A 57671-nucleotide genomic window follows, 5' to 3' on the forward strand; every position below is an offset into this window, starting at 1 on the left:
TCAGTCTGAGTTTTCTGGCCGAGATTCTTTGCGCCGCTTTCCAGATAGGACGTGACGATGTTCCAGCCCGCGCGGCCCTTGGTCAGGTGATCGAGGGTCGACAGGCGTCGGGCGAACGGATACGGATGCTCGAACGACAACGACGCGGTCAGACCAAAACCCAGATGCTCGGTGACCAGCGCCATCGGCGGAATCAGTTGCAGCGGATCGTTCACCGGCACCTGCGCCGCCTGACGAATCGCCGCGTCACCGTTGCCGTTGTAAACGTCGTAGATGCCCAGCACATCGGCGATGAACAATCCGTCGAACTTGCCGCGCTCAAGAATTTTCGCCAGATCGGTCCAGTATTCCAGGTCCTTGTACTGCCACGAACGGTCCCGCGGATGCGCCCACAAGCCCGGCGACTGGTGGCCGACGCAGTTCATGTCAAACGCGTTGAGACGAATTTCACGGGCCATCAAACGGCACTCCTGAAGCTTGGGGGATGAATGCCGTTGAGGCGGAAGTTGCCGATGAGGTGGAGTTTCCAGCGCAGCGGGTCGTGCAGTGACCCTGGCAATGCAGTGCGTTGTCCGGTGAGTTCGAATTCAGCGTTACTGGCGGTGTTCAGTGCCTCCGTGCTGGCAAGGTGGGATTCGGCTATGGCAACACTGATCTCGGTGTCGTCTTCATGACCATTCAAGAAACTTTCGGCACGCTCAAGCAGCGCGGCGGCCACTTCGATGCGAATGTGCACATCGCCGAAACGGCTGACGACAAACGGATCGTCCGTGGTTTTGCTCTGCTGACGAACGAATCGCATGGTCGCATCGAGCAAACTGCGGGCGTTGTGCAAGTCATGCTGACTTTTGGCCAGGGGTTGTCCGGCAACGATCGGTTGGGTCAAGGCATTCATGGTGGGCTCCTCAGTTCCAGGCGTGGCGCGCGGGCTTTACGCCGTTGAGCAGGTAGTTGCCGATCAGGTGGTATTTCCAGCGCGCCGGGTCGTGCAGCGTGTGAGTGCGGGCGTTGCGCCAGTGGCGATCAAGGTTGTACTTGCCGAGCACCGAGCGGGTGCCGGCCAGTTCGAAGAGTTTGCTGCTGGCGAGCAAGGCGATCTCGGCGGACAGGACTTTGGCCTGGGCGACCACCACCGAGGCGTGGGCCACCGTGTCTTCATTGGCGTTGAGCAACGCTGCGTTGATGGCCTGGCCGGCCTTCTTGAGGATCGCTTCGGTGCCGTGGACCCGCCATTCGAGTTCGCCAATCGCGGCGATGCTGAACGGGTCCTGCCAGCCGTGATCCTTTCCGCTGTCGATCCATGGCCGGGATTCGCGGGCGTAGCGCTTGGTTTCTTCCAGCGCGCCAACGGCGATGCCGGTGTCCACCGCGGCTTGAATGATTTGTGAAATCGGGCCGTCGGCGGTGGGTTCGTCGAACGCTTTGTGGGCCGGGATCACAGCACTCAACGGCACCGTCACCGCATTCAATGTGACGCCGCCACTGGCGGTGGTGCGCTGACCAAAACCGTCCCAGCTGTCGATCACGGTCAAACCGGGAGTGTCGCGTTCGATGAAAGCGATGAAGGCCTGGTTCTGCTCGTTGACCGCGACGGCAGGGACGATGTGCGCGAACAGCGCGCCGGTGCAGTAGAACTTCTCGCCGTCGATTTGCGCGGTGTCTTTGTCGAAACGAATGCGGGTTTCGAAGGCCCCGGCGTTTTTACTTTTGGATTCGGAGAAGGCGTTGCCGAAGCGGTAACCCTGCAGAACTTTGCCGAAGTAGTAGCGCTTCTGCTCTTCGGTGGCGGTTTGCAGCAGGATGTCGAGCACGCCGAGGTGGTTTTGCGGGATCTGACCGAGGGATGAGTCGGCAGCGGAAATGATCGTGATCACTTCCGCCACCGTCACATAAGAAACGCCGGCGCCGCCATATTCCTTGGGAACAGTGATACCCCAGAGACCGCTGGCGGAAAACTCATCGAGCTCGGCGACCGGCAAGCGGCGCTCGCGATCGCGCACGCTGGCCTCGACGGCGAAGCGGGCGGCGAGCTTGTGAGCGACGGCGATTGCCTCGGCGTCCGAGCGGATCACGTGGGCGGTGCGAGGGGTTTGGGCAGAGGCTGTCATGGGCCGACTCCGGGGTTCTGGTGAATGCACCAGAGCTTTTGCAGGAGTCGTGCCTGAAACTAATTACGTTTAATTTCAACGAGTTGATGAGTTATTCGAGAAATCCTCGCAGCTTAAAAACAGCAATGTGTCTATCCGGTGTTGATCGGTGAACAGTTAGATCACTACGTTTCTCACGAACCGCGCAGCCACCGGCCCGTCGTTGCGATAGGCATGCGGCTGGTTACTGGCGAACATATAAAACTCACCAGCGGCAATTTCGTGGGGCGTATCGCCGAGCATCAGGGTCAGGCAGCCTTCGAACACGTAGATCTGCTCGCTCCAGCCTTCGGCATCTGGTTGCGAAGGGTAGATTTCCCCCGGTTGCAGGCACCATTCCCACTGTTCCACTTCGCGGGTGGCGGTGGCTTTGGACAACAAAACGGCTTTGCTGCCGGGAATCGTCCCGGCCCAGGCTACTTCGTTGATGCGGCTCGGGTCGCGAGCATCCGGGGCCTGGATCAAGTCGCTGAACGCTACGTCCAACGCTTCCGCTACGCGGTCAAGCGTGGTCAGGCTGACGTTCTTCTCACCGGCCTCGATGGCCACCAGCATGCGGCGACTGACCCCTGATTTTTCCGCCAGCGCGGTCTGGCTCATGTCGGCGGCATGGCGTAGACGCCGAACGTTCAAACTGACGTGTTGAAGGACCGAAGCCCGCTGCGTTGAATCTTTGTGCACTATATTGCTCACTTGGTGGGGTTGGGCAGTATACTGCGCAACATTCGGCGCATTGTGCGTCGCCCTCAGGTAGCGCGCAAGGTCATGACGTCGTTGAACTCCTCCCCGGCTTCTTCCCGTTTCTCACAGTTCAGCAAGGCCGAGTGCGTGCTGGTGCTAATCACCATGGTCTGGGGCGGCACCTTTTTGCTGGTGCAGCACGCGATGACCGTCAGCGGACCGATGTTCTTCGTCGGCCTGCGCTTTGCGGCGGCGGCGATTATCGTCTCGCTGTTTGCCTGGCGTCATCTGCGGGAACTGACCCTGTTCGAACTCAAGGCCGGCGCCTTCATCGGCGTGGCAATCATGCTCGGCTACGGCTTGCAGACTGTTGGGTTGCAAAGTATTCCCAGCAGTCAGTCGGCATTCATTACCGCGTTGTACGTACCTTTCGTCCCGTTGTTGCAATGGCTGGTGCTGGGGCGACGTCCGGGGTTGATGCCGAGCATTGGCATCATGTTGGCATTTACCGGGCTGATGTTGTTGTCGGGACCTGCGGGCGCGTCGTTCAACTTCAGCCCCGGTGAAATCGCCACGCTGATCAGCGCCATCGCGATTGCCGCCGAAATTATTCTGATCAGCACCTATGCCGGCCAGGTCGATGTGCGTCGGGTGACGGTGGTGCAATTGGCGACCACGTCGGTGCTGGCGTTTTTGATGGTGGTGCCGACTCAGGAAGTGATTCCCGACTTCTCATGGCTGCTGTTGTGCAGCGCACTGGGCTTGGGCGCGGCCAGCGCAGCGATTCAGGTGGCAATGAACTGGGCGCAGAAGAGCGTTTCGCCGACGCGGGCGACGTTGATTTATGCGGGTGAGCCGGTCTGGGCCGGGATCGTCGGACGGATCGCCGGGGAACGGTTGCCGGCGATTGCGTTGGTGGGCGCGGGGTTGATTGTGGCGGCGGTGATTGTGAGTGAGTTGAAGACCAAGGGTAAGACGGGTGCGGCAGAGGAAGAGCTGGAACAGGAAACCCAAGGTTAAGTCTCAAGATTGAAGCGACTGGAAGATTGCCTTCGCGAGCAGGTCCAATCGTCGCACCGTCGCTCCCACATGGGTTCTGTGTTGTGCCGCAATGGTGTGAACTCAGTTGGGCCCCGTGGGAGCGAGCCTGCTCCGGGCGGCGTTCCGACGAAGGGGCCGGACGCCGACCCAGCGATCATTCAGGCAAGGACCGAATGATGTCAGCCAGGTCGCCCCTGGTGATCTCGTTTGATTTTACTGCCGCGACGACATCTTCCTTGGAGAGTGGAAAGCGTTTGAAAATCTTCTTCAGGGCATCGGAATCAATATTTGACATCCAAAGAGGAGAAATGAAATGCCCTTGGTACTCCGGCTTCATTGGCACATCCTCATAAGCGATGGCCCCTTTATGGTTGAAGTAAACGATATAGCGATCATGCCCTTCAGGAAACCTCTTGTCGTAGTAAAGAGTGACGCCGGCAGGTAGCACATAGTAATTTTCATCACCCTCTACCCCCTCGATAAGCAAAGGTGCCTTGGTCCTGAGCATTTTCCTGTCATGCGTACCCGATACATGGTTAAACCCGACAAATGCCAAGACAGCCGCATTAACAAGCGCTAAAACTGCCAACCAGAAAGAAAGCTGTTTATTCGTAAACATCCTTTTTGTCATAACGCGCCTCGGTAGTTCCTTCCAGCAGGCCTTCAAAGCTGCTGGCATGAAAACAGCACCGGGACAATCCTACAAGCAAAGCGGCGTCTCCTGCTTTTCACCGGTTAAATGCCCTGATGAACAATCAGAGTAAATGCCAACCGACCTGAAGTTGCAGGATCGCCCTGAAACATGGGGTCTGCGTTGTGACGCGAGATCGCCTGCGCCGCTGGTCCCTGTGGGAGCCTGCTCGCGAAGGGGCCGGACCTCTAAGCACAGCCCTCTGAAACAATGTGAACCAGGCTTTTTCCATCTACCGTGTAGGATTCTGCGACAGCTTGCCGTTTGGTGATCCGGGGACTGGCACGTATGATGCTTCACAAACTTCCGCAGATTAGAAGCCTATGTCCCTGATAGTTCTACTGCTTCTGCCTTTTATCGGCAGCTGTGTCGCGGCCTTGTTGCCGCACAACGCGCGTAACACCGAATCTTTGTTGGCTGGTCTGGTTGCCCTTGCAGGCACCCTCCAGGTCGCTCTCCTGTACCCGCAGATCGCCCATGGCGGCGTCATTCGCGAAGAATTTTTCTGGTTGCCCAGCCTGGGTCTGAACTTCGTTCTGCGCATGGACGGGTTTGCCTGGCTGTTCTCGATGCTGGTGCTGGGCATCGGCACGCTGGTTTCACTGTACGCCCGTTATTACATGTCACCGGACGATCCGGTGCCGCGGTTTTTCGCGTTTTTCCTGGCGTTCATGGGTGCCATGCTCGGGTTGGTGATTTCCGGCAATCTGATCCAGATCGTGTTTTTCTGGGAGCTGACCAGCCTCTTTTCATTCCTGTTGATCGGCTACTGGCACCACCGCGCCGATGCGCGGCGCGGTGCCTATATGGCGCTGATGGTCACCGGCGCGGGCGGTTTGGGTTTGCTGGCGGGGGTCATGCTGCTTGGCCATGTGGTCGGCAGCTATGACCTGGACAAGGTCCTGGCCGCAGGCGATCTAATTCGTGCACATGCCCTCTACCCTGTTCTGCTGCCCCTGATCCTCATCGGCGCCCTGAGCAAAAGCGCGCAATTCCCCTTCCACTTCTGGCTGCCTCACGCGATGGCGGCGCCGACACCCGTCTCGGCTTATCTGCATTCGGCGACCATGGTCAAGGCCGGGGTATTTCTGCTGGCGCGCCTGTGGCCTTCGTTGTCCGGCAGTGAAGAATGGTTCTACATCGTCAGCGGCGCCGGTGCCTGCACCCTGTTGCTCGGCGCGTATTGCGCGATGTTCCAGAACGACCTCAAAGGTCTGCTCGCCTACTCGACCATCAGCCACCTCGGCCTGATCACCCTGCTGCTGGGCCTGAACAGTCCGTTGGCCGCCGTGGCCGCGGTGTTCCACATTCTCAACCACGCCACCTTCAAGGCCTCGCTGTTCATGGCCGCCGGGATCATCGACCACGAAAGCGGCACCCGCGACATTCGCAAGCTCAGCGGCCTGATCAAGCTGATTCCGTTCACCGCGACCCTGGCCATGGTCGCCAGCGCCTCGATGGCTGGCGTGCCGCTGCTCAACGGCTTCCTGTCGAAAGAGATGTTCTTCGCCGAAACCGTGTTCATCAACGCGACCGCCTGGATCGAGATGACCCTGCCCATCGTCGCCACCATCGCCGGCACCTTCAGCGTCGCTTACTCACTGCGCTTCACCGTCGACGTGTTCTTCGGTCCGACCGGCACCGACCTGCCGCACACCCCGCACGAGCCGCCGCGCTGGATGCGCGCGCCGGTGGAGTTGCTGGTGTTCACGTGCCTGATCGTGGGAATTTTTCCGGCGCAAGTGGTCGGCTCGTTACTGGCCGCCGCAGCCCTGCCCGTCGTCGGCGGCACGCTGCCGGAATACAGCCTGGCGATCTGGCACGGCTGGAACGCACCGATGATCATGAGCCTGATCGCCATGTCCGGCGGCGTCGTGCTCTACCTGCTGCTGCGTAACCAGTTCAAGCGCGGACGTTTCAAATATCCGCCGGTCATTGGCCTGTTCAACGGCAAGCGCCTGTTCGAGCGCAGCCTGGTGATCATGATGCGCCTGGCCCGTCGCCTGGAGCGGCGGATCAGCACCAAGCGCCTGCAAACCCAACTGTTCCTGATGGTCCTCGCCGCCGTGCTGGCCGGGCTGATTCCGATGCTCCACAGCAGCCTGAGCTGGGGTGACCGGCCGAAGATTCCGGGCTCGATCGTGTTCGTGACCCTGTGGCTGCTGGCGATTGCCTGTGCCCTCGGCGCGGCGTGGCAGGCCAAGTATCACCGACTCGCGGCCCTGACCATGGTCAGCGTGTGCGGCCTGATGACCTGCGTTACTTTTGTCTGGTTCTCGGCGCCGGACCTGGCGCTGACGCAACTGGTGGTCGAGGTGGTGACCACGGTGCTGATCCTGCTGGGCCTGCGCTGGTTGCCTCGGCGGATCGAAGAAGTCTCGCCGCTGCCGAGCACACTGCGCAAGGCACGCATTCGTCGTCTGCGCGACTTGCTGCTGTCGATTGCGGTCGGCGGCGGCATGGCGGTGCTGTCGTACGCGATGCTGACGCGCCAGACGCCGAACGCCATTTCCTCGTTCTACCTCAGTCGCGCCCTGCCTGAAGGCGGCGGCAGCAACGTGGTCAACGTGATGCTGGTGGACTTCCGCGGCTTCGACACCCTCGGCGAAATCACCGTGCTGGCGGCCGTGGCGCTCACCGTGTTCGCCCTGCTGCGACGCTTCCGCCCGCCGAAAGAAAGCCTGCAACTGCCGGCCCAACAGCGTTTGCTGGCGCCCGACGTGGTCACCGACCTGGTCAACCCGCGTCACGCCAGCGACACCGCGCTCGGATTCATGATGGTGCCGGCAGTGCTGGTGCGTCTGTTGCTGCCGATTGCGTTCGTGGTGTCGGTCTACCTGTTCATGCGCGGCCATAACCAGCCGGGCGGCGGGTTTGTCGCGGGGCTGGTGATGTCGGTGGCATTCATCCTGCAATACATGGTCGCCGGCACGCAGTGGGTCGAGGCGCAAATGAGCCTGCGACCGCTGCGCTGGATGGGCACCGGCCTGCTGTTTGCCACCGTCACCGGGCTCGGGGCGATGGCGGTCGGGTATCCGTTCCTGACCACTCACACCTCGCATTTCGAACTGCCGGTGTTCGGCGACATTCATATCGCCAGCGCGCTGTTCTTCGACATCGGCGTGTACGCGGTGGTGGTCGGCTCGACGCTGTTGATCCTCACCGCCCTCGCCCACCAATCGGTACGTGGCCACAAAACCGCGGCCCTGCCCAGATCCGTCGCCACGAAAGGAGCCGTCTGATGGAAGAAGTCATCGCAATCGCCATCGGCGTGCTGGCCGCGTCCGGCGTCTGGCTGGTGCTGCGGCCACGGACGTTCCAGGTGGTCATGGGCCTGTGCCTGCTGTCGTATGGCGTCAACCTGTTCATCTTCAGCATAGGCAGTCTGTTCATCGGCAAGGAGCCGATCATCAAGGACGGCGTGCCCCAAGACCTGTTGCATTACACCGACCCGCTGCCGCAAGCGCTGGTGCTGACCGCCATCGTGATCAGCTTCGCCATGACCGCGCTGTTTCTCGTGGTGCTGCTCGCTTCTCGCGGCCTGACCGGCACCGACCATGTGGATGGCCGGGAGCCTAAAGAATGAATGCGATGACGCACCTGATCGCCGCACCGATTCTGCTGCCGCTGCTGACTGCCGCCGTCATGTTGATGCTGGGCGAAAAACACCGCCCGTTGAAGGCCAGGATCAACCTGATCTCCAGTCTGTTAGGCCTCGGGATTTCAGTGCTGCTGTTGCAATGGACGCAAACCACCGGCGTACCCGGCTCCATCGGCGTGTACCTGCCGGGTAACTGGCAAGTGCCGTTCGGTATCGTGCTGGTGGTCGATCGCCTCTCGGCGATGATGCTGGTGCTGACCGGGATCATCGGCGTCAGCGCCCTGCTGTTCGCCATGGCCCGCTGGGACGGCGCCGGTTCGAGTTTCCACGCGCTGTTCCAGATTCAGATGATGGGCCTGTACGGCGCGTTCCTGACGGCGGACCTGTTCAACCTGTTCGTGTTTTTCGAGGTGCTGCTGGCGGCATCTTACGGCCTGATGCTCCACGGTTCGGGTCGGGCACGGGTGTCGTCGGGGCTGCATTACATCTCGATCAACCTGCTGGCCTCGTCGCTGTTCCTGATTGGCGCGGCGCTGATCTACGGCGTCACCGGCACCCTGAACATGGCCGACCTGGCACTGAAAATCCCGCTGGTGCCGGAAGCCGATCGCGGCTTGTTGCATGCCGGTGCGGCGATTCTCGCGGTGGCGTTCCTGGCCAAGGCCGGAATGTGGCCGCTGAATTTCTGGCTGGTACCGGCCTATTCCTCGGCCAGTGCACCGGTGGCGGCGATGTTCGCGATCATGACCAAGGTCGGCGTCTACACCTTGCTGCGCCTGTGGACCTTGCTGTTCTCCGGTCAGGCCGGAGCCTCGGCGTATTTTGGCGGCGACTGGCTGATCTACGGCGGCATGGCGACCATCGTCTGCGCTGCGGTGGCGATCCTCGCCGCGCAACGGCTTGAGCGCATGGCGAGCCTGAGCATTCTGGTGTCGGCGGGAATTTTGTTGTCGGCCATCGGTTTCGCCCAGCCGAACCTGATCGGCGCGGCGCTGTTCTATCTGGTCAGCTCGACGCTGGCGTTAAGCGCGCTGTTCCTGCTGGCCGAGTTGATCGAGCGCTCGCGTTCGGCCAACGAAATGCCGCTGTTCGATGACGGCGACCTGATTGCCCGGCCGCTGGAGTCCTTGCAACCGCCCAAAGGCATCAACCTCGATGACGAACAGAAAGCCGTGGTCGGCCAGGTGATTCCCTGGACCATGGCGTTTCTCGGTTTGAGCTTCATCGCTTGCGCGTTGTTGATCATCGGCATGCCGCCGCTGTCCGGGTTCATCGGCAAACTGGGCTTGCTCAGTGCGTTGCTCAACCCGCTGGGCTTGGGCAACGGGACAGATGAACCGGTGTCGAACGCCGCGTGGGGCTTGCTGGCGTTGCTGGTTCTCTCCGGGCTGGCGTCGCTGATTGCCTTTTCGCGTTTGGGTATCCAGCGCTTCTGGACGCCTGAGGAACGCCCCTCGCCGCTGCTGCGACAGCTCGAATGCGTGCCCATCATCGCGCTGTTGGGCCTGAGCATTCTGCTCACCTTCAAGGCCGAACCCCTGTTGCGCTACACCCAGGCCGCCGCGCAGACGTTGAATAACCCGCAGCAGTACGTGATGGCGGTACTCGGCACCCGTGCGGTTCCGAGTCCGGAAGCCAAAGCCGCGGTCGCGGAGGTGCAGCCATGAAGCGTTTGTTTCCTGCACCGTGGCTGTCGCTGGCGCTGTGGTTGTTGTGGCTGGTGCTGAACCTGTCGATGAGCCCCGGCAATCTGCTGCTGGGCGCCGTACTCGGGTTTTGCGCACCGTTGATGATGCGCAAGTTGCGGCCACTGCCGATCCGGATTCGGCATCCTGGCGTGATCCTGCGTTTGTTTTTCATCGTCGGTCGCGACGTGCTGGTCTCCAACCTCGCCGTGGCCTGGGGTGTGCTCAACGCCGGGCGCCGGGCACCGCGTTCGCAATTCATCAAAGTGCCGCTGGACTTGCGTGATGCCAACGGCCTGGCTGCACTGGCGATGATCTGCACCGTGGTCCCCGGTACGGTCTGGTCGGAACTGGCGCTGGATCGCAGCATTCTGTTGCTGCACGTCTTCGATCTGGATGACGAAGCGCTGTTCATCCAGCACTTCAAGGCGACTTACGAGCGCCCGTTGATGGAGATCTTCGAATGAGCCCGTTGCTGTCGAATGCGGTTCTGCTGAGCCTGTTCATCTTTTCGCTGGCGATGGTTTTGACCCTGATCCGCCTGTTCAAAGGGCCGTCGGCGCAAGACCGGGTTCTGGCGCTGGATTACCTGTACATCATCGCGATGCTGATGATGCTGACGCTGGGCATTCGTTATGCCAGTGACACGTACTTCGAAGCGGCGCTGCTGATCGCGCTGTTTGGCTTTGTCGGCTCGTTTGCCCTGGCGAAATTCCTGCTGCGTGGCGAGGTAATCGAATGAACGCTGAACTGTCTCTGTGGGTGGAAATCCCGGTGGCGATCCTGCTGGTGCTCAGCAGTTTTTTCGCATTGATCGGCGCGATCGGGCTGGTGCGGATGAAGGATTACTTCCAGCGCATGCACCCGCCGGCACTGGCCTCGACATTGGGTGCGTGGTGCGTGGCACTGGGTTCGATCATCTACTTTTCGGCGCTCAAGTCAGGGCCGGTGTTGCATGCCTGGCTGATCCCGATTTTGCTGGCGATTACCGTGCCGGTCACGACCTTGCTACTGGCGCGGGCGGCGTTGTTCCGCAAGCGTATGGCGGGGGATGATATGCCGGCTGAGGTAAGTAGTCGGCGGACGGAAAGCGGGAGTTGAATCCGTAGATTTGTATTGATTGGCAGGGCCTCATCGCGAGCAGGCTAGCTCCCACATTGGATCTTCATTGTTTACATGCCCCCTGTGTGAGCGGGCTTGCTCGCGAAGGCGTCAGTCGAGGCAACTCAGATCCAGGCGACCGCCAACAACCCGCCCCCCAACACCACACACAACGGCGAATAAACCCAGGTGTCGAGCCGGGCAAATTTTGACCCCTTGACCTGTTTGAAAAGCCCCACCAGGTTCGAATCGCCGATCGCCCGGGCGAACATCAGCATCGCGATGGCGCTGATCACCCATTGCAGCGATTGATGGGACACCGCCGGCATCCACCAGCCGACCCGCAGGCACACTAGCGCGGCGATCAGCAACAATCCGAAAGCCACCAGCAACGTCAACCACCCTGAGGGTTTGAACGCGGGCCGAGATCTTGAGCCACCTTCCACCGGCACCTGCGGCACGGCCGCCACGGCAGCCCACTGGCCACCCAGCGCCCAGTAGACATGTATCAGGCTGATCACCGCGAAGATCGTCACCAGCCATTGAGCCAACACAAATGTCATGGTCGAGAATCCTTGAAAGGGACTTGAACAGAATCATCCTAGTCGGCATTTTTAGAAGTGCGCAGTCAATGTGGAGCGAGCCGCCTCCAGGCAGTCCGAGGAAAGCGGCATCAGGCTTACTGCATTATTTCAATTCGGCAGACACCTTATCCGCCACATCCTTCGGCACCCACGCCTGCCACACCTCCGGGTGCGCCTTCATGAACGCCTCCGCCGCCTGCCGTGGCGGGGTATGTTTCTCGCTCATTTCAGCCAGCGCCTTGTTCAACAGGCCGATCGGAAAATCGACTTTGGTAAAGAACTCGGCGATCTGCGGGTACTGTTTCTGGAACGGTGTGGACACGCCAATCGACAGCTTCGAGGGCAATGAGCGAGTCGGTTTCGGGTTCGGGTTATCGGCGTCGGTCAGGGTTTTCCAGGCTTCGGCGTCGAACGGCGGCTCTTCCAGCTGAATCAGTTTGAAACGCCCGAGCAAGGGTGTCGGCGACCAGTAATAGAAAAGAACCGGCTTGCCACGACGAATCGACGAACTGATTTCCGCATCCAGTGCCGCCCCGGAGCCGCTGCGAAAATTCACATAGCTGTCGTCCAGGCCATAGGCCTTGAGCTTCTGCTTGTTGACCACCTCCGACGTCCAGCCGATCGGGCTGTTGAGGAAGCGGCCCTTGCCCGGGGTTTCCGGGTCGCGGAACACACCTTTGTATTTCGGCAGGTCGCTGACGCTGCGCAGGTCCGGCGCCAGCGGCTTGATGCCTTTCGCCGGGTCGCCCTTGATCACGTATTCGGGCACCCACCAGCCTTCGGTGGCGCCCTTCACCGTATCGCCGAGGCTGACGACCTTGCCTTCTGCCTCGGCCTTGACCCAGACCGGGCTGCGACCGGCCCATTCTTCGCCGATGACCTGAATGTCATTGTTGGCCAGGGCGGTCTCCAGCGTGATGGTCGTCCCCGGCAACGTATCAGTCGGCAGCCCGTAACCCTTCTCGACGATGATCCGCAGGATATCGGTGATCAGGCTGCCGCTTTCCCAGTTCAGGTCGGCGAAGTGGATCGGCGCCTGGGCGGCGAATACCGGAACGGGCGAACCCGACAAACCGAAAGCGACCAGGACAGCGGTCAGCAACCGTCGAAATCCGTTCATGCTTTTGCACCTCGTGCTGTTCACAGCAATAGCAGGATGGCCTGATAAAGACCGCGAGCCTCAAAATACTCAGTCAACTGACTGTAGTAGAGGTTCCTGCTTTCGAGGGGGGAGGATTATTTTTCGGACGTTTCCTGCAAACGTGCCAGCTCTCTTCTTACCATGCTGGCGTACTCCGCCGGACGCAATGTGTAGATCTGCGACGCCACCCACCCCAGCCATGCACCCTGCAGAACCGCCTTCTGGTCAAACAGCCGCTGGGCCTCGACTCGAGCGCTGGCCTGGTTCTGTTCGTGGAAATCGGCGCGGGTCAGGGTCATTACTCGCTGGCCTTGAACGTCACCAGTTCACCCTTGCGCCACTTGGCTGCCTTGGCCGTCACGGCTTTCAGGGTTTTGGTCAGGCCTTCCTGCAACTGTTGGTAAGCGGCAAACACCATCACCACGCTGTGACCTTCCTTGAACACGATCCCGTGGCCGTTGGCCGTGGTCACGAACGCGTAATCGCCGAGACCGTACACCGTCAGTTTGATTTCGCGGAACTTGATGTCCAGTTTGCCGCCTTCACGGCTGGGCAACACCGATGCACTGAAATGATCGCCAACCTTGAGTTTCAGGCCCGGCTTGTCGTCCACCACCAGCGCTGATTCGGTGTCGAATTCGGCAATGTAAATGCCTTCAGCGTTCTGTTCGGTGATGTAAACAAAACGTGACTGGAACTGTTTAACCAGCTTTGCGCGCAAATCACCCAACACGAACAAAGCATGCATATCGAGATTACTTACTGCCAAGGAAACATCCCCACATCTGAAAATGATGCTGCACGCTGACAGACAGCGCTCAGCAGAAAAAAGCGGCAATGCCGAAGGTTGTAGCCAAAGGACCCGGGTCGAATCCGGAAACGAGCAGAGTGCTCATCCATCGCGAGGCGTGAGAAGACTACTGGAATGTCACTCGCGTCGTCTTGCCTGGCGTTCGTCAGAAGTTGAAGGAAAACGCCCTTCTGACCGCCAGAAAAACAGGATTACCAACCTTAGGGAAAAAACGCTGCAAAAAAAGCATTTTTCCGACATATCGCCCGCCAAAAATTGCTTTAGATGAACATCAATCGTCAACCCGTGACGGTGATTCTAGAGCAGCGATGCTCATCGAGACTACCCAAAACGACGTACACACGTCGGCAAAACAATGAAAAGGACTTCATATGTGCACCCTGACACACTTCGTTCCTCACACAAACCGTCCATCGACGCTGCCCCCGGCGATATTTCCGCACACTGTGTTTGACCCTGCGGAGCCTGCCACGCCGCGCTTCCAGGTGGTATTGGCCGGCAATGCCTTCTTCCACATCAAGGAAATTTCCACGGGCCGCGTAAGAGGTTTCCGCAGCAACCATAACGAAGCTTGCGCGCTTGCCCGCGCGCTCGAGTTGCGGTGTTGAACGTTCTGCCTCATTCCACTCCTATAGACGTTTCGTCATGCCGACGAGTTAACTCAGCCGTCGGCAGGCAACTACTGCCATACTGCCGAACCAATGAAACCCGTTCCCAAGCCGGACGGCGTTCAACACAACAGAATATTTCCAAGGGAAGGCTGCTACGTGACGGAATTTGATATCGGTGAATTTTTTATCCGGGGCGAAGCCAGAGAAGTCGAAGGCGAATTCCAGGCCGTCATTATCATGCGCGCCAAACCGCCACTGACCACGGTGACGTATCACCAGGTCGAGAAGGACCGCTGGTTCAAAACTTCGGACGTCGCCGCCATCGCCGCTCAGGAAGCCGCCAAGGCCCTGAAGCTCGCCGTCGATGAAGGTGCTTTGAAAGCCTGATCGGCCGGTTCGCAGTCTATGCTCATTCCTGCTTTCGAACATCGCTATCGAACTCCTGAAGTGCGGCCCCCTCAGATGCTATGCAGCCGCACCTCAGATCTCGCACCCGCGCGACAAGCAAGGAGATAAAGATGGATTCACCTACACACGACTTGAAAGGCTTGTTCGACCAGCTCGGCCTGGAATCCAGCGAAAAGGCTATCGACGATTTCATCGCCAGCCATTCCCCGCTGCCCGACGATAAAAAACTCATCGATGCCGAATTCTGGACACCGCAACAAGCTGGCTTCCTGAAAGAACAGTTGCGTGAAGATGCCGATTGGGCGCGGGTGGTCGACGACCTGAACCTGCGTATGCATCAGGTTCACTAGTCAATGCAGGCTGTCGGGAGCTTCGGCATTTAATTGCTCCAACCAGGCAGCCTTGCACTCTTGCGCTTCATCGCGACTGGAGAATGCCGTCCCCCGGCGCTCGCCGTTCAGCAATACGACCCAGCAGACACTCTGCCCCACCGCACGCAAGCTGGCGGGCACAGCGCTGCCAATCATCACCGCGATATCGACTTTGCTTTGCATGCTGACCTCTCGAACTTCATTAGCTACCTAACCATGTAGACAGGGTAATGAGTTCATTGGCGAGGAAACAGCAACTGCGCTGCACAGATTAGTTGCCCGAATCGCAACAATGCCGTGATTCAGTCCGCCTGAGAAATGGATGAAGGCGCAATCCCGCCGATATTCCGGAAACCCCTGTGGGAGCGAGCCTGCTCGCGATGGCTGAGCGTCAGGCGACGTAGGTTTTGATGGTGTACATATCCGTTCCTGGGGTAACGGCCACTAATGGTTCCGCCCTTACGGCGGGTTACTTGGAAAAGCGCCAAGTAACCAAGCGCCCGCGCCCCTGACGTACGGTGCCTCGCTAATGCTCGCCATACCCTCGCTCCGGTCCTGCTCCGTGGGCCCGCCGCCATCGGCCTTCCGACGGGGCAGATCAAGATCAAAAGCCAGATCAAAAACAAAGCGAGGCGGCCTGATAGCCGACCTCATGTCCCAAGGCCATCGGCGGTGAACACCCATGTCATACCCGCCAAAAATCCCTGTGGGAGCTAGCCTGCTAGCGATGGACGTCCAGACACAGCATTCATTCAGACCGCACGCGTTATCGTTAACGTCCATCGCTAGCAGGCTAGCTCCCACAGGGGAAATGCATACATCCGAAGAGCCAGGTCGGCCGGTAGGCCGCCTCGCAGTGCTGTGGCGGTAGTCGCCCCCTCGAGAGGCCGGGTGGAAGGTTCTGCGCAGTGGGCAACCCGGCATGGATGGCGGGTTAGCCGCCCCCGGCCATGGATGGCCGATGGCGGCGGGCCCACGGAGCAGGACCGGAGCGCGGGCACCCTGAGCCTAAGCGAAGGGCCGAACGAAAGGGGCAAAAGCCCTTGGTTACTTGGGGCTTTTCCAAGTGACTCGCCGTAAGGGCGAAACCGCCAGCCGCCGTTACCGCAGCAACGGATACGCCCCCCACTCCAAACACCCAGCAACTCAGCGAGGACTCTCCGGCTTATACCCCAAACGCAACCCACCCCAATGCCGCCCCTTGACCATGATCGGCACCGAAAGATCATGCATCAATTCCCCGGTATCCCGCGTATAGGTCTGCAACAGCACAGCCTGTTGATGACTGCCACAACGAATCCCGGTACGGTCGGAAAATTTGCGTTTGGTGCGATTCTGCAGCGTATCGACCTGCACATCCCCTGTCAGCGGCTGGCTGAAAACCTTGTTATGGGTCGGCACATAACCCTGCTGCGTACAGGCGATGGCGAACACCAGGCCTTCATGAAGCGGCAACAGCGGCTCCTGAATCGCCGGCAAAACCTGATCGGTGTAACGGTCGAAACGCGTCTGAAACTTGGCCGGGCTCGTATTGGGGATGGCCTGGTAATTGCGATCGAACAAGTCATCAAGACTGACAAGGCCCTGGTCGATATCAGCTTCGAAACGCGCCGCAATCTGACGCGCACCTTCACGGGCCAGGTCATAAATCCGCTGGTGATAGTCATCCAGTCCGACTTCGGCAAGACGCTCACTGATGGTTTCCGCCTGCCCTTCCATCTGCACGGCGGCCTGAGCCAGGCGCTGGGTCTGTTGATCGCTGATCGCCAGGTCGCTACGCATCTGCTCGATGGCGTGAAACAGGCTGTCGAGTTGCTCGCGATTGGTCTCGGCGCCCTTGGCAATTTCGCCGACCTGACTTTCGACGCCGGCCGCCAGGCGCGCGATGTTTTCCAGGTGTTGACCGGTGTGCTCGACCTGTTCGACGCCGATGTCGAGGTCGCTGGACAACTGGCGAATCTGCTCGACCACCTGCGCGGTGCGTTGCTGGATATCGGCCACCATCTCGCCGACTTCGCCGGTCGCCGTTGCCGTACGCGCGGCCAGACCGCGAACTTCATCGGCGACCACCGCAAACCCGCGTCCGTGTTCACCGGCCCGCGCCGCTTCGATTGCCGCGTTCAACGCCAGCAGGTTGGTCTGGCTGGCGATGGACTGGATCACCAGCGTGACCCGTTGGATATCGTCGCTACGCAGGCTCAGGGCTTCGATCAGCTCACGGCTGTTGTTGGCGCGCTGACTGAGTTGATGCATGCGACTGATGGATTCGATCAGCTCCGTGCGCCCTGCTGCGCTGCTCTGGTGAGCTTCGCTGGCGGCGCTGAGGGCGGCGCGACTGAGTGTCGAGGTAGCCTGTTCGGTGGCGATCATCACTTCGGCGTTACTGACAATCTGTGCCGCAGCACCGAGTTGTGATTGCAGTTTGTCCGCCAGCTGCTTGACCGAATAGGCCACGCCAGCCGCTGACAGAGCGTTGTGACTGGTGGTGTAGGAAAGATCGCGAGTCAGCTCGGCGATGGCACTGGAACTGTCGGCGGATGATTCTTCGGGGATGGCACGGGAACGTAGCCGAGGTAACCAGATAATCAGGACGGCCAGCGGCAAGCCGAGGTAAAGCGACCAGCTGCCCAACGTCATGCCGCACAGCAAGAGCATCAAGGCGATGCTTTGCAGTGTAGGCGTCAGCCAAAGGTTTTTTGGCAAAAGCACGGGTGCAGGCACTGCCCCGACCAGAGATCCGTCCCGCGTCATATCTTCACCCCACGCACTTCTAATTGTTGTGTCCGCATTAAACGCCACTACAAGGCCATTATCCATGGTCCATTAGTAGTGTGCCTTGCAGCAGATCAATAGATGTGCCCGAGGTTTTTCGCAGACGAAAAAAAGCATCGCGGGCCAGCCTAGCTCCTTCAGGAGTGAGGCTGGCCCGCGATGCGGGGCGCTACGAAATCAGGCCTGACGCTGGTGCTTGTCGATCTGTTCGTGACGCTCTTGAGCTTCGATGCAGTACTTGGTGGTCGGGCTGATCAGCAGGCGTTTCAGGCCAATGGCCTCGCCGCTGTCGTCGCACCAACCGAAGCTGTCTTCCTTGATGCGCTCCAGCGCCTGTTCCAACTGAGGCAGCATGCGCTGGTCGCGATCGATCGCGTTCACCAGCCAGGTGCGCTCTTCTTCGACAGACGCCGCGTCAGCCGGATCGGCCGGGGTGTCCAGGCTCTCGATGGCGATGCGGTTCTGCTCGATGCGCTCGTGGGTTTCGACTTTCATGTTCTGCAACAGCTCAGAGAAAAAAGCATGTTGCTCGGCATTCATGTAGTCATCCGCCGGCATGGCCAGCAACTTGTCCTTTGTCATTGATATCTCTATAAAAAAACGTGCATTAAGGCGAATTAGGGAGCGTTCCGGCGGACCTGGTCTGGCCATCGGAACGGCGCCGTTTATTCCAAGCGCCACCCGGCACTCAATTTACGAGGGGCGGCAGTCTAAGGCCGACTTGAGGCCCCAGCAACTGAAAAGTCAGCGAATTTGTCCGACAAAGCCCTGAAAGTGCTCTATGGCAGCCTTTAAGGGGGTTATCGGAGTGCGTTTATAGCAAGAAATTCAATCGAGCGGCTGTATATAGAAGACAAACGGCTGCGACAGAACGGGTTATCGACCGCATTTGCAGGTTGATGAGCCGCAGGTGCAACACGTTTGCAGCACGTGGAACCTCGGCTAAGGTTATCCATCCCGAAACGACCATCTGAGGAGCGGTGCAATGAAACTGATCGGCATGTTGGATTCGCCTTATGTACGGCGGGTCGCCATTACTGCCAAACGCTTGGGCATCGACCTCGATCACCAATCGGTTTCGGTGTTTCGGCATTTCGAGCAGTTCCAGCAGATCAACCCGGTGGTCAAGGCGCCGACGCTGGTACTGGATGACGGCGAGGTGTTGATCGACTCGACGCTGATCATCGATTACCTCGAGGCGCTGGCGGCGCCCGGTAAAAGCCTGATGCCCCCATTTGTCACGATGCATTGACACGTTGTCACGATGTCCTGACATGAAAACTCTTTAGCGTATCAATCAGTGCAAAAAAAAAGAAAAACCACCCAATCCAACAAACCAAGGTGGTCTTTCCGCATATCCGAGAGGCTCAAGGTCGCTCCAGTCGCGCCATGCGTGAAGTGAAACAACAAGACTTGATTTCGGAACGCAAGAGGTCGCCCACCGTAAGGAGATGGAGCAATCGCGGGCCAAGGTCGCCAAGCTCAGGTGCATGAATGAAGTGCTTTTGGACAAGAACCGTGTACTCAAGGCTAAGTTAATCGACCGTAAGGTAGTGGACCTGACTTCAAGGAAGCCGCAGGGATAGCTGGATTTCGCAAGCTGCGCAATTGCATCCATCTGCCGAGCCATCATCATTGATCGCCGACGATTTTATCCGGTTTAACGGAAGACGGACGCAACGCGACTGGCAGAGAGACGGACACTTCCGGTCAGATAAAAATGCTCGCTCGTAGGCAAAATCTTTGTGAGCTTGGCATGTAGGTTGGAGGACGCTCCCTGGAGATCCTATGAGCTGTTTAGAGTTGTTGAAGCTGTAACTGAAAAAGTGCTTTCGGCAGGGAGGCAGCTATCCACGGAGTGGAATCGTCCTGATGGACCAAGAGGATATGGGGATATTCATATCCATACTGTTTTCCCCAACGCCCTGCACACCCTACCTTTCGTCGCCTCAGACACCCTCGAGACAAATTATGAATTTTTGCATAATTGTGCATAAAGCTAGTTTTATAGAAACTTTAGCCGCAAAAAACGAGTGAACAGACAACAAAATCTAATTTCACCTTGTAATTACACTATTTTGACGTGTCACAAAACTGAGAGCCTAGACACATGGATGAATCAAAAATCAGGTCATAGCCATCAGACCGAGCCGGATCCAGAGTTGGATCGCCTACTAGGTAGCACTTACCACTGTCGACCTCGTAAAGAATGCCATTCTTACTTTTTTGGAACAGTCGTTCAGCTTTCACTAGTGGTTCCATCAGTAGCCGCCCGCTGTTGTTGACCTCACTAGCGCTAACTAGCTGAACGTTGACTACTGCCAGGTGCTCAGACTGTCGGGCAATCAAAGACCGCAAAGCGAATTCACCGCTAATCATGAGATTGAAACGACGCCATCTTGTGCGTTCACGCTCCTCCATCTGGACGTGAAACCAAACCCCGCCGACGTCGTATTCGACATATGTCCAAACGCGAAAATCATCCTCGAAAAAAGGTACTGAAATGGCCTCAGCCCAGTCATAAGTGCGGAACACGGTGCACCTCCTTCGCCATAATATCGCTATCGAGTATAGTCCTTTCCGTGCTTGACCGGCTTCATCGTTCCTTTTGTGAGTTGTACAAATGGAACGGAAGATCGCGTTTGGGTTAGCGCTAAGAAAAAGTCGACTGCGCATGGGGTTGTCGCAGGAGACGCTAGCCCCCAGCCAAGCGTATGTAAGCGAGGTTGAGAATGGGAAGAAAAGTCCTTCAATCGAAAAGGTTGAAGATCTCGCGAAGGCCTTAGGCATCCATCCAATTACTCTTTTGGCAAAAAGTTACTTATTGGAGGGGGAAGATGTATCCGCGCTTTTGAAGCGTGTTGAGCTGGAGCTCAATGACCTCGCTTCTTGCTGACCTAAGGTTGCCCTGTCCACGACTAATTATGTACTAAGGCTGACCCACCGGGCTTTTTCACACATACGCAAGGATGCGAGCAATGCCTGCTCTCAAGAAAAATCTATCGAAAAGCCTCATAGCCGTAATCGCCACAGTTGGCGGCGCCTGCCTTGAAGCCACTACCGACATAATCAAGAAAAACTTCGAGTCAACGTTGATCAGCGTACGAAATAGCTTTGAGGATCGACTCTCGCCCCTTCCAGAGAACGCGTTGATCGGGCTAAGTTTGAACTTCTACATGCCTTCGGCCCTAGGCAGTGAAACCAGCGCTGAAGGCGTCTCAGCCTCCATCCCAGGAAGAAGCTGTCGCAAGTCTGGTGGACACAACATCGTTCGTGTATTTGACGAGTCAGCAAACGGTCATCGCACGAACGCCGTAATGATCATTCATTGCAGTCCCTCGGGGCGTGTTTCGGTAAGCCTTGCTCCACAAAGCGGCCAGATCGTTCCCATTTATGAAGCCCACTTCAAGGACGGTGAGAAAGCTGGCTTTCCGGGAGTACCCGGCAGTTATTACGCCGGCGTTCTGACAATACATCGCCTTGATGCAGTAGAGCCAAAGGGCCCTTGGGTACCGGTCAATAAATGTCAGGTAGACAACAGCTGTAACTCTGAAGATTTTTCGATCAACTAAGGCCCTGTGTACCCGCTACTACCCTAGGCATATACACAAAGCCCCATTCTATAAGGTATAGAATGGGGCTTCAGGTATGTGGGATTTAACCTAGGCCATCGGAGACCAACGTGTCAGAAACCTCTCTCACCTTCAAATGCCTAGGCCACACCACGCGAGAGGACGGCTTGATTGGGCGCTACCACCTGAAGGTGACCGATACCCGGAGTGGCAGTACCGCTACAATCTCTGTAGAGCCAAGGCACCTTGCCTCCGCCCGAAGCATGAAAAGGATCCTTCTAGATCGGTGCATGTTCTACACGGCAACACGCGCATCGCACGACAAGATGCTACTCAACATTCTTGATCCGCAGTCTGGAGAAACTCAAGATTAGCCTGGCCTGCCGGGCTTTTTCGAGCATCGTCAGTTTTCTTTTCGCAAGTACCATCATCGAATCAAAGGACCTTTGTGGTGCTTAACCAGAATCACCTGACCATGGAAGTGAACTGAGCGTTGGAGTGTTCTGCAGATGACTTCAGTGCGTATATAAATGTGCGAGTTGCAGTAGTCAGCGTTCTGGCTTTATGGCCGCCCAATGTTATCCATGAGGCTCTGATTAAGCTTCTCCCGTGGGCGAGGAGATTTCTTCAGAAAAAGGAAGAACACTCGCAGGGCTAGGCGAGTCGGTGGAAATCTTCATATCCGCCAGCCCTGACGAATACGATGACGTCACGCTGGAGCACGTTTTGGTCTGCGCCCCAATGCTTGCAATCATGTGATAAAGCTATTGCGGATCAGCGCATTCGCTGCGACTACTGCTGGCCGCCTGCAAGCGGTTTCTGTGGGAATATCATGCACCCTCACGCTACCATCGCTCACAAACGGACAAGGCTGTTTATGAGCGTTGGCGCTCTGGAGAATTATGCACATTTCCAAAATGACTTTGGTCAACTACCGAAACTTCAGCAATACAACGCTGAAGTTTCAGCGGGGCGTCAACACCATCATCGGCGAGAATGGCTCAGGCAAGTCCAATATCCTACGTGCAATCCGTCTACTACTGGATGACACCATGGTGCGTGCCGCCTATCGACTGGAGGAGTCGGACTTCTGCCGATCGCTCGGTGAATGGCGAGGTCATTGGATCATCATCAGTGTTGAGTTCGAAGATATCAGCGCCGACGAAGCTGTGCAGGCGCTATTCCTTCATGGCACGGCTGCGCTCGAAGACGGACCGCTGGCGAAGGCCACCTATAACCTCATCTTCCGTCCGAAAAAGGAGATCCGGCTCAAGCTGGCTGCACTCGATGTTTTTGATGATGAGGGGCTTAAGAAAATACGCAATACCATCACGATTGACGACTACGAAACTATGTTCACAGGAAGAAGCAGCGCCGATTTCAGCGACCCTTCCGTCTACCAATCGATCGTGGGCGATTTCGATACGTGTATTTTCAGTGCGGAGACTGAATTTCCTAAAATTGGGGCTAAAGTCCCCGGATTTCTCTCGGTTACGAAAGAAGTGTCACTGACCTTCATCCAGGCCCTCCGGGATGTCGTGGCCGAGTTTCATAACAACCGAACGAACCCGTTGTTTGCGCTTCTCAAGAGCAAGAGTGGCGAGATCGATCCAGTGTCGATGCTTCCTATAACCGAGATGGTCAGGGACCTGAATGCCTCCATCGAAGGCCTCGAAGACGTGCAGTCGGTTCGTAACCACATCCGGGAAACGATCAAGGATGCGGCCGGAGAAACCTACTCGCCTGCTTCGCTTTCGATTAAATCTGACCTACCAGACGAAGCGGAAAAATTATTTCAGTCGCTGCGCCTCTTTGTAGGCGAGGCCGATGATGGGTATGAGGGGGGTATCCATGAGCTGAGCTTGGGCGGAGCAAACCTCATTTATCTGACTCTGAAGCTTCTAGAGTTCAAGTATCAGCGCGAGAAGCTTGCCATTGCCAATTTTCTGCTGATCGAGGAGCCCGAAGCGCACATCCACACCCATATCCAGAAGACCTTGTTCGACCGTATTTCCTACAGCGACGCTCAGGTCATCTACACGACACATTCGACCCACATCTCTGAAGTGAGCAATGTGAGCAACGTCAACATTCTTGGAAGGCAAGGCCCATATTGCGAGGCCTATCAGCCCGCTACGGGGCTTGAGCCATCCGAAGTGAGAAGTATCCAGCGATACTTGGACGCTGTGCGTAGCAATCTGCTCTTTGCTAAAAGTGTGGTGCTCGTTGAAGGCGATGCAGAGGAGATAATGATCCCCATCTTGGTAAAGAAGACGCTTGGGCTGAGCGTTGATGAGTTGGGTATTAGCGTCATTAACATACGCAGCACGGGATTCAAAAACGTTGCCGTCCTTTTTAATGACCTCCGAATCCGCAAGCGCTGCGCGATAGTCACTGACCTTGACACTACCTTCTTCGATGTAGCGCCGCAGCCCACGGACACTGAAGCTCTTGCCAATAGGAAGCGCAAGGCAATAGGTTCGCAAAAGGCTGGGGGCGAACGTAAGGTCGACCTCGACGCCTTTATTGCCGGAAATCCTTGGCTCTCCGTCTTCTATGCACCACGCACTTTTGAAGTTGAACTCGTATTAGCGGGCAACCGGGAGGCGTTTGTCCAAACTGTGAGCAGTGTCTATAAAGCGCCGCTGACCATCACCGAAGCAGTGAACGACCTACGATCAATCCAACCCCATCTCGTAGGTTTTCGGGCGTTACTAATGGCTGAGTATGCGGGGAAAGGCTGGTTTGCGATCATGCTCGCCGAAGAACTGGATCATCAGGTAGCGGTCCCTCCCTACATCCTGCAGGCCATCCACTTTGCACATGGGCACATATCGCCCCCGCTGCTCGCCAGAATTCTACAGTATCGCGTTGCCCTCCAAATCGAAGCCGATCCTTCAGCTCAGCCACAACTAGCGCTGTTTGGGGTTGAGCTTGACCGGTATCAACGCGGGGATATCGATCTGGTGGGACTCAAAGCTGCGGTAGCCCTGGCGTTGCCGAACGACGCCATTGGTTCGTTCATGGCGGGCATTGCCTGATGTTCGCTTGGGATCCCCGTGAGTTGAACGCCGAGCAGTCAGCCGCAGTGGAGGAACCTTCGAGCGTATTCCTCATCGCATGCCCTGGTAGCGGAAAGACACGGACGTTGACCTATAAGATTGCTTATGAGCTTTCGCGGGGCATGGACAAGCGGATTGTCGTGGCGATTACTTATACGCACCGCGCAGCAGATGAAATCCAGGAACGCATAGAAGATCTCGGTGTTGATACGTCAAAGCTGTGGATCGGGACCATCCACTCATTTTGCCTCGAGTGGATTATTAAGCCATATGGCATCTACCTTCCAGAGCTTTCCCGCGGCTATCGGGTCCTAGACAAGCACGACCGCGAACTCATGCTCGATCGGCTATGCGCGCCCTACGCAAAGATCACCCACTGGGATTGCGATTACTACTTCAGCGAAACGGGCTATCACCTAGGCTGCAAAGATGTTTGGAAGCATGAGACGCTCCATAAAATTCTAGGCGAGTATTTTCGCGAACTCGCAGAAGCGCGTCAGATCGATTTCGAGCTGATCCTTTGGTATGCGCAGATCCTAATGCGTGATCAAAAGCATATTGCATCGATTCTCGCTTCGGTCTTCTCATATGTCCTGGTAGACGAGTATCAGGACACGAAGCAAATTCAGTATGGCCTTCTTACCGCTATTTTGCGTGCCGGAGCAGGGCGAACGAAAACCTTCATCGTCGGCGATCCGAACCAAGCTATCTACGGCTCGCTCGGTGGCTACGCAATTCCGGTGGCTGATTTTCGTGCCCAGGCTGGCATCCCGATAAGAGAAATGGCGCTTACCCGAAATTACCGTTCGAGCAAGAGGATCATTTCCCACTTCTCGAATTTCAACGTTTATCCGACATCAATTGAGAGCGCGGGAGCGAATGCGTCGTTTCCGAGCAAGGTTTCGTACAACCAGCACGTAACACTCCCCAATTTGCATGACGAACTCGTACGACTGATCCAGGCAAGCCTTGCTGCAGGGCATCCTCCTGAGGAGATCTGCGTGCTCGCCCCATGGTGGATTTTATTGGCATCGACGACGCGTCAATTAGTAAGGATGCTTCCGGATCAGCAATTTGACGGCCCTGGTCTAGTCCCCTTTAGCAACGATATAGACAATTTCTGGTTCAAAGTTTCGAAAATCATTCTGACTGAGTCATCGCCTAAGATGCTTGTCCGTCGCATGCGATGGGCCAAGGATGTGATCAGCGACCTGGGTGATTTTGGCATTGATACATCCCGTCTGACGCAGCGGCTCCTATTGAGGGAATGCAACTCAATTTCAATCTCCGAGACGGATGGGATTGCCTATCTTGACCAAGCCTTCGCCGCGCTGCTTAAACGACTCGGCGTAGCCCTGAATAGCTTCCCCGCATTGGTGGAGCACCGCGATGCGTTCTTTCGCAGCTCACAATCTCGGATCGACAGGCTCCTAAAGGACGGAGCCCCGTACATCAACGACATCTCTTTCTTCAGGAAGGTATTTCGCGAGCGGACTGGTATCACCGTTTCGACGATCCACGGTGTAAAAGGTGCCGAGTACGATGTGGTCATCGCGTTCGGCCTTCTTCAGGGGATGGTGCCTCATTTCACTGAGGCCGCAAGCTTGGATGCCGCGAACAAGCTCCTCTACGTCGTAGGTTCCCGTGCTCGCAAGAATCTACATCTGATTTCTGAGAGCGGGCGCCCACAAGGCCGCTATGGGCACTATGCAGCTACAGAGGTACTGTTCTCATGTGCCTTTGACTACAACGCAGCCGAGTAGCATCCCGCCTGAGTTTCGCCATCGGAAGTACGCCTCGTCCGGGCACATTATTGTAAGCGAACGGCAAACACGCCTACCGAACTCCAGAATTAAGGTAAGCGAACGGTAAACACGTCTACCGATCTCCCAAAATTAAGGGCGATGGTTGTCCGCCTATTTTTGTGGCCCAACTTCGTGGACGTTGACTGACTGCTTCTGGCCGAAATCGGAGGTCAGTATGGTTAGAATCGGTGGCGCCCTTTATCGTTCAGGACACAGAATTCGATGAACAGACTTTCAACGCTCATCGCGGAAGCTCGGTCAGGGCTTTCCATCCAGGAGCGGATCCCACATGAAAAATGGGCAGCGATTGCATTGCAATGAGGGGCCGCGGAAATTGCAGAGATCGAGAGGCGCATCGTATCCCTCAAAGCCGAGTTGGAAACGATCGAAGCGTGGGATGGCGACACGGTGGATGACATGAACATCGCCATCAACCATTTTTCTCAGCTACTGAGAATGGCTGCTGGTGCGCCCTGATCATTCACGGGCCCGGCTCAAGAGTCAGATCTGTCTGTGCGGGATCAGAAGCAGTCGGGCATGGCTGACTGCTCAGCCAATTGCTGCCTGTGCGCAAGGCAACAGTCGACCGAGGCTGTGTAAAAACGTTTTCGAGCAGATTTGGCGGTCTGAGTCGGAACAAAAATCGCGCTCCTACGTAAAATTCTGGTCTGCGGACTAACCAAACATTGGCAAATTTTAAGTAGCAACGCAGATTTCAAAACGGAGCATGCGTTTTTACACAGCCTCGGCCGAAAGTGGCCTTTCGCGACTGGCGAAAAACGACTCAATGCAGCCAGCCGCCCGGCACGTGAGGATTTACAGACTGCGTAAAGGAGCAGTTAGACTGTCCGCGGATCGTTTAAGCATTTCCGAGAGCGTGATGGCACAATTCGAGAGTCGGCCGAGCCGTCCAGGGTAGATGGCTGGCGAATAAATCAGGATAGGGAGGTCTCAACTTTGCGTATCAACTATCTCAGCCCCCGGGGTGTTCTGGAGGTCGAGCATGCCGCGTTGCGCGAGCTCGAAGCGAAGCTACCCCGCGAATGGGGTGCCTACGCAGCATTTCGGTTGGTAACGCGAGGCTCCAAACAGCCGCTGGATATTGATCTGCTGCTATTGACGACCAATAGAATCCTGGTGGTTGAGTTGAAGAACTGGTCCGGTGACATTACGTATTCGTCCGGTCAGTGGTTTCATCGCGGGGCTCCCATGCCATCGCCTGTCGATACAACAGACAACAAAGCTCGCGCTTTGAAGCAGCTCATTCAGGAGAAGATCCCCTCCCTGAAGGTACCCTTCATTGAGTCGCTCGTAGTGCTGTGTCATCCAAAGTGCCGGTTGATTAGCTTTCCGGATGAGCAACGCCGCTTCGTCACAACGCTCCCCGAGTTCGTGCATGCGGCTTCCGACGGGACACGCTACAAGACGCGCTTCCCCGACATTCCCCCGAAATGGAACTATCGGTCCGCAGACCCCTTGCCCCACCGGCAGCAGTACAACGCCATTTTTTCCACTTCCAACCCGTCGGTGCTCAAACGTCGCACCGTACTGCATGGCTTTGAGCAGATTGAGGACCAGGCGGACTACGTACATCCGCGCAATATCTGGTCGGAGTTCCTGGCCGAGCACCAGGAGAGCCGAAGCTCAAAAGCGCTGCTGCGAAAGTGGAATTTCGAAGAGCTTGCCGCCGGCGGTACGTCCACCGTCGAGCGACAGACAATCGGCCTTCGCGAGCTACGCTTGAACGAGGCGCTGCGCATCCAAGCACCCGGGCTTCATGAGGACCTGCTAGAACCGATCGGCTCCGCGACGGCAGACGACATCACTACCAACTTCGTCGAGGCGTACCGACTTCCCAAGGGTATTGAACGTCTCTCCGAGCACTTAGACCGCAACAGCAACAAGAGCGAGCAAGACCGACGCTTACTTGCAAAAAGCATCCTGGCACGTTTCTCGAAACTACACGCACTGGGAATTGCTCATCGTGACATAACCAAACGCACGCTGTGGGTGCTCGAACCGTCCCGTGTGATCCTGTCTACATTCGCTGCCGCGCGCATCCCCCAAGCACAGACCGTAGGTGTTCATCGCCTGGAGCTAGAAACCGGATCTATCGAATTGCCGGAAGATGAAGGCGTCGCTGCGCAGGCTCGCTCAGCCGATCCCTTTGCTCGCGACGTATTCCTTTTGGGGGTACTGGTCTACGAGATGCTGGAGGGCCACGAATTGGAGCGTCTCAATGATGTGCCAGTCTACGACGACACAACCACGCTCGGCGTCCCAGCGCTGGCCCCCTGGTACGCCAAGGCTATGGACCTGGATCCTAAAACGCGCTACCGCAACGCTTCCGAGGCGCTCGACGCGTTGAACGCCTATTTGGCCGTCGATGCAGGGCCGGACGTCTGCGTCGAAGACTTTGAAGGTTACAAGACTGACGCCAGTCCTATGACACTCACGGTCAAGCAAATGATCTCGTCTACGCCCACCAAGATGGTTTACGAGTCGGAGCAGAACGGTGAGCGCGTACTAGTGAAGTGCTGGCCACAGCTCAAATACGACCAGAAGTATTTAGCGCGCAATCTACGTGTGCTCGCCTTCCTCCAGCAAGCTAGGTCTATGCGGCAGTCAGGGTTCGATGCCGCCCCTGAAGTCTTGGATTTTGGCTTGAGCATGTTTGGCCTGATGCTGGTCACGCGATGGGCTGAAGGTCAGACGCTAACCGAGTGGCTGGCAAGCAACCCAGAGGGGCGGCACCGTGCGCTCGTCGCGCACGCCGTGCTCAATGCCGTGCAGCGTCTCCACGTCTTGGGACTGTCCCACGGCGATGTGAAAGCGGATAACATCATCGTATCGCAGACGGCGGAGGCACAGCTGCCGCAAGTCGTATTGGTGGACATCCCAGACCTAAGCGCCGATGGAGACGAAGGAGTAACGGTTGGTACTGTGCCTCCGGCTCTGGAGAGCGCATCCCCGCTTCACCGTGACGCGTTTGCAGTGTGCACGCTTGTACGGACTCTTTTGCCTGAGGATTTCGCGGGCACGCGAAGCGACGTGAATCGGGCCATTGAGCTGGTGGATACACTGCCGCCGCTGGACCTGCTGGCCGAAACGCTGCAGGACGAGCTTTACCCAAAACAGCGCTCAATATCGACGTTCAAGGCAACTCTAAAGCGCCGCGGCCGTAGTGGTTCTTCGTCTTTGGACCTGGTCTCTAACAATGGCGAGTACTCGGTGCGTGCGACCCGGCATGCCGAGACTGGACACGTTCGATTCAACATCGTCGGGGTACGGCAAGAACTCTACATCAAGTATGACCCGAAAGAGGACGCTGTGCTTGACTCCGCAGTTAAGGACGTCGACCACATCGATTTCGTCAGCGCCCACCGCCGCAAGACCTTCTCTCTGAACGGAGAGATTCACGTCATCTTTGCGGAGGAGGCCGACGTCGCCGCGCTCGCCGGTTTGCTGTACGAGCTTTACAGCGCGAATGTCCCGGATGATTTGGAAGGCAATGAAGCGGTCGTGGCACTCGGTGCCGACCCCTACGCCCGCCAGCCCGGTGGCGCGCCCTCGCAAAGAGTATCTGCAACAGAACTCTGGACCGCGCTGTCCGACACCGATGAGATGAACGTCACGAAAATTACGGTGCGGCACGGGACGAAGCAATTCTCGCCGGATAGCGAGGAGTGGGTCATCCCCTTCGACTGCGAGGCAGGCGTACTCGATTTCTCGGAGGGCGAAAGCATCGAACTGATGGAGCGCGGCGTGGATGCTATCGACGGCAGCGACCGATGGTTTACTGTCGGCTGGGTCTCTCCTGACCTAGGACGCGACGTGATGCGGGTGCGTGCCAGAAACATGCGCTTCTCGCCGAAGACGGGAGACGTCCTGCACGTCCGCGGCACCTTCGAAAAGGCGGCGTCTGAGCGGCGGGTCGCAGCGATGAAGCGGGTGCTCGCGGGCGGAGGCCTCATCCCTTCGCTTGTTGACTACTTCGATCCGGACACCGAACGAATGCCGAAGCGCCACGTCGCGATTGACCTAGGTGACCTCAGCAACTACGACCTGAACTCCTCCCAGGAAGAGGCGTTGCGGACCGCTCTTTCCTATGGCCCGGTTTCACTGCTGCAGGGGCCGCCAGGAACAGGGAAGACCAAATTCATTGCGTCGTTTGTTCACCTGCTGCTGTCGCGAGGGCTGGCTCATAACATCTTGCTGGTCAGCCAATCGCATGAGGCCGTGAACAATGCCATGGACAAGGTGGCTGGTTCGCTACGTGCGTCGAGCATGGATGTGCCCATGGTGCGCGTCGGCCTTCAATCAATGGTATCGCCCGGACTCCGTAACGTCCAAGAGGATTCGCTACGTCAGCGCTACCGCGAGAGTTTTGACGCGGAAATCACGGATCGTGTGCGAGCGGCGGGCGTGGCTATGGGGCTTCCAGAAGGCTACGTGCGCTCCGCAGCGAAGCTTCACATAACACTGGGCCCGATGCTCCAAAGCATTGACCGCCTCATACGCACGATAAACGAGGCCGATGGTAAGGATCCCTCGGCTAAGGAGCATCTGCGGCGGCTCAGGCGGGTGTTCGTCGAGGTCGCGGAGCGCCAGTTCGGCATCCATGCATCGGCCGGCAATGACGCAGCCAACCTACGTGATTTAATGGGCCAGAAACTTGAATCGTTGGCTCATCAGCACGGTTCTCCGAGCCCGGCTAAATGCGCTCGACTGGAGCAGATCGCTCGCCTATCGACGGAGTTTTCCCAGGTGCTACGTAGCCCACGCTCCAACTACACAGCTTTCCTCGCGCGCAGCTCCAGCATTGTGGCAGGCACCTGCGTAGGCGTTGGCAAGCAGGTGCTGGGCATCACGGAAGTTCCCTACGACTGGGTCATCGTCGACGAGGCCGCACGGGCATCGCCGATGGAACTCGTTGTCGCGATGCAAGCGGGAAAGCGCGTGTTACTGGTGGGCGATCACCTACAACTGCCGCCGTCGTACCCCCGCGCCGTTGAGGACCAAGCGTCGGCCCTATTGGGAATGCCGCGCAAGGACTTCCGGCGGATGAACAATTTCCAACGCGCGTTCTCATCGAATTACGGCCAGTCGGTGGGAAGAACATTACGCGTGCAGTACCGTATGGCGGAGCACATCAACCGACTCGTATCGCACTGCTTCTACGCAGATGCACTTGAGGTCGGACGTGCGCCTCCAGGAGCAGAGTACGAGAAGCTGCCCGCATTCCTCTCCTCGCAGGTTGTGTGGGTCGACACCCAAGATCAGGGCCGCGAGGCCTTCCACCGTTCGGCTGGTACCCACGAAGGTGCGCTCGTGAACGAGCAAGAAGCCGTGGCCGTCGTGGAAGTGGTTCGAGCAATCCTAACCTCAGCTGGATTTTTGGAACAGGTCCAGGCGCAGGAAGGTGACCATGAGCCCATCATCGGAGTCATAGCCATGTACTCCGATCAGCGCGACATGATCCGAGATAAGCTCGAGCAAGCTGAATGGGCGTCCGGGCTTCGTCATTGCTTCTCAGTTGGTACTGTGGACAGCTACCAAGGCAAGGAGAACCGCATCATCGTGCTCTCGGTTGTACGCAACGACACCAGCGAGAACGTTGGCTTTTTGAGCGATCCAGAGCGCATCAACGTTGCCATGTCTCGATCAAAGGACCGGCTGGTGATCGTCACTTCCTCGGCCATGTGGCGTTCTCGGACGGGAACGCCGATGAAAAGCGTGCTCGACGAAGTCGAACGCCTCGCGGAGAAAAAACTGGCCATGTTCGTGCCATCCAAGGAACTGAAGCGGAGCCTGTCCAATGCGTGAGCGTTTCAATACCGTCGCAGTAGCGATTCCGGCGCAGCTTTTCAACGTGCGCTGTCATGTCTCCATCGACCGCCAGGTTCCCGTCATGACGGACTTCGCGGTGCGCTTACTACACCTGAGCGGTCCTCTGGAGGTCGGCGCGCTGCGGGAATATTTCGGCCTCTCCGCGAGCGAGGTACGGAATCTGCTTGAACTCCTGCGAGAAGAAGGTCTCGTCGGCGAGACCAACGGCCGCATCTCGCTAACCTCCTATGCTGAGTCGCGCTTCGCGGGATCATCAGACGGAATGCCACGCTTCACAAGGATCGCTGAGCGGCAAAGCCGCCCCGTCTTCGAGCTATTGAGTTACACGCCACTGCCCAAGGCGCTATCGAGTAGCTACTGGGACAACGCCTTGGAGTTGAACTGGAACACGGACGACCCCGCAGCAGGCAAGACAATTGATAGGGCAGAGGCGGCGTTTCACAAGCATTTCCTCGATATCGAACGCTTCGAACAGGAAGATGAAAACAGGCGAGCTTACGCTTGTTACAAGGTGGACGAGATCCGCGCTGGACGCCCGTTCAGCGTCCCCCTTCCCGTCCACTTCGAAGTAGACGTCGAGGGCAACGTCGCGTTTGAGATCGACACGCAGCTCGAACTTCTGCCTGAGTCACTACGCTCGCAGGTGCGGACCCTAACATCCGACCGGATCGCCGCCCTCTCAACCCGGACCAACCACCTGCGCACCTTCATCGAACTCTTCGACGATGAGCTGCTCTCGCGGTATTTGCTGACGGAGCCGGCCAGCGGGGAGAGGACCGCATTGATCAAGCCCGACGGGCGGATCGGCCTGCGCAAAGACCAGGTGATCGACTTCGGGCGGTATGTACGCGATGTGCATGGCCAGGCGAACGGCGAAGTGTACGATGCCGGCAATAGCCAGGCGCTTCTCGGCGCCCCCTATATGCCCAAATGCCAGTCACGTCTTTTGAATGGACTGAGTAAGGCGCTCGCGGCATTCAAGCGGACAACGAACATCGAGCGTCCAGCGGCCATCTTCTGGGCGATCCCGGACTCCGATCTATGGGGGCGCACCAGCCTGGTTCGCGACCTTATCAACGGCATCCAGGCCGCGCTCAAGGAGAGCTTGGGTACAACGCTGGAAATCGTCGCCATTGCGCCCTGCCGCCAAGACGAGAACAGGGATCGCCTCGTCAAGCGAGCACGCCATCTGCTCGACGCAGGTTTCAGTCGCGTATTTCTAGGTCCATACCAACTTAAGCAGGAATGTTTCGAAATTTTATTGATCCCTGGCATATTCGGCGCGGCGACGTACCAATGGGTAGTGCCAAGCGCAGACCGGTACAACGTGCCCTTGGGGTTTGTGAGCCAGTCCGATGCAAAGCTGCAGAAGATGGTGGAGTTTACTCGGGCTGTCCTGAGGTCGTCACTCTATGGCTCAGGTCGGAGAAACGGCAGCACTCCTGAAGGGCGCGGGTTCTGGTTCAACGACGCAGACGTGAGCGATTTCTCTTTCCTTGATCGCTATGTCACCGCCCCACGAGCTCCTGCTGACTAATTTACTGGCAAGGCTGCATCCGTTTGAGCATGTTGTCCATTGAAGGCCGAGCGGCCACTACTATTTCAGTTAGACGCCGGCGGCTTCAACTTCGCTCCTAATGTGCCTGATCAGTCTCAGGAAGGTGTGTCCCCCGCCATTCTCGTATGGATTCCTTGCCTAGCTAGCCCGGCCGATCTGCGAAACAGCTGATGCTCCAACACCGGCTATTGACCGGTGGATGTCGAATGGCAGCAATCGGCCGAGGCTGTGTAAAAACGTTTTCGAGCAGATTTGGCGGTCTGAGTTGGAACAAAAATCGCGCTCCTACGTAAAATTCTGGTCTGCGGACTAACCAAACATTGGCAAATTTTAAGTAGCAACGCAGATTTCAAAACGGAGCATGCGTTTTTACACAGCCTCGGCCAATAGCAGTCGTTCAGGACAGCATACATGGGGGAATTTTCGCTCTGGAAATGAAAGGTGAATGAGATATCTTGTCGAGCGGGATCCGCTCAACATTCCAAGGCAGCCAATGCTCAGTTCACTCATATCCAATGGTCAGCCACGAACGCCTGATCAAGTGGAGTGCAATTTCACACACAATGGACCGTCGAAGCGTTGATGACACTACACAGGGTATGCAGGTTGTACTCGGAACACGCCGCCGCGCTTTCGTAAGGAATGTTATCGAAGCACTCGCTCCCATTCACGAGTTGTTAATTTGTGACACGCTGACGGTGATCCGCCGAAGCAGCGTTTCGATACAGTCGCCATTTCGGCTTCTGTCGTGTAACGGATACAGACTCCGTTTTCGTCCAGCAACACCCCTCCTGCACCTCTCAATAGCGCATGCCCAGCTACGACGTCATGAGCTGAGACAGGATAGAGCGAGACTCCACATACAGCATCGCCGACGGCGACTCTTGCTAGTCTGTATGCAATTGACGGCATTGCATGAAAACACGCCGGTGCGCACAGCTCACGATTGAGCTCCGGTTTATTCACCGCCGCGGCGCTGACCATTACTGTGCTGCCTTTCGAGAGCGTTTTATCAGTAAGACTTACGCTTACTGGTTGGCCGTTGCGAATCAAGTGTGAAACACCTTCCGCCCAACCGATGCAATCAGGAAGCCCCTCAGGAGTGACAGGAGCATACACGACCCCGAGTACTGGGATAGTTTTATGCAGCAGACCCACCGACAGAGCAGACCCCTTCAGCCCCTTCAAGAAATCACTTGTGCCGTCGTTTGGGTCTACAACCCAACACCAGGCATGCCCCGTGAGCAAGTGCCCCGTCTCTTCACCCCAAAAATCGCACCCAAGTAGGTTGAGAAGTTCGGACCTCAAAATATCTTCGATTTCTACGTCAACTAAGGCCTTGTCGCCCTGGCCGCGGGGTCCATCCGCACGATTCCACTCATTCGAGAGCAAAACGCCTGTGCGTTCAACGATCTGGGTGACTTGAGCGAGGAGATTTGAAAGATTTTGACTAGCCATAACGCTCCGAAAAAATGACGGCTGCCGATGAGTTCCTCAAACGCAGCCGATACATTATAGGTCGTGGGCACACGGGGCTTCATCCAAGAGATTTCTTATCAAACAGTTAGTTGCATGCCATTTGACCAGGCGATTGCATTCGATCTGACCAGTGTATTGGACATCACCGGTCGCAAACGCTTTTGACGCGCCCACCGCCAGCTTCAACCCCTCACTTGGCGAAAGGCTCAGCGCCTGCGGCTTTTGACCTTGCGCATAGACTCACCCTTGAGCTGAATGACATGAGATTACCTTGAGTACCAAATACGTTGAGCTGCTGAAGAATCTGAAGCCGCATTGGGGAAATGCGGCTGATGGCCATTCCTGTTCGATTACGGTTAGAAGCTCAACTGGTCAAGTACCATGCAAACAGCTGGTCAGGTCCTATGCAAACAGTTGGTCAAGTCAGTGCAATTACCCACGGTACTTGGCACTGCGCAGCCAGGCTGCCTCCAATCTGGAGTTTTGTACGTTGCTTTGCACAGATGTGATCGTCCCCAAACCGTGAGATTGGGTTGTTTGATCAGATTCGGATTGGCCCCGCCAGCTTGCGGTTGGAGCGAACCAAGTCTCAGGGTTGATTTCCGTCAGTTGTGACAGGCAAAAGTTGGCCAATAGCCGTAAGTAAAGAAATATTGTCTTTATGGCTATTTTCAGCATTTAAAGGAAATATTTCTTTTCCTTAACCGGGCGGTTGATGCCCGATTTCAAGACCATCGCCAACTTCCGAAAAGACAATAGCAAAGCCGTCCGAGGCGTCTGCCGCGAGTTCGTGGTGCTCTATCAGCAGTTGGGGTTATTCGGCAAAAAACTGGTCGCCATCGACGGCTGCAAATTCAAGGCAGTCAACAAGCGCGAACGTAATTTCACCAGCGATCTGAGTAAGTAGCATTAGAAGGTCTATTACAGCCAACCCGGTAACGACTTCACCCCAGATGCGCCTTCAACTCGTCAGCGACTGACTTGAGAATTTCTCGGGATAGTTTTTCGTCGTTCACTGCCCGCGCCATCGACACGGCGCCAACCAACGCAGACAACAGGGTGATGGCCTTTACCCGACGCGATTTCTGCTTGTCGCTCGAGATCAGTTTTGTGAGTACTTCCAGGTAAATGTCGACTTGCTGGGTGTAAGCAGAACGAGTCCGGTCGTTACAGCGCGCCACGTCGCCCGCCAACGTCGCGACGCCACAGCTTGTAGCCAAACCATCACGGTGTACGGCACTAAGATAGCCATCCACCACCGCGGCCAACAAAGCACGTTTGTCCAGCTTGCTGTTAGAAATAGCAACAACAGCTTGGCTCCCATCTAGCAAAGCGTGCTCGACTGCTTCAGCCACCAGTTCCTCGCGAGAGACAAAGTGCCGGTAAAAACCACCGTGAGTCAGACCAGCGTCCTTCATTAGGTCCGCGACACCTATGCCAGCCACACCAGCTTCGCGAAAGCGGGCAGCGGCCACCCGCACAATGCGATCATGGCTCTCCGCTTTTTCTGCCTTTGAATTACCCATCCGAAAACATCCTCGATCTCTGCGCCTGACAAAGAGGATTATACCCATCATCGCTACAAAACCAGACAATCATCCTTGAGGACTAATCAGACCTTTCTAGATCGTGAAAACGACAGAACCTCTTGCTTATAGACCCGTGTAAGTCTCGGCAATCCCCTTTTGCTCCGCTCGCGATCAGAGCCTTCACGACACGCGCTGCTTCACGGCTAATGTGCGCAGGGACTTCAGGTCGAGACTAATACAGTCCACTTTGGAAATGCCATTTACATCCGCCTCCTCCAGCTGACGCTTCACGACCCCGAAAAACTGTGTTGAGCCGGTGGAGAGATCGACGAAAAAGCTTCAGCCTGCTCAGAGGCAACTTGTGTCGTAAATACGGGGCACGATGTCCAACGCTCAAATATCTCTGCGTCTTACAGGTGCCCCGCGGCAGCAACTTCGAAGACGTGGGCAAAGCCCCACGAAAGAATCGACTTAGGTAGGTAGGCGTGCACTACCCCTAAGCTACAAGAGTTCGAGCCTCTCAGCTGCCAATGACTACACTGACCCCGCCGTCTACAGCCAGCCATTGGCCCGTGATGTGCTTCCCTGCGTCGCTCGCGTAGAGCAGCGCCAAGCCTTTAAGGTCTTCATCGTCCCCTAGGCGCCCTAATGGGGCTTGCGCGGCCATCTTCTCTTCGCCCAGTGATTTGATGAGACCGGCGGCCATCTTAGTCATGAAAAATCCAGGACAAATAGCATTAACATTGATGTGATATTTCCCCCATTCGGCAGCCAGTGTTTGCGTTAGTCCGAGTACCGCTGTTTTCGAGGTGTTATACGCCAGCGTCTTGATCGCGGGGGCATTACCATTAAGACCTGCAACCGATGCAATGTTGATGATGCGCCCTCCCCGATTAGGAATCATCCAGCGCTTAGCTACCTGTTGCGACAGTATGAAATAGCTACGCACATTGAGATTCATCACTTTATCCCAGCTATCGACCGGGTGGTCTTCGGCCGGTGCACTGAAGCCAACTCCAGCATTGTTCACCAGGATATCAATGGCCCCCAACTGATTGAGCGTTTCATCAGCAAGATGGCGGGCCTCGTCTTCATTCGCGCAATCTGCGGCGATCCAATGGGCGTCGATGCCAGCGGCACGTAGTTCGGCGGCGGCTTGCGTGAGGTCCTCAGCTTTGCGTGAGCTCAGCATGATCGTCGCGCCGGCTTCGCCAAGGGCGTGCGCCATCTGCAGCCCCAAGCCACGCGAACCGCCCGTGACGAGTGCGGTCTTGCCGCTGAGATCAAAGAGTTTTTGGACGGTGCGCGCGGTCAGATTATTTCCTGAATTAATGTTGTTCATAGTTTCACGTCACCCAGGTGGTGGCCCATGCGCATCTCGAAATCAAGGCCAAGCCCAACTGCGAGCTCGCGAATTTTCACGCCCCGAACCCGAGTAGAAGGCCAGGTCGTCGCTTTGAGAAAGACGTCTTGAGTTTCGAGCAAATCTTGCGGCGTAGGCAGGCTATTGCGATTGATGAGACGTTTGGCTTCGCTCAGCGCCTGACCGTCGAAGGACGCAATTCGCCTTGCAAGCTTGTCGACGAAGTCGTCCAATTCAGCATCAGGTAGAGCACGATTGACCCAGCCGTATCGCTCTGCCGTCACCGCGTCGAAATCCTCCCCCCCAAGAATTATCTCGAGCGCCCGGGCACGCCCAGCCAGCGCCGGTAGACGCTCGATCGCTCCGCCACCCGGCAACACGCCGGCGGGCACTTCAGGCTGTCCAAAGACAGCTTTCTCGATACTGGCGAATCGCATGTCACAAGCGAGCGACAACTCGCTGCCACCACCGCGATTACGCCCCCTGATCATCGCGATGCTGACGACCGCAGCTTGGGTCAGCCTCGTCGTCAGGTCGATCCAGGTCGGCAGCCCTGTTGGGCCTGCCTCGACCGGAGTTTCAGCGGCCCGGGAAAGGTCGTAACGTCCGAAGAAAAAGTCTGGGTGTGCGCTGTCGAAGACGACGACTCGCAGGTCCTTGTCGGACTCGATCAGTCCGACGAATTCCTGTAACTCCAGAATCGTCTCCGGATTGACCAAGTTGATCGGTGGGTTGCTGAACGTGGCGCGCCAGTAGCTAGGGCTAAGCTTTGTGATTGTGAGTTGTGTAGCCATTAGCATGAGTCCTTAGAAAGGGGTTTGCGAATGACAGCGCTAGCAAGAAGACAAGGCATTGGTTCGCGCCGCCAATGAGGATGACGATCATCATCCTTATGCAGATTTAATCGCTCCAACCCTGCTTGTCAAGCATCACAGATCACAGCGGCACGCCCGGAGGTCGTTTCCGAAGTAACTGAATTGCTTTTTCATTCCTTGCATCTGCCGGGGAGGTTTAACTGAAGTGAGATGCTACTTGAGGACAATGGACACGTTGCTAGGGTCGATATCGGTCGCAATGAGTTCCTGTTCCATTCTGTAGAACGGATCATGGAGGATGGAAGCCGCGTACGCACTCGTCGGACCATTAGCCAATCGCATGGCATAGGCGTGGGCCTTAACTTCCACATCAACATCAGGCACTACCTGGTTGATGAGCCCCCACTCCAGCATCGTCTTCGCATCGTAAATGCCGCCCGAAAACACCATTTCTTTAGCACGGGCCAAACCGATGCGTGCAATCAGACGCTGAGCGCCGCCCAAAAGTGTTGTTGTGCCGATGACTGCTTCAACCTGACCGAATGAGCGGACTCGCCAGCAAAGACAATGTCATTAATTTGCATGATCTCGCAGCCACCGCCCAGGCACATTCCTCGCACAGCGGCCACTGTCGGGAATGGGAGGTTTTCAAATCGCTGCATTTCCGGGATAGATCTATGCAATATGCGCCGAGCAGAACTGGAGTCCTGGCCGAGGAAGCATTCGGTCACATGGGCACCTGCACTGAAATGATCCCCCTCGGTCAGCGTCAGCAGTGCTCGCGCTTTGTGATCAATGGCTTGATCCACTACATCCATCAACTCGTGAAAAGTTTCGAACGTCAGTAGGTTCTTGGGGTCACCGCTAAAGGTAGCAATTGCCAGTGGACCATCCATTACGAACTTTACAGCAATGGTTTCTCTCCATTCTGATTTTCGCCGGCGAGCCGACTTGCGAATACTGTCCACTGGACTGTCCGTTCATCTGAAATCAAATCGAGGATTGGAACGCTAGTCGTCCCGGCGAGGCGAGTGTCCCCAGAACTGCTCACGTACGGCCCACCTAAGCACCCTTCCATTCGGACAACGCGGCAGGGTTTGGACGAAGTCAACCGAAACGGGAACCTTGATTGCAGAAAGTCTCTCTTGCGCATAACTGATCAAGTCTATTGGTTGAAGCGCAGCGCCTGATCTAAGTATGGCTACGGCTTTAATCGACTCGCCTGAGTGCACATCAGGTACGCCGAAAACCGCTACCTCAGAAATTGCAGGGTGTGAATAAAGAACGGTTTCGATCTCGGCAGGGTTCACGGTCACACCGTTTAATAGAATCGTGTCACGCTCAGGGTTGTGAATAAACAGATGCCCCTGTGCGTCCATAAATCCGACATCACCAGTACGTAGCCAGCCGTCCTGATTGTTAGGCTGGATTTCCTCGCATTCATCCCTGCAACCCTTTTCAGCTGGGGAAGTGCGATAAATTATTTCTCCCAATTGGTCGGTTGCTAAAGGTCTTCCCTTCTCGTCGACAATGCGAACCTCCACCCCAGCAATCGGGCGTCCACAAGAACGCGCAAGATCGAGATTCCCGACGGCAATTGCCCGATGGTCATCTTGGTCTAGATAGCTGATAGGCCTACAGGTTTCGGTTAGCCCATAGAGCTTGCTAAACGCAATATCAGTAAAGGTAAAAAGAGCTGAAAGGAGCAAAACCGTTGGCATCGGTACGGCCACATACAGCACGTTGCGTAACGTGTCGCAGTTCCCGGCACCAGTTCGGATACCGGCGAGCAATTCAGGAATCATCACCGGCATCATGAGAGTTCTGTTTACGCGCTCGCGGTCGATCAGGGCCACGATTTCAGACGTAATGATTTCGGGTCCGATAACCAGTTGAGCGCCTTGCGCCAGTGCCACCAATCCATAGACTGAGCCGCCAACATGAGCATTGGACAGGCAAATCAGGACGACTTCGCGATCACCCTTGCCTGCAATTAGGCTCCCCGCTGGCCAGCTCAAAGCCGTCATCTGATGAAAGATGCCTCTGTGAGATAGCTGGACCCGATGGAACGCCTCATAGGCACACCCTGTATCGTATGTACTTCCTGTGTATAGCAGCAGCGCAATCCCGGCCTCACTAATAGTAAGCTCAGGCTCCCGCCAAGACTGCTCATCCCGCCATTGCGTGTAGGGCGCTCCCGTTTCCAGGATGAAATCGAGGAAATACAGCTCCAGACCCAGCCGGTCGATCTGTGGGATGTAAGCTGAGCCGACAAAAAGCGCACAAGGCTTGCAGTCGTTCAAAATCTGCAGGAGGTCCTCTGTGCTCAACGACGGATTCAAGGGGACAACCACAGCATTTGCCCGAGCAGCCCCAATACAGATCTCGTAAAAGTGATAGCTATTTTGGTCCAGTACCGCAATCCTCTCCTTGTTGCAGATTCCCGCAGCCAGAAGTCCATTGGCAACCTGGTTTGCTCTCCGATTCAATTCAGCAAAGCTGGTACGTCGCTCCTGGAATACCAGTGCCGTTCGATGAGGTGTTAGTTTTGCTTGGGTTCGAGCGAGATCGGCAATGGTCAACACATCCATCATGTTTATCTCCAAGCGCGTGACGAGGTGCAACCGAGGGCAGTCCTTTGCCAGGTGTTATGCGGTTGTACTGACGAGGCTAGCGTCGTAGATCCTTGCGGAGAATTTTCCCGACTGCAGACTTTGGCAATGCGTCGGTAAACGTTATGTGCCGAGGAACTTTGTAGGCCGTAAGCCGCTCACGGCAATGCGCTTTTATTTGCTCCGGCGTAACACTTGTCGTCCGAGGAACGACGAATAGATGTGGCACTTCGCCCGAACGAGAGTCGGGTACGCCTATGCAGGCGCACTCCACTACTTCAGGGTGTGAAGCTACGACATCCTCGATTTCATTCGGATATACGTTGAAACCCGAAACCAGGATCATGTCTTTCTTACGGTCGACGATCCGCATGAAACCATCATCATCCATGGTGACGACGTCACCAGTCTTGAACCAACCATCAGGTGTAAAGGCCTTACTTGTCTCTTCAGGACTGCGCCAATAACCGGCGAATAGTTGGGGACCTTTGATAAGCAATTCTCCCGGGGAATGAAGCGGTACGGGCTCTCCCTCATCATCGACGATACATACATCGGTCGAAGGCATTGGGGTGCCGATGCTTCCATTTTTGCCAGGAGGATTGAACATCACACAAGGGGACGTTTCCGTAAGCCCGTAAGCCTCGGTAATCGGCGGGCCGCCCGCTGCAATCCAACGCGTCACCACTGCCTGTTGCACGGATGCGCCGGCACCTATGATGAAACTGGTCTGGGAAAAGTCGACGCCCCGAAGGTCTGGGTTATCCACCAGACTATTGAACAGCGTATTGACCCCCATAAACATGTTGAACGGTTCACGCCGAAGCTCGTCAAGTACGGAAACCGAGTCTCGTGGATTCTGGATTAGCCGAAGCTTATCGCCGCTCGCTATTGACCGCAGAGCCACTGCCAATGGGTAGACATGGTAAAGGGGTAACGGCAATACAATCGATTGCTGAGCACCGTCTGCGGGGGGAGTCAGCCACAGAAGAATCAGCTTCAAGCTCACACCGATACTTTTGTGAGTCAGCATCGCGCCTTTTGAAACACCCGTAGTGCCGCCGGTGTATTGAAGAAATGCGATGTCGTTCCGATTCACCCATAGATTGCCAAGGTGGGCTTTTCCGTTGCCCTCAATGACAGAGCTAAAATCGGTGATTCGATGTGACGATAGTGATCGACGCGAAGCCTCTCCCTCACGTGTACCGGTCTTTCCCATCAGCGCAGTTATCGAGACAGTCAGCACGTGTTCAACAGCCGTGCTATCCGCTATTTCCTCGAAGGTCGGTACGAACTGCTCCGCGATGATAAGACACTTGGCACCCGAGTCGCGAAGCTGATGCTCCAGCTCCCTAGGTGTGTAAAGCGGATTGACATTGACGACAGTCAACCCGGCCTGGAGTACACCGGTTAGCGCAACGAGATAAGCCAAGCAATTTGGCATCATCAAAGCGACCCGGTCTCCCGTCTCTAGCTCAAGCTGGCGAAGATTACCTGCGAGATTTTTCGACAGCACTTCAAGTTGGCCATAGCTCAACGTTTCGTCAAGGCAAGTGGCCGCGATACGGTCGGAATAGAGCCTGAAACTTCGTTCGATTGTATCGACCAGAGTACCGATGTCCTCCAGGTCAATCTCGTGAGGAAAATCAGTGGGATAGTTTTGATGCCAGAACCGCTGTTGCATTGGTGACTCCCGCATTCATTTTGCTGTTGTTTTGTGGTCAGGAGACGCTTATTCCATTCCATATCAACGTCAATCGCCAATATCAAACGGTCGTTTAGTAAACGAACGTTATGCTACGCTCTCCGGTGTGTCAAACTAGATTTCAGAGCTACAAACTGCTGTGCCTACAGGTCCACACTGGCACGAAAAGAGATGTCCTTCTTTAGGATTACTGCCTCTACACGCTGGCACTAATCGAGGGTTATTCAGGATGACTTGGGATAGAAAGAACCCGTTTCTGATTGAGGTAGTGGTGCGCAAAGAGGATATCGATGCGCTCGGTCATACCAATCACTCGGTTTACGTTAAATGGCTTGAAGATTGTTCGTGGGCACATGCTATGAGCCTCGACTTGTCGCTGTCGGACTACCACCAACTGAATCGAGGGATGGCAGTGGTTCGCAACGAGATCGATTATTTAGCTAGCTCCTATGAAGGTGATCGGCTGCTAGTGGGCACCTGGGTAGTAGCTATAGAAAAGCGCCTCAAGCTGGTCCGCGAATTTCAGATTATTCGTGTCGCTGATCATCAACCTCTGCTACGGGCGTTGACGTCGTTTGTCTGCGTTGAGATTTCCAGCGGTAAGCCAAAGCGTATGCCGCCGGAGTTCTTTGATGCTTACGAAAGAACCCTAGTACAAGACGATTAGGAAACGCTTTTCGACTAACCCCAGATTGAGACACTCGTCTTTTTTTACTTCCCTATCAGCCTTTGTAAAAACGGTAGCGCCAGTAAGAATTTTTTATGATTCCGAGCTCGTGAGCTCACCGGCGCACCTCTAATCTCGCAGAGATTGCGCCGCTACATTTCATTCTGGCTGGGCTTCCGTCATGCCATCAAACCTAGCGATCTTGCCTGAGCTACCGCTTGGGTTCGTCGTTCGACATTTAGCTTGGAATGGATCCGCCGCACATGCGTTTTGACTGTGTGCAATGAAATACTCAAACGGAGTGATATTTGGTGATTCGAGCACCCGTATGCTATTTGCTGAAGCACTTCAAGTTCACGACGGGTCAGCGACTTATCGATGGCCAAAGCCATCTGACCAAGCGCTAAATCGCCATCGAACCAAGGCACCATACCTGGTTGACGCTGACGCAATGCACGCAATGGTTGTATCAGTTTTAAGCGTTTCCCCAGGGCCAGCCCCTCTTCCAGATACCTGGTAGCGGTGTCCTGGTCGCCGATGAATGAGTAGCACTCGGCCAATCCCAAAAGAGCTTCCACCTGATGGACCTGGCGACCCGATTTGCGAGCTTGTTCAAGCAAATTGAGAATGCGCATTTGCGCCTGCTTACCATGCTCCTCATAAAGCTCCGTGAGCCCCAACAGGAACTCAGCCTGCCACGCTGCATCAACGCCGATGCCAGCCGGCAAAACGCCCGGACCATGCATCAAGCTTCGCAGATGTTTTCGCGCGGTTGTCGCACTACCCTGCTGCAGACACACGCTACTGATCGTTGTTTTCAGTGCAAAGCGATAGAGTTCTTCAGGAATTTGGTTTTGTTGCATCCTTCGTTCAGCCTCACGCAAGTGCTCATGCGCGAGATCAAAATCACCTTGGCCGGCATCCAACAAGGCCAACCCCAAGTAAGCATGCAGAACGTAGCGATCATTATGTTTCAGAGCATCGGCCAAACCACTTTTGTAGAGTGCTCGGGCTTCCTCCTCGCGCCCCATACGAAGTGCCAATCCACCACGATGTATGGCCAGACGCCCCAACAAAATTGTTTGTTGCTCGCTTTGAAGGAGCATGTGATGGGCATTGGCCAACCCTGACTCATTATGTTCCAGCGCACCGAACTGCTCGAGAAGCTGTGCCCGGTCTAGCTCAAAGTAGATCTCGAACAGCGGACTATTATGGGCACGAGCGTGCTTTAGCGCCTCGTTGCTCAGAGCCTGAGCACGTTCCAAGTCTCCGATTAGCAATGCTTCCTGAGTCAACAGCGACCAGCCGAAAAGTTTTGCGCCCCAGTCCGAGGGATGCAGGTCGACAAGGGCTTCCTCCAGGTGATGGCGGCAAGCCTGCGGATTTCTGTGTAGCAGCAACTCCAAAGCACCTTGAAGAAGCTGGCATCTAGCGAGCAGGCGATGTTGTCGCTGACTGTCAGGCTGGGGAAGAAACGACTGCAAATCGCGAAGGCTTGCTTGAGCTTCGTACAGGCGCCCAACTATCAACTGAGATGCGACGATCAGAGCGAGCAATTCGGGAGAGGCAAGCTGTAGATCGGTCGGGAGCCGGTCCTTAATACTCAGCAGCAAGGTTACATTCTGCCCATGTAGCAGTTGCCCTGCGCAGCAATGCTCTTGCAGAAGGCTCACAACTGCCTCGGTCTGCCCCGCATGCATGGCATGGTCCACGGCTGCTTGCCAGTCCCCCTCACTGATGAACCAACGACAGGCTGATAGGAGTAGGCTGCGTGTACCGTTAGAGGGTCTAGCGTACTCGGACAGGGCAGGTGAAACTCTCCACCATCCTGGCCCCTGTGGGCTGGGCTCGATAAATGCACCCAGCGCACGCATGTCCCGTAGCGCCGCGGCGCCTTCGCCTGGTTCGAAGAGATAGTCGCAAAGCTCCTCGTTGAACCGTTCCAAATGCACCAGGTTCCGCCATTTCTCGGCCAACTCATTTGACATTAAGGCAAACAGTTCGTACTCCAGATAAGTGCCGAGTAAATCAGTGTGCGCGCTGACTGCTGTTGGAGATGCATTGTTTCCCGTCAGCAAAGCCATACACACGCCCGCGCACCAGCCGACGGTTCGGCGATGCAACTGGAGGGCAGCATCCTCAGATTTCTTATGGCCATTAGCTAATAGTAATTGAGAGACTTCCTCTACAGTGAATGCGAGGGCTGCCCCATCGAGTTGGTAGAGATCACCTTCCAGTAACAACCGTGAAAAATTGCAGGCTGGACGCCGACGACAAGTCAACCACCACTGAACTGCAGGATTACGAACAGACAGTAAGCGGGCCAGGCAGGCATCCAACTCTTTCGCCGGTCGGTGGCAGTAGTCGTCAAGCAGCAGCCAGGTCGACTGCTCCCTCAGCGCCAATCGATCCAGCAACTCGCTCTCGCCGATGGGACCGTATCCGAGGGATTCGCCAATCAGCGCGCAGAATTCGGGGACACTCTGACTCCTTCCGGCAAGAGGAAGCCAATGGATTTGGTAATCCAGCGGAGGATTTTGCAAGCATTCAGTTAACAACGAGCTCTTGCCACTACCGGCTGGTGCGCAAACTAGCCTCACTCGTGCCGATGCCGAAACCAAATCCGCCACCAAGCGAGCCCGCATTACGTGACGCGGTGCGAGGCGGGGGATTCTTCTAATGTTATTGGCTTGTACGGGTAGCAGCATGTGTTGCCCCACTTAAAATAAATTATAACTATCATACATAGGCATTAACAGAACGCGAGACCGTAGATCTGATTATCAGAGTAACGGCTGAAATTCAGTGTCTGGAAAGTTCGTAGAGTTATGGAGGCTGGCTCATTCAGTAGGACGAGACATCGCGCTCGCTACTGAATTGTCCAAAAGTGGGCGCTCCAGAGGAGCGCCCTGACGAAGCAATGAATCTAACGAACGCCTTCCTGACGTAAAGCTGCCGGCGTGTATTCGGCTGAAGAAGCCGCATGACCGAAATCATACGAGTAGGATTCTTCGTTTTTCAGACCGAATACCAGATAGCGACCCGACTGCAGGTCATAAAGGGTTTCCGCTGTATACCAAGGCACCTGATTGTTGTAGTAGTGCTGGGCATAGGCCTCGGCAACGCGCCACAAGGTGTCGCGACCATCGTAGTGATCGATGACCGCTGCTTGCCAGGTGTCCTCATCGATAAAGAAATCGCGCTTACTGTAAACATGCCGTGCACCACTTTTCAGTGTCGCCGTGACGTGCCAGACGCGGTGCAGCTCGTAACGGGTTAGGTCCTGATTGAGATGCCCGGCTTTTACAATGTCGCTGTACTTTAGCTGCGGCGAGTCGAGCTTGTAGCTGTTGTAGGCGATGTACATTTCCTGCTTGCCGACTAGTTTCCAGTCATAACGGTCAGGTGCGCCGTTGTACAGGTCCAGGTTGTCGGAAGTGCGCAAGCCATCGGAAGCGGTCCCCGGACCATCGTAAGCAAGTTGCGGGGCCCGACGTACCCGACGCTGGCCAGCATTGTAAACCCACGCCAAACGCGGCTCTTTAACCTGGTTGATAGTTTCATGCGCCAGCACCACTGTCCCGGCCAGGCGCGCCGGTGCGGTCACACGCTGTTTGTAGTAGTACAGGATGTTGTCTTTGCGGGTCGGATCGGAATCATTCAGGGCATTGAGCCAGGCGAAATCGTCCTGGAAATACACCATGCTATACGAACCGTTTGGCTGCGGTGTGGCCTGAGTCAATAGGCGCTTTGCCCTGCCGCCGCGATAGCGGGTGATGTGATTCCAGATTACCTCAATACCACTTTTTGGGATCGGGAACGGGTTGGCGACTTGGTTGAAGTCTTGCAAACCGTCGCCGTCGTCCACCAGCTTGGTAGCGATGGCGTTGGCCTTCGTTGCGGCATAGACCTCGGCCGGCAAATTTGCAGTGCGGTGGGTCGGATATACCGGGAGTCGGTAGCTGTCCGGATAGCGTTTGAGCATTGCCTGCTGCCCAGGAGAGAGCTTGTCTTTATACTGCTCCATGTTCTGCGCCGTGATGATGAACAGCGGTTTTTCATCGGCATAGGGATCGGACAAGAAACCCTTGGCGTCGACCGTGCCGGCATTTTTCGGCAGGCCACCGGTCCACTCGGGTATGGTGCCGTTGGCATTTCCGGCCTTCTCCGCGCCGACCGGAGTCAGACTGGTACCGAGTTTGGCCGCCTCCTCAGGATTGACCGCGGCCATGGCGCTGGAGGCCAGCAGAGATAAGGTTAATGTGCAGGTGTGCAGAAGACTTTTTGTTGTTTTCATATAGGTGATTGCCCTTAAGAAATCGTCCGCTTAGAAATTCACGCCGAAGCTGAGCGCGAGAAAATCGCGATCAATCGCGGTGTTGTACTTGCCGTCGAAAAAGTCGGTGTAAGCAAGGCTGGCGGTGTATGTATTTTGGTACTCGGCATCCAATCCCAGGCTCAAGGCCTTGGCATCTTCCGTGAACAAACCGTTCGGTCCATAGCCATCGACGTCGTGGGACCACGCAATATTTGGCTTGAGGTTCACACCGGCAAATACATCGCTGTATTCCCAAATCGCGCGAACTCGGTATCCCCAGGCAGTACTGGTGACAAAGCCGTCGTTTTCGCAATATCTGCTGACGTTTTTAGCCGTTGGGCTGCCGAGGGTATTGGCATTCAGCGCGGCGCACGTATTTACAGGGCCGGTGGCCGGGAGTGGGCCGGAGCCAAAAACCGGGTCACGCCCATAACGAGCCTTGGAGCGGCTTTCCAAGCCACCCGTATGAACTACCCCAAGCTCACCCACCAGGGTTAAGCGATCGGCACCCATGACCTGGTCGAAGAATTGAGTCAACGTTGTCTGGAATTGAGTGATCTCTTTGCGACGGTAACCATGCACGTCTTGGCCCGGAGTCGCATCCAGCACCGATGCATTGCCATACGCGGCAAATGCGGGGCTCAGAGATGCTAGCGGGCCTACAGCCGAAAAGAGGACATCAGTAGTGTTCAACTGCACTGGAGCGTTCGGACGATAACTGAGCTCACCGCTCCATGCTGTTCCTGAAGGCAATGTTGTGGAAAAGCTAAGGCCATAGAGACGGATGTCTTCCGGATACTCTATGAAGTAATTGGCACGACCGGCGACAGCTAGGGGTGCTAGAGCCCCCAAACTCGCAGAGTTGACGAACACAGCACGAGAAGGCAGCGTCCCACTAAAGATCGGCGCACGACTGTGATAGTTCATAAAATAGGCGCCGAATTCAGTGTCCAGTGGATCGAACATGTACTTGAAGGACGCGCCCCATTGACCACTGTCTCGAGCATCGCGGTCAGCGCCTCGGGGGGCTAGCGCACCTTCCTGATCAACCTGTACACCTCGTGCAGATAACGCTGCCAAAGCTGGGGCCGGCAGCGAGGAGCGTGGCGTTAGCACACGCAGGTTGTTGTTACACCCGTCAGCCACCACGTCTGCTTGAGAAAAAAATGTGCCACAGTTGTCCACCACCGTCTGGTCCCACTCCAGCTGGTAGAAAGCTTCGGCGGAAAGGTTTTCGGTCAGGCTCTGGGATACATAGAACATGTTGACCGGAATCAGGCCTTCCTTAATCTCAGCCCCCGGGCGACGGAATGCAGAAACATCGATCGGATTAATCGAGTTGATACTGTTGCCGATGAAGGTGCTCTCACCCCAACTCACCACCTGTTTGCCTAGACGTACGCTACCTGGCAGATCGGCGATGCTGTAATTGTGGTAGACGAAGGCATCCAGCAGTTCGGCACCAGAAGATTTGGCGCCCTCTTTACGGCCATGATCATCGATGTCCTTGAACGGACGACTTTCGTCTTTCAATTCGAAGTCGTACCAGTACTTGCCTCGGACGAAAACGCCAGTGTCTCCATATTTCAATTCAAGATCATGGATGCCTTTGAAGATCTTCGAGAAGGTTTCCCCTCGTTTGAAGTTCAGATGACCGTCGTCGGAAGTTTGGGACAGACCATCACCGCCGTTATTGGCGCCGATGAGGTTCTTGTTTGGCTGTTGAGTCGACCAACTGGCCCCTACGGACAACGAGGAATCGAACTGTCCATCGATCTCCCCGATCTTCAACTCGACAGAATGCGCCAGGCCGCTGCTACCTAACATGACAGCAGCAGCCACCAAATGCGGTGTGTAGTTGTTGGCAGTTCTAATTTTTATCATTTGCCTTACCTAAGTGATTGAAAGGTGAGTGCAATCTACTTAGGTGAATTTGGCTTGGATAAGCGCCCCAAGGAGCGATTTTGCAGGCTGACCGAAGGAGCTACGCACGGGATTACAAAGGGATTACTCAGCCCTTCCCTCTCCTACCGAGCCTTATCCTGATGTGCTGTCGAAGCTGGGTAATTGCACAGACTTGCCCACTCCATTTGCACTCGACCTGACCAGTCATTTGCATTGGATTTGACCAGCACGCTTCGTAGTTCTGACCGACAGAGAACGACCCAGGCTGTGTGAAAACGCACTGAATACATCGAAAACTGAAAGTTACGGACGTTGCCTGCGAAACCAGCGGACGGAAGCGCGAATTACCCTCGTCAGCTACGATAGGCGTTCGTAATTGCTGCTTGGGCCGCGCCAGCGGCCCAAGCAGCCACTCACGGACGATCAAGCGGCTGGATTCACGCCCTGACCGCTTCAAGCAGTCCTGAAATGCCGAAGATGCTCATCATTCGTTTGAGGTTGTAGGCCAGCACGTGAAGGCTCAGCTCGGTGCTTACCCTCGGCAATGTTTTGGTCAGGAAGTGGGTACTTCCCATCCAGTATTTGAGCGTTCCAAAAGGATGTTCAACGGTCTGTCGGCGTCGCCTCATCATCGTTGGATCATTGTCCGGCCGTACCTGCATCGCATCGACTACGGTTTCATGTTCCCAGCGCTTTAACCAGATGGGTCTCGACGCTTTCTGGCGTCGGCCATTTTGCTCGTGATATAGAACACCTCATTACGTCTAAATCTGACTTTTGAGGGATCAACGGTGTTTTCTTACTCCTTTGCGGTGAAACTGACTGATCGCAACATTAGTGCACAGAGCTCTGAGGCTCTGTTCGAGAGCGAAAACCGAGCTATCAAAGTTGAACGCAAAGAGGACAACGTCCTCCTGATCTCCTCCGATGGCTACTCCAGTATGGAGGATGCGCTCCAGCAACTGGCTACGATGCTGATGAAAACAAAAATTACGCTGCTCAAGCTCAAAATTCCCCACCTTGACTGGCTGTCCTTCGACACTACTCAGCGCTTAGCAACGAATACCGTTGGTAGCTTCTTTGAGAAAGCAAACATTGTCGCGGTCAGCTACAAGCCCCAAGCCTATGAAACCAAGCGCAGTCAACATTGGCCTGGCGCCATGCCCGCAAACACCGAGTTGGATCTTGGTGTACTCACAGAGATTGCCCTCCCTGATACTGAATTCAACTTCGGAACTCTTCGTACGCTGGAAGCTTTGAATGTGCTTGGGCTTGCCTTGGCGGACCCGCACGCTAAATCCAAGCTGATTCTTACGATGACTGCAGTAGAAATTCTTAGCGACAGAGGACGCGTAGAGAAGGATGTCCAAGATGCTCTTGATAACCTGAAGAAAAAAGTCTCGGAGATTCAGGCCACCGATGAGGTAAAACAGCGGCTTAAAAGGGTGTTGGGTGAAGCTAAGAGGGAATCGATTTCAAAAGCCGGGAAACGCTTGGTTCAGGCGGTCCTCGGAGATGAGAGAGCCGAAGAATTCGACAAGCTTTACAAATTGCGATCCGATCTAGTGCATGGCAGTGATTCACGCCTCGCCATCAACATCCATGGGCATGCCGAAATTGAAGAAAAAGCTGAGGAAGGCTTCCGATTGGCATTGGATCTCACCTTGTTGTTTCGTGACCTCGCAGGTTCGACTCCGGATTCACAGGTGATTGAAGCGTAAACTTGATAGTGCTATTTGGCTTCCGGAGCTTCAGTGGGAAACTGAAGGTAAACCAATCGCCATGGAGTTTTGAGCCGCGGGAGCTTACTTCACAGTAAGACAGCAAATCTGTTTTCCCTTGAGAGAGTTTCTCTCAGGCAGAGCTTGAGGGGCCGTGTCTCCCAGCCACGTCACGACACAGCAGCCGACAGCTCCCAATGTTTTAAGAGGATGAAGTGGCATGGCAGAGCCAGAAAGCACACCTTCAGGAATGCCCCGCGATGAAAAGGGATCGAGCACCGCCGCTACCGGTCCAGCAGGTGCCCATTTTGAAGGACAGATAGCAGCCTTCTACCTACTCGCAATGCTCAGTGGGGCTCCACCTCGAGGGCTTCCCGGAACGCTCATCGAACGAGTCGCGCTGCAGCAGGCCAATACAGGTCGTCCACTCGATGACGTCATTGTCCACGCGGTTGATGAATATGGAAATCCAGCAGTGTTGGAGATTCAGGTCAAACGCTCGATTTCATTTAGCCCCACTGATGCCGTGTTTCGCAAAGTCGTGGGGCAAATCGCCGAAGCTACTCGCCGGTCTGATTTTTGGTTAACACGATACGAAATGGCGATCGCTACTGCTCGCGGCTCGCGCAAGATCGATGGGTCATATCAAGATGTGCTTGCATTGGCCCGCCAGCTCGGAGATGCCAAAACGTTCGAGGCACAGCTAAAACTCGCCGGCGCCGCAAATGACGACATGCGTACCTTTGTCGAGACATTCCAAAGCCATCTGAAAGACGAAGGATCTCCCCACGATTCAGAAACCACCTGGAAGCTGCTGCGACGCCTTCAAATCCTTACGTTTGATTTTTCAGCGCCAGGCTCGGCGTCTGAAGACCTAGCACGCGAGCGTGCGCTACGTATCTTGCATGCAGACGACACCCCCCGAGTAGATGCGCTGTGGCGCTGCCTCATTGAATTGGCAATTGACGTAGCCAAAAGCGGCGGAGACAAAACTCGTAGTGCTCTATTGAAGGTGCTAAGCCCTTTGGGATTTCGCATTGTTGGCGATCGTCGACACGCAAAAGCGCGCCAAGCTCTGGCAGAAGATGCCCGACTAGCCCTCACCGATATCGTCAATAAAGTCGGCAGCGTTGTGCTAAGGCGACTCGAACGCATCGAAGCGGTACGCGAGGCATTCAACCATGGGCGCTACGTTGAGATCCGTGGCGAGGCCGGCGTCGGAAAGTCGGGCGTACTACGCCACATCGCCGAATCTCTCCAGACGGAAGGAAATGTGCTTGTTCTTTCCCCAGGTCGATGCGTACCACGCGGATGGTCTGCCTTGCGTGCTCAACTTGGATTCGAAGGCACACTGCACGAACTGTTGATCGAGCTTGTGAGCGACGGCGGTGCCGTCGTGTTCCTGGACAACCTAGACTCTTTCAGCATCGAAGAGCGCCATACGGTTGTGGATATTCTTAGAGAGGTCGCCCAAGTCCCGGGATTGTCCGTTCTCGCGACCGTAAGACCCGACTTCGGCATTGACGAACCGAGCTGGTTGCCTAGTGACGCTTTGGCCTGCCTTGGCCAGGCTGCCCCCGTATCAATGGATAATTTAAGCAAAGCTGAAATAGAGCAGCTCAAAGCTGACGATCCTACGCTGTCTCCACTGCTCAACGAGAATCATCCGGCGAGTAAAGTAACCAAGAACTTGTTTCGATTAGCACGCCTTGCAAGTCAGCCAGCAACCGAGCCGTTACCTCGCTCAGAGATCGAGATGGCAGTTCAGTGGTGGAGCACAGCCGACGGTCAACGTGACAGCGGATGGCGTGATCGATCACGATTAATCCACGCCCTGGCACAGCAAGCTTTCTGCGCTCATGAAGCGCTAGATGTCGCGGCGCATGCGGCGCAACCCATCGACGCCTTGGTTACCAGCGGGACATTGCGCAACGTCGGCATAGACCGCGTCACTTTCCGCCATGATGTGCTTCGTGAATGGGCGATTGCGAATGCGGTGCATGCGGATATCGAGGTTGTCCGTAATTTACCCCTCGAGCGACCCGCGCCTTCAGTACTCGCTCGTGGTGTCGAGCTCGCCGCCAGAATGGCAATCGAATGCGCCTCAGACTGCATCGCTTGGCAAAAACTGCTCGAACGCTTTAGCGGCGCAAAAGCTCACAAATCGTGGAGACGTGCCGTTTTGCTCGCCCTTGCGCGATCTGAGGTGGCAGGCGTCATTCTTCAGCGAGCCCAACCCATGTTGTTTGGTGACCATGCAGGGCTTGTTCGTGAACTCATTCGAACGGTCATGGCGGTAGATGTCGTGCCCGCATCAAAGGCTTTTGCTTCGACTGGTCTGGATCTTTCTTTGGTTTCTCCCGGCTTGAACGTGCCTCGGGGACCGGCCTGGCTCAACCTTGTTATGTGGCTTTTAAGCATTGGTGATGCAATCCCTGCTGAGGCCGTTCCGGAAGTGGTTGATCTGTACATTGGTTTTTCGGCCGCGACCCTGGGACTGACAACCATCACTGCACTCACGACGAAGCAGCTGTATAGATGGCTGAGACAGTTCGAACCGCAACCAACCTCGCACGAGCCGAAGACGGCCGTGAAATTCTGGGAAGTCCTTGATCACAACCAGATCCAGTCCTTACGAGAGGATCTGCGGATGGGCTTCGTCTTGTTCGCTCATACAACGCCAGAGTTGGCCTCTGAATATCTGCAAGCGGTGGCACAGAGCAAGCACAATCACGATCTCATTCGGAGCATTTTTAAGGTGCGTGGAGGCTTGGCGAAAGCCGCACCGGCGGAATTAGCCAGCCTCACAGCCCAAGCGCTGATTGAAAAGCCGCGGCCACGGCACGATCGATTTGGCGAGATGGAAGAGGCATTTACATATCACGACAGTGAGTTTCTCCCCGCCTCACCGGCACAAGGGCCATTTTTCGATCTGCTGAACAACGCTCCTAAGGAAGGCTTAGCCCTTATCCAACGTTTGGTCAGTCATGCAGTTGCTCATGGCAGCCAAGGGCGGGACGCCGGCAACAACGTGATCACACTTACGCACGCGGGCAGTGAGCGAGTATTCCCTTGGAAGAGAACCTATTTCTGGTCACGATCCAGCAACCACTATGCGGTGACGTCGGGGTTAATGGCCTTGGAAGCGTGGGCTCATCGTCGCGTGGATGCCGGTGAGCCGTTCGAAATCGTCCTGGCTGACGTGCTGGGACCACCGGGTTCATGTGCTGCTTACCTGCTCGTTGCGGTCGACCTCATAATTTCGCATTGGCCAAAATCCGTAGAGGTGGCAGCGGATTTTCTTTGCTGTCCTGAACTCCTCTGTCTCGACCACACTCGCCAAGTGCATGACCACATAAGGCCCATGGAAAACATTGGCATGGGATTACGGCGAAACGAACCACGCAGCATTGTCAGTAACGCTGAACTCAATGAGCGTGGCTCGAGGCATTGCACCCTCGACGCACTGCTAGCCAATTACACAATGACGGTCAATTCTGAGCAACGGGCAGAATTAACGTCGAGGCTAAGCGCGGCAGCAGAGCGACTTGGATCTCCTCCCCCTGGAGCTGACCTCGGCGATCCTGAACTCATGGTTCTCCATGCGCTCAACCTATCTGATCTGACGAACTGGCACGAAGTCGAGGTGGAACTTGCTGACGGTTCAATCGCAACTCGCCGCCGCTACACCTCCCCTGCTACGGAAGAAAATCACTTTCAAGCGCTTAGGGAAAAAGCATCGGAAAGGGATGCAGATTTCTGGATGCAAACCGCTATCAGCCAAGCGCTTAATAATCCATCTTATCTTACACGTGAACAGCTGGAAGCGGCGGTGACGTGGGCCAGTAGCCCAATGCCAGAGGCCGCGAAAAACTTAGAAGATGGTGCTGATGATTTTTCGCAGCGAATGCGCGATGAAGCCGTACTGACAACTGCCATGATGGTCATGCGAGACGGTGATCCCAGTCTACGAGAAAAGCACGGCGGTTGGGCTCATACATTGCTCGCGAGGGCAGCCCAGAGCGATGGCGATGAAGCTGTGTTTCTATCTCGGACCGGCCTTCGTTTTAATCCAAGCGCGATAGGCTATGCCGGATTAATTTTCTCACTGGCGCACCACAACACGTTGGACGACGTCAGAACATTACTTGAAATTGCTGTCGATGATCATCACGCCGTGGCTCATGGTTTTGGTGTTGCAATCTCGGTTCTTGCCGCGGTGGATGAAAGGCTCTCTCGGGCGTTGCTTCGGTGCGCCTTCCACGCATGCATTCAGCCGTCCCACAGCAGGGGTTTATCTGAGGAAGAACAATCGATCCGGGCTGCAAAGCGAAAAGCGTGCTGCAAAGCTGCCGTTGACGCAGAGATGACATGGTTAGCAGGTGATGGAACAGAGCTAACTTGGCCTGCATTTCCTGGCAGGCGTCGCCATGCGAAGCGTCGTCGTCTTCGCGTACCTTCCAATCGCACTGACGATAATACGATGGTTAACCTGCCGGAATCTGCTGCCGTAGATAACGTCCATCATCAAGTGGCAGCACTATGGCTTCGGCAGCTTTCTGAGCTTGGAGACGCCACTTCAACACCTTGGTTACGCGATATCGCCCAAACCTATCTTCCATGGACGATCGAAGCCAATGGTGGGGGGCTCGCCCATCATGAGGAGACCGACCATCCTCCGTTAGAGTGGAATGACGTTTTTTTTGCAATGATCGCGCGCAGCATAGTTGGCCTGGCTTCGTCACAAATCATGGATGAAATCATCAAACCGATTACGCAATTGCCCGATCAAAATTTTTTCGATGTGCTGGTCAATTTTTTACGATGTGTAGACAAAGTTCACTTTGCAGGAGGGGATATTCAAAAATCTGTAGCCATTGAGATCCGATCGACCCTTGCCGATCGGATGATAGCTAGCAGCGGATGGCAGCGACTCAGCAAGAGCAAGAATATTGGTATTGAAATGCATATTGCACCGGCCATTTCTACACTGTTTTTCAACGACTATCGCTTTGGTGGGGGCACAAACTGCTACTTGTATGCGCTAGGCATTGAGAGCTCCACGCCATTTCTACCGGTCTTGGACAGGCTTGTTCAATCAGGACCATCACCCTTCGTAGCGCTCGTATTGTTGAATTTTCTAGAAGTTGCCCCACGCATTGAACAGCTTGATCTACTCATCCGGGCCGGAAAAATTTGGCTTAGCACGTACCCCGACTTTCGGTCGTTTTGGATCGACCATGGAGTCGGTAAGCGGTGGTGCCTGGTCACTACAGAAATCTATACCCAGAATGCACATGCCATCCAAGCTGATGTGACAACTCTTGGGGCGATCGAAAGTATAGTGGCTGAATTGGTAGGACTGGGCGTGCCTGAAGCGACCCGTTTTGAAGAGATGCTTTCCAACCCAAAGAAATGATCAGACGATGAGCCTCTTAAAGATACATAACCTCTGAGCGACCGGAAGGCTGAATCGCCCCGGGTTCTCTAACTATTGGAAAAGTCTATTTGGAAAGGGGCAGGACGCCGACGAATTTCCAACCTGCAATAATTCGCTACCGCCGCCACGCGCTTGACTCCGCAGTTCGCCGAACATGACCGACTGAGCATGCCTGACCCAAATGTTGGTGGCATCCCCGTTCCGATGTCGCTGGATTTGGCAATCATCGAAGCCCTGCTAAAGGCCGGGTTCGGGTTCTGCCATGATCGCTGGGGGCCAAACATCGTGTGCTTTGTCACCTCGTTCGCGACCACCGCCAAAGATGTCGATCATCTGTTGAGTCAGGTCAGGCGAGAGGTCGATACGCTGCACGCGTAACCGTCGTGATGGGCATTGGCCGGGGGCTAAATGCGCGCCGTCCTTGGGTCAGGCATGCTCAGTCGGTCATGTTCGGCGGACTGCAGAGTCGAGCGCGTGGCGGCGGTAGCGAATTATTGCAGGTGCACGACATTTGCTTTGCTTCTCGAGAGACAGCGCTGATCAGCTGGAAATTATGCTCGGCCTGGAGACTGGGGCTGGTGGTAGCGCTCGCCTTGTGCAGTTGATAACCCGGGGCACGCGTTTG

Annotated in this window: 42 protein-coding genes and 4 pseudogenes (1 of these 46 running past the window's edge); 22 read left to right on the top strand and 24 right to left on the bottom strand. The window is 55.8% G+C overall.

Going from position 1 to position 57671, the window contains the following annotated elements; translation table 11 throughout:
* The 4 genes from ACA066_RS16745 to ACA066_RS16760 all read right to left on the bottom strand — a co-directional run.
* Positions 1-458: the 5' portion of an LLM class flavin-dependent oxidoreductase gene (locus ACA066_RS16745; RefSeq protein WP_497695813.1), read on the bottom strand. Its footprint begins 946 nt before the window's first position; the window shows 458 of its 1404 coding nt (coding positions 1-458); its start codon is at positions 456-458; the stop codon falls past the left edge of the window.
* On the bottom strand, positions 458-895 hold the full coding sequence (locus ACA066_RS16750; RefSeq protein WP_497695814.1) for an acyl-CoA dehydrogenase: 438 nt from the start codon (positions 893-895) through the stop codon (positions 458-460). The genes ACA066_RS16745 and ACA066_RS16750 overlap by 1 nt, the downstream gene beginning before the upstream one ends.
* Before the next feature lie 10 nt (positions 896-905).
* Positions 906-2108 (bottom strand): SfnB family sulfur acquisition oxidoreductase, encoded by a 1203-nt coding sequence (locus ACA066_RS16755; RefSeq protein ID WP_497695815.1) that lies wholly within the window; start codon positions 2106-2108, stop codon positions 906-908.
* A 156-nt stretch (positions 2109-2264) separates the two neighbouring features.
* Positions 2265-2828, bottom strand: coding sequence for a helix-turn-helix domain-containing protein (locus ACA066_RS16760; RefSeq protein WP_497695816.1), 564 nt, complete (start codon positions 2826-2828; stop codon positions 2265-2267).
* Between ACA066_RS16760 and ACA066_RS16765 the strand changes: the two genes are divergently transcribed.
* Positions 2823-3848, top strand: a complete 1026-nt coding sequence (locus tag ACA066_RS16765; RefSeq protein ID WP_497695817.1) for a DMT family transporter — start codon at positions 2823-2825, stop codon at positions 3846-3848. The two genes, ACA066_RS16760 and ACA066_RS16765, sit on opposite strands and share 6 nt — an antisense overlap.
* Before the next feature lie 175 nt (positions 3849-4023).
* Here ACA066_RS16765 and ACA066_RS16770 read toward each other — a convergent pair whose 3' ends face one another.
* A complete protein-coding gene (locus tag ACA066_RS16770; RefSeq protein WP_497695818.1) occupies positions 4024-4548 on the bottom strand; it encodes a hypothetical protein in 525 nt (174 codons plus the stop codon).
* Between the two features lie 335 nt (positions 4549-4883).
* On the opposite strand from ACA066_RS16770, the gene ACA066_RS16775 reads away from it, so the two are divergent.
* Genes ACA066_RS16775 through ACA066_RS16800 form a run of 6 tightly spaced genes read left to right on the top strand, consistent with a single transcriptional unit; the run spans position 4884 to position 10947 of the window.
* Positions 4884-7802, top strand: a complete 2919-nt coding sequence (locus ACA066_RS16775; protein WP_497695819.1) for a monovalent cation/H+ antiporter subunit A — start codon at positions 4884-4886, stop codon at positions 7800-7802.
* Positions 7802-8146 carry a Na+/H+ antiporter subunit C gene (locus ACA066_RS16780; protein WP_462009935.1) on the top strand — a complete coding sequence of 115 codons (345 nt, stop codon included), beginning with the start codon at positions 7802-7804 and terminating at the stop codon, positions 8144-8146. The genes ACA066_RS16775 and ACA066_RS16780 overlap by 1 nt, the downstream gene beginning before the upstream one ends.
* The gene (locus ACA066_RS16785) at positions 8143-9828 is read left to right on the top strand and encodes a monovalent cation/H+ antiporter subunit D (protein ID WP_497695820.1); all 1686 of its coding nucleotides are present in this window, start codon (positions 8143-8145) and stop codon (positions 9826-9828) included. The genes ACA066_RS16780 and ACA066_RS16785 overlap by 4 nt, the downstream gene beginning before the upstream one ends.
* On the top strand, positions 9825-10313 hold the full coding sequence (locus ACA066_RS16790; protein ID WP_497695821.1) for a Na+/H+ antiporter subunit E: 489 nt from the start codon (positions 9825-9827) through the stop codon (positions 10311-10313). The genes ACA066_RS16785 and ACA066_RS16790 overlap by 4 nt, the downstream gene beginning before the upstream one ends.
* Positions 10310-10588 carry a K+/H+ antiporter subunit F gene (locus ACA066_RS16795; protein ID WP_008029179.1) on the top strand — a complete coding sequence of 93 codons (279 nt, stop codon included), beginning with the start codon at positions 10310-10312 and terminating at the stop codon, positions 10586-10588. Before ACA066_RS16790 ends, ACA066_RS16795 begins: the two co-directional genes overlap by 4 nt.
* A complete protein-coding gene (locus ACA066_RS16800; RefSeq protein WP_497695822.1) occupies positions 10585-10947 on the top strand; it encodes a Na+/H+ antiporter subunit G in 363 nt (120 codons plus the stop codon). The genes ACA066_RS16795 and ACA066_RS16800 overlap by 4 nt, the downstream gene beginning before the upstream one ends.
* Before the next feature lie 125 nt (positions 10948-11072).
* Here ACA066_RS16800 and ACA066_RS16805 read toward each other — a convergent pair whose 3' ends face one another.
* The 4 genes from ACA066_RS16805 to ACA066_RS16820 all read right to left on the bottom strand — a co-directional run bounded on the left by ACA066_RS16805 (position 11073) and on the right by ACA066_RS16820 (position 13441).
* Positions 11073-11510 (bottom strand): DUF3995 domain-containing protein, encoded by a 438-nt coding sequence (locus ACA066_RS16805; protein ID WP_497695823.1) that lies wholly within the window; start codon positions 11508-11510, stop codon positions 11073-11075.
* A gap of 124 nt (positions 11511-11634) precedes the next feature.
* A complete protein-coding gene (locus ACA066_RS16810; RefSeq protein WP_497695824.1) occupies positions 11635-12651 on the bottom strand; it encodes an ABC transporter substrate-binding protein in 1017 nt (338 codons plus the stop codon).
* Between the two features lie 116 nt (positions 12652-12767).
* Positions 12768-12971, bottom strand: a complete 204-nt coding sequence (locus ACA066_RS16815) for a hypothetical protein (protein WP_214384429.1) — start codon at positions 12969-12971, stop codon at positions 12768-12770.
* Positions 12971-13441 carry a hypothetical protein gene (locus ACA066_RS16820; protein WP_497695825.1) on the bottom strand — a complete coding sequence of 157 codons (471 nt, stop codon included), beginning with the start codon at positions 13439-13441 and terminating at the stop codon, positions 12971-12973. Before ACA066_RS16820 ends, ACA066_RS16815 begins: the two co-directional genes overlap by 1 nt.
* Before the next feature lie 413 nt (positions 13442-13854).
* Here ACA066_RS16820 and ACA066_RS16825 point away from each other — a divergent pair, with 413 nt between their 5' ends.
* From ACA066_RS16825 to ACA066_RS16835, 3 genes are all read left to right on the top strand, one after another.
* Entirely contained in the window at positions 13855-14091 is a 237-nt protein-coding gene (locus ACA066_RS16825) for a hypothetical protein (protein WP_497695826.1), read from the top strand.
* Positions 14092-14250: 159 nt separating this feature from the next.
* The gene (locus ACA066_RS16830; protein ID WP_033057642.1) at positions 14251-14481 is read left to right on the top strand and encodes a hypothetical protein; all 231 of its coding nucleotides are present in this window, start codon (positions 14251-14253) and stop codon (positions 14479-14481) included.
* Positions 14482-14612: 131 nt separating this feature from the next.
* Positions 14613-14852, top strand: coding sequence for a DUF2789 domain-containing protein (locus ACA066_RS16835; protein ID WP_497695827.1), 240 nt, complete (start codon positions 14613-14615; stop codon positions 14850-14852).
* On the opposite strand, the gene ACA066_RS16840 is transcribed toward ACA066_RS16835, so the two are convergent.
* The 3 genes from ACA066_RS16840 to ACA066_RS16850 all read right to left on the bottom strand — a co-directional run bounded on the left by ACA066_RS16840 (position 14853) and on the right by ACA066_RS16850 (position 18227).
* Positions 14853-15056 carry a hypothetical protein gene (locus ACA066_RS16840; protein WP_497695828.1) on the bottom strand — a complete coding sequence of 68 codons (204 nt, stop codon included), beginning with the start codon at positions 15054-15056 and terminating at the stop codon, positions 14853-14855.
* 963 nt (positions 15057-16019) lie between these two features.
* Positions 16020-17690: a methyl-accepting chemotaxis protein gene (locus ACA066_RS16845; RefSeq protein WP_497695829.1), complete on the bottom strand. Its 1671-nt coding sequence runs from the start codon at positions 17688-17690 to the stop codon at positions 16020-16022.
* 132 nt (positions 17691-17822) lie between these two features.
* Positions 17823-18227: a TraR/DksA family transcriptional regulator gene (locus ACA066_RS16850; protein ID WP_007907888.1), complete on the bottom strand. Its 405-nt coding sequence runs from the start codon at positions 18225-18227 to the stop codon at positions 17823-17825.
* A 403-nt stretch (positions 18228-18630) separates the two neighbouring features.
* Between ACA066_RS16850 and ACA066_RS16855 the strand changes: the two are divergent.
* Positions 18631-18876: pseudogene (locus tag ACA066_RS16855) on the top strand (glutathione S-transferase N-terminal domain-containing protein); the annotation flags it as partial.
* A gap of 842 nt (positions 18877-19718) precedes the next feature.
* Here ACA066_RS16855 and ACA066_RS16860 read toward each other — a convergent pair.
* The gene (locus tag ACA066_RS16860; protein WP_497695830.1) at positions 19719-20180 is read right to left on the bottom strand and encodes a hypothetical protein; all 462 of its coding nucleotides are present in this window, start codon (positions 20178-20180) and stop codon (positions 19719-19721) included.
* Between the two features lie 88 nt (positions 20181-20268).
* Here ACA066_RS16860 and ACA066_RS16865 point away from each other — a divergent pair, with 88 nt between their 5' ends.
* The 6 genes from ACA066_RS16865 (at position 20269) to ACA066_RS16890 (ending at position 33471) form a co-directional block, all read left to right on the top strand.
* Positions 20269-20541, top strand: a complete 273-nt coding sequence (locus tag ACA066_RS16865; RefSeq protein WP_102615965.1) for a helix-turn-helix domain-containing protein — start codon at positions 20269-20271, stop codon at positions 20539-20541.
* A gap of 82 nt (positions 20542-20623) precedes the next feature.
* The gene (locus ACA066_RS16870; RefSeq protein WP_497695831.1) at positions 20624-21217 is read left to right on the top strand and encodes a hypothetical protein; all 594 of its coding nucleotides are present in this window, start codon (positions 20624-20626) and stop codon (positions 21215-21217) included.
* A gap of 902 nt (positions 21218-22119) precedes the next feature.
* Positions 22120-24258: an ATP-dependent nuclease gene (locus tag ACA066_RS16875; protein ID WP_497695832.1), complete on the top strand. Its 2139-nt coding sequence runs from the start codon at positions 22120-22122 to the stop codon at positions 24256-24258.
* Positions 24258-26042 (top strand): UvrD-helicase domain-containing protein, encoded by a 1785-nt coding sequence (locus tag ACA066_RS16880; protein WP_497695833.1) that lies wholly within the window; start codon positions 24258-24260, stop codon positions 26040-26042. The genes ACA066_RS16875 and ACA066_RS16880 overlap by 1 nt, the downstream gene beginning before the upstream one ends.
* Positions 26043-27041: 999 nt before the next feature.
* Positions 27042-31910, top strand: a complete 4869-nt coding sequence (locus ACA066_RS16885; protein ID WP_497695834.1) for an AAA domain-containing protein — start codon at positions 27042-27044, stop codon at positions 31908-31910.
* Entirely contained in the window at positions 31903-33471 is a 1569-nt protein-coding gene (locus ACA066_RS16890; RefSeq protein ID WP_497695835.1) for a hypothetical protein, read from the top strand. The genes ACA066_RS16885 and ACA066_RS16890 overlap by 8 nt, the downstream gene beginning before the upstream one ends.
* A gap of 666 nt (positions 33472-34137) precedes the next feature.
* On the opposite strand, the gene ACA066_RS16895 is transcribed toward ACA066_RS16890, so the two are convergent.
* Positions 34138-34950: an inositol monophosphatase family protein gene (locus tag ACA066_RS16895; RefSeq protein WP_497695836.1), complete on the bottom strand. Its 813-nt coding sequence runs from the start codon at positions 34948-34950 to the stop codon at positions 34138-34140.
* 721 nt (positions 34951-35671) lie between these two features.
* Between ACA066_RS16895 and ACA066_RS16900 the strand changes: the two are divergent.
* Positions 35672-35863 (top strand): annotated as a pseudogene (locus ACA066_RS16900) (IS5/IS1182 family transposase); the annotation flags it as partial.
* Between the two features lie 52 nt (positions 35864-35915).
* On the opposite strand, the gene ACA066_RS16905 reads toward ACA066_RS16900, so the two are convergent.
* The 6 genes and pseudogenes from ACA066_RS16905 to ACA066_RS16930 form a co-directional block, all read right to left on the bottom strand.
* Positions 35916-36497 (bottom strand): TetR/AcrR family transcriptional regulator, encoded by a 582-nt coding sequence (locus ACA066_RS16905; RefSeq protein ID WP_497695837.1) that lies wholly within the window; start codon positions 36495-36497, stop codon positions 35916-35918.
* A gap of 523 nt (positions 36498-37020) precedes the next feature.
* Positions 37021-37842, bottom strand: coding sequence for an SDR family oxidoreductase (locus ACA066_RS16910; RefSeq protein ID WP_497695838.1), 822 nt, complete (start codon positions 37840-37842; stop codon positions 37021-37023).
* A complete protein-coding gene (locus ACA066_RS16915) occupies positions 37839-38657 on the bottom strand; it encodes an enoyl-CoA hydratase/isomerase family protein (protein WP_497695839.1) in 819 nt (272 codons plus the stop codon). The genes ACA066_RS16910 and ACA066_RS16915 overlap by 4 nt, the downstream gene beginning before the upstream one ends.
* Before the next feature lie 234 nt (positions 38658-38891).
* Positions 38892-39574: pseudogene (locus ACA066_RS16920) on the bottom strand (enoyl-CoA hydratase/isomerase family protein).
* A 114-nt stretch (positions 39575-39688) separates the two neighbouring features.
* Entirely contained in the window at positions 39689-41272 is a 1584-nt protein-coding gene (locus ACA066_RS16925) for an AMP-binding protein (protein ID WP_497695840.1), read from the bottom strand.
* A gap of 76 nt (positions 41273-41348) precedes the next feature.
* Positions 41349-42974, bottom strand: a complete 1626-nt coding sequence (locus ACA066_RS16930) for an AMP-binding protein (protein WP_497695841.1) — start codon at positions 42972-42974, stop codon at positions 41349-41351.
* A gap of 250 nt (positions 42975-43224) precedes the next feature.
* On the opposite strand from ACA066_RS16930, the gene ACA066_RS16935 reads away from it, so the two are divergent.
* Complete coding sequence (locus ACA066_RS16935) at positions 43225-43662, top strand: acyl-CoA thioesterase (protein ID WP_497695842.1); 438 nt, start codon at positions 43225-43227, stop codon at positions 43660-43662.
* A gap of 179 nt (positions 43663-43841) precedes the next feature.
* Here ACA066_RS16935 and ACA066_RS16940 read toward each other — a convergent pair whose 3' ends face one another.
* The 4 genes and pseudogenes from ACA066_RS16940 to ACA066_RS16955 all read right to left on the bottom strand — a co-directional run.
* Positions 43842-46220, bottom strand: coding sequence for a LuxR C-terminal-related transcriptional regulator (locus ACA066_RS16940; RefSeq protein ID WP_497695843.1), 2379 nt, complete (start codon positions 46218-46220; stop codon positions 43842-43844).
* A 368-nt stretch (positions 46221-46588) separates the two neighbouring features.
* Positions 46589-47959, bottom strand: coding sequence for a DUF1329 domain-containing protein (locus tag ACA066_RS16945; RefSeq protein ID WP_497695844.1), 1371 nt, complete (start codon positions 47957-47959; stop codon positions 46589-46591).
* A 30-nt stretch (positions 47960-47989) separates the two neighbouring features.
* On the bottom strand, positions 47990-49864 hold the full coding sequence (locus ACA066_RS16950) for a DUF1302 domain-containing protein (RefSeq protein ID WP_497695845.1): 1875 nt from the start codon (positions 49862-49864) through the stop codon (positions 47990-47992).
* A 458-nt stretch (positions 49865-50322) separates the two neighbouring features.
* A pseudogene (locus tag ACA066_RS16955) lies at positions 50323-50583 on the bottom strand (transposase); the annotation flags it as partial.
* Positions 50584-50676: 93 nt separating this feature from the next.
* On the opposite strand from ACA066_RS16955, the gene ACA066_RS16960 reads away from it, so the two are divergent.
* The 3 genes from ACA066_RS16960 (at position 50677) to ACA066_RS16970 (ending at position 57424) form a co-directional block, all read left to right on the top strand.
* Positions 50677-51606, top strand: coding sequence for a hypothetical protein (locus tag ACA066_RS16960; RefSeq protein ID WP_497695846.1), 930 nt, complete (start codon positions 50677-50679; stop codon positions 51604-51606).
* 220 nt (positions 51607-51826) lie between these two features.
* Positions 51827-57025, top strand: a complete 5199-nt coding sequence (locus tag ACA066_RS16965) for an NACHT domain-containing protein (RefSeq protein ID WP_497695847.1) — start codon at positions 51827-51829, stop codon at positions 57023-57025.
* Positions 57026-57214: 189 nt separating this feature from the next.
* Positions 57215-57424: a hypothetical protein gene (locus ACA066_RS16970; protein ID WP_497695848.1), complete on the top strand. Its 210-nt coding sequence runs from the start codon at positions 57215-57217 to the stop codon at positions 57422-57424.
* Positions 57425-57671: the final 247 nt, after the last annotated feature.

Source organism: Pseudomonas sp. LBUM1651 (assembly GCF_059716135.1).

Excerpts from the sequence above, each read along its gene's own strand:
- ACA066_RS16750 (WP_497695814.1), bottom strand. The coding sequence starts at position 895 with ATGAATGCCTTGACCCAACCGATCGTTGCCGGACAACCCCTGGCCAAA.
- ACA066_RS16755 (WP_497695815.1), bottom strand. The coding sequence starts at position 2,108 with ATGACAGCCTCTGCCCAAACCCCTCGCACCGCCCACGTGATCCGCTCG.
- ACA066_RS16770 (WP_497695818.1), bottom strand. The coding sequence starts at position 4,548 with ATGCCAGCAGCTTTGAAGGCCTGCTGGAAGGAACTACCGAGGCGCGTT.
- ACA066_RS16775 (WP_497695819.1), top strand. The coding sequence starts at position 4,884 with ATGTCCCTGATAGTTCTACTGCTTCTGCCTTTTATCGGCAGCTGTGTC.
- ACA066_RS16780 (WP_462009935.1), top strand. The coding sequence starts at position 7,802 with ATGGAAGAAGTCATCGCAATCGCCATCGGCGTGCTGGCCGCGTCCGGC.
- ACA066_RS16785 (WP_497695820.1), top strand. The coding sequence starts at position 8,143 with ATGAATGCGATGACGCACCTGATCGCCGCACCGATTCTGCTGCCGCTG.
- ACA066_RS16790 (WP_497695821.1), top strand. The coding sequence starts at position 9,825 with ATGAAGCGTTTGTTTCCTGCACCGTGGCTGTCGCTGGCGCTGTGGTTG.
- ACA066_RS16795 (WP_008029179.1), top strand. The coding sequence starts at position 10,310 with ATGAGCCCGTTGCTGTCGAATGCGGTTCTGCTGAGCCTGTTCATCTTT.
- ACA066_RS16800 (WP_497695822.1), top strand. The coding sequence starts at position 10,585 with ATGAACGCTGAACTGTCTCTGTGGGTGGAAATCCCGGTGGCGATCCTG.
- ACA066_RS16805 (WP_497695823.1), bottom strand. The coding sequence starts at position 11,510 with ATGACATTTGTGTTGGCTCAATGGCTGGTGACGATCTTCGCGGTGATC.
- ACA066_RS16810 (WP_497695824.1), bottom strand. The coding sequence starts at position 12,651 with ATGAACGGATTTCGACGGTTGCTGACCGCTGTCCTGGTCGCTTTCGGT.
- ACA066_RS16815 (WP_214384429.1), bottom strand. The coding sequence starts at position 12,971 with ATGACCCTGACCCGCGCCGATTTCCACGAACAGAACCAGGCCAGCGCT.
- ACA066_RS16825 (WP_497695826.1), top strand. The coding sequence starts at position 13,855 with ATGTGCACCCTGACACACTTCGTTCCTCACACAAACCGTCCATCGACG.
- ACA066_RS16835 (WP_497695827.1), top strand. The coding sequence starts at position 14,613 with ATGGATTCACCTACACACGACTTGAAAGGCTTGTTCGACCAGCTCGGC.
- ACA066_RS16840 (WP_497695828.1), bottom strand. The coding sequence starts at position 15,056 with ATGCAAAGCAAAGTCGATATCGCGGTGATGATTGGCAGCGCTGTGCCC.
- ACA066_RS16845 (WP_497695829.1), bottom strand. The coding sequence starts at position 17,690 with ATGGATAATGGCCTTGTAGTGGCGTTTAATGCGGACACAACAATTAGA.
- ACA066_RS16850 (WP_007907888.1), bottom strand. The coding sequence starts at position 18,227 with ATGACAAAGGACAAGTTGCTGGCCATGCCGGCGGATGACTACATGAAT.
- ACA066_RS16865 (WP_102615965.1), top strand. The coding sequence starts at position 20,269 with ATGGAACGGAAGATCGCGTTTGGGTTAGCGCTAAGAAAAAGTCGACTG.
- ACA066_RS16870 (WP_497695831.1), top strand. The coding sequence starts at position 20,624 with ATGCCTGCTCTCAAGAAAAATCTATCGAAAAGCCTCATAGCCGTAATC.
- ACA066_RS16875 (WP_497695832.1), top strand. The coding sequence starts at position 22,120 with ATGCACATTTCCAAAATGACTTTGGTCAACTACCGAAACTTCAGCAAT.
- ACA066_RS16880 (WP_497695833.1), top strand. The coding sequence starts at position 24,258 with ATGTTCGCTTGGGATCCCCGTGAGTTGAACGCCGAGCAGTCAGCCGCA.
- ACA066_RS16890 (WP_497695835.1), top strand. The coding sequence starts at position 31,903 with ATGCGTGAGCGTTTCAATACCGTCGCAGTAGCGATTCCGGCGCAGCTT.
- ACA066_RS16895 (WP_497695836.1), bottom strand. The coding sequence starts at position 34,950 with ATGGCTAGTCAAAATCTTTCAAATCTCCTCGCTCAAGTCACCCAGATC.
- ACA066_RS16905 (WP_497695837.1), bottom strand. The coding sequence starts at position 36,497 with ATGGGTAATTCAAAGGCAGAAAAAGCGGAGAGCCATGATCGCATTGTG.
- ACA066_RS16910 (WP_497695838.1), bottom strand. The coding sequence starts at position 37,842 with ATGAACAACATTAATTCAGGAAATAATCTGACCGCGCGCACCGTCCAA.
- ACA066_RS16915 (WP_497695839.1), bottom strand. The coding sequence starts at position 38,657 with ATGGCTACACAACTCACAATCACAAAGCTTAGCCCTAGCTACTGGCGC.
- ACA066_RS16925 (WP_497695840.1), bottom strand. The coding sequence starts at position 41,272 with ATGATGGATGTGTTGACCATTGCCGATCTCGCTCGAACCCAAGCAAAA.
- ACA066_RS16930 (WP_497695841.1), bottom strand. The coding sequence starts at position 42,974 with ATGCAACAGCGGTTCTGGCATCAAAACTATCCCACTGATTTTCCTCAC.
- ACA066_RS16935 (WP_497695842.1), top strand. The coding sequence starts at position 43,225 with ATGACTTGGGATAGAAAGAACCCGTTTCTGATTGAGGTAGTGGTGCGC.
- ACA066_RS16945 (WP_497695844.1), bottom strand. The coding sequence starts at position 47,959 with ATGAAAACAACAAAAAGTCTTCTGCACACCTGCACATTAACCTTATCT.
- ACA066_RS16950 (WP_497695845.1), bottom strand. The coding sequence starts at position 49,864 with ATGATAAAAATTAGAACTGCCAACAACTACACACCGCATTTGGTGGCT.
- ACA066_RS16965 (WP_497695847.1), top strand. The coding sequence starts at position 51,827 with ATGGCAGAGCCAGAAAGCACACCTTCAGGAATGCCCCGCGATGAAAAG.
- ACA066_RS16970 (WP_497695848.1), top strand. The coding sequence starts at position 57,215 with ATGCCTGACCCAAATGTTGGTGGCATCCCCGTTCCGATGTCGCTGGAT.